Source organism: Micromonospora sp. NPDC047740 (assembly GCF_043204735.1).
Taxonomy (GTDB): domain Bacteria; phylum Actinomycetota; class Actinomycetes; order Mycobacteriales; family Micromonosporaceae; genus Micromonospora.
This window is the reverse complement of sequence record NZ_JBIDCT010000018.1, coordinates 115,344-169,345: the sequence shown is the minus strand read 5'-3', so window position 1 is coordinate 169,345 and position 54,002 is coordinate 115,344. Positions and strand designations below refer to the sequence as shown.

Here is a 54,002-nt window from a genome sequence, read left to right as displayed (position 1 = left end):
TTTGGCACTGGCTTATCAAACACCCTGTTGAGTTCTCAAAGAACAACCACACACCATCCAGCAACCCTGCACTCCACAGGACCCTGTCCGGGGCATTTCGTTCACCGCGACCGCCGCTCTCGCGCCGGGCACTTTTACTACGTTACCCGGTGGTTTCTGCCGTGTCAAACCGCTGTCTGGCGGTTCGTCGTGCTTCCACCCTTTTGCCGGGCACCTCGATTCGACCGACTCGCGCCCGGACGCCTCGTGGATTTCGGCAGGACGGCCGCTGCGGTCTCCCGCTTGCTCGTCCGTGTCCCTGCCGGCCGATAACCTTACCCGGTCGGTTCCGCCTCGCCAAATCCGCCTCGCGGCGAATCCGGGGCACCACCCGGGTCCAGGGTCAGACAGAGAGAACCATCCGATCCTGGCGGTTATTTCCCGCGCTCCGGCCTTTTCGGCTTTCGCCCTGTTTCGTCCGTTCCGCGCTGGCAGAGAGAAAGTTACGCGCCCAGCGGTTTGATCGTCAAATCCGCCGGGCGCGTCCCGCGTCACATTGTCGAGATACGACTATTTGCCCAGGTCAACGCCGGCGAAGGAGCGCTTGCCGCGGCGCAGCACCAGGTACCGCCCGTGCAGCAGGTCGTCCGCCGACACGGTCGCGTCGACGTCCGTCACCCGGGTGTTGTTGACGTACGCGCCGCCTTCGGCGATCACCCGGCGCGCCTCCTTCATGCTCGGCACCAGCCCGGACTCCTTGAGCAGGCCGGCGACGTCCGGCAGCTCGGCCAGGTGGACCAGGCCGGCCTCGGTCAACGCGGCGCGCAGGGTCGCCGGGGTCAGCTCCTCGAGCGAACCGCGGCCGAAGAGCGCCTGGCTGGCGGCCACCGCCTGGGCCATCTCCCGCTCGCCGTGCACCAGCGCGGTCAGCTCCTCGGCGAGCGCCCGTTGGGCCAGGCGGGCCTGGGGCCGTTCCGCGGTCGCCTTCTCCAGCTCCTCCAACTCCTCCCGGGAGCGGAAGCTGAAGTAGCGCAGGTAGCGGACGACGTCGCGGTCGTCGGCGTTGACCCAGAACTGGTAGAAGGCGTAGGGGCTGGTCATCTCCGGGTCGAGCCATATGGAGCCGCCCTCGGTCTTGCCGAACTTGGTGCCGTCCGACTTGGTGACCAGCGGCGTGGTGAAGGCCTCCACCGGCCCGGCGCCCCGTCGGCGGATGTAGTCGACCCCGGCGGTGATGTTGCCCCACTGGTCCGAGCCGCCGTACTGGAGCTGGCAGCCGTGCCGGCGGTGCAGTTCGAAGAAGTCGTTGGCCTGCAGCAGCTGGTAGCTGAACTCGGTGAAGCTGATGCCGGTCTCCAGCCGGGCCTTGACCACCTCGCGGGCCAGCATCTTGTTCACCGGGAAGTGCTTGCCGACGTCGCGGAGGAACTCGACCACCGACATCTCGCCGGTCCAGTCCAGGTTGTTGACCAGTCGGGCCGCGTTCTCCCCGGTGTACGAGACGAACGGGGCGAGCTGGTCGTGGATGCGCTGGACCCAGCCCGCCACCACCTCGGGCGGGTTGAGGGTGCGCTCGGCGGTCTCCTTCGGGTCGCCGATCTGGCCGGTGGCACCGCCGACCAGCAGCAGCGGCCGGTGCCCGGCGAGCTGGAGCCGGCGCGCGGTGATGACCTGCATGAGGTGGCCGACGTGCAGGCTGGGCGCGGTCGGATCGAAGCCCACATAGAAGGTGGCCGTCCCGCCGTCGAGCAGCTCGCGCAGCTCGTCGAGGCCGGTCGAGTCCTGGATCAGGCCCCGCCACTGCAGGTCTTCGGTCAGGGAGTCCCGCCCCTGCGGGAGGTTGCTGTCGGTCACGGCTACCGATTCTCCCCCATCACCGCCCCGGACCCGTACCGGGTTTGCCCACGCCGGGGCGATTAGGCTGGCGCTCCATCAAGGGCGAGGAGGGCTGCCGTGGAGATGCCGGACCTGACCGGGGGCTTCGTGGCCCTGCTGGGCCTGAAGTTCGACGAGGTCAGCGGGGACCGGGTGGTGATCCGCTGGCAGGTCCGCCCGGAGCTGCACCAGCCGTACGGGATCCAGCACGGCGGGGTCTACTGCTCGGTGGTGGAGACGGCGGCCAGCATCGGCGGCGCGCTCTGGCTGGGCGACAAGGGCCAGGTGGTGGGCGTGTCCAACCAGACGGACTTCCTGCGCGCGGTGCGGGACGGCGAGCTGACCGCGGTGGGCACCCCGATCCACCGGGGCCGGAGTCAGCAGCTCTGGCTGGTGGAGATCACCGACGGGGACGGCCGGTTGGTCGCGCGTGGCCAGGTACGGCTGCAGAATCTCGCTGCCGCCTGACCCCGGACGGGTGCCGGGCGACGGCCTGGTCGATTCACCCCAAAAGAGATACTTGACGCCGATATCGTCGCGTCGATGAGATCACCCGCTCCCGGCCCGACGTGAGGAAGCTCCTCGCCGCCACCCTCGGCGTCCTGTCCGCCATCGGCGGCTTCGTCGACATCGGCGACCTGGTGGCGGCGAGCCAGGCCGGTGCCCGGTTCGGCATGGCCCACGCGTGGGTGCTGCTCGTCGGGGTGCTGGGCATCTGCGCGTACGCGGAGATGTCCGGCCGGATCGCGGCGGTGAGCGGCCGGGCCGTGTTCGACCTGGTCCGGGAGCGGCTGGGGCCGCGGGTGGCGCTGCTCAACCTGGTCGCCTCCTACCTGGTCACGGTGGTCACCCTCGCCGCGGAGCTGGGCGGGGTGGCCCTGGCGCTGCAGCTGGCGACCGGGCTCAGCTACCTGCTCTGGGTGCCGGTGGCCGCGGTCGCGGTCTGGCTGGTGCTGTGGCGGATGCGCTTCGCGCTGATGGAGCGGGTGTTCGGGCTGGCCGGGTTGGCGCTGCTGGTGTTCGCGGTCGCACTGTTCGCCCTGCCCACCGACTGGGCGCGCCTCGGCCACGAGGCGGTGTACGTCAGCTCCGCCGGGGCGGGCTGGTCGGTGTACTGGTTCGTGGCGGTGGCGCTGTTCGCCTCCACGGTCAGCCCGTACGAGGTCTTCTTCTTCTCCTCCGGCGGGGTGGAGGAGAAGTGGAGCGCCGCCGACCTGGCCGACGCGCGGTCCAGCGTGCTGATCGGCTTCCCGGTCGGCGGATTCCTGGCGTTGTCGCTGCTCGCCGTGGCGGCCGTGGCGTACCACCCGTCCGGGACGGCGCTGGACAGCCTCGACCAGGTGGCCCGGCCGGTGGCGACCGCGCTGGGCGGGGCCGGGCTGGCGGTCGCGGTGCTGGCGTTCTTCGCGGTTACCTTCGGCGCCGCGCTGGAGACCGGGCTGTCCGCCGCGTACGCGGTGGCGCAGTACTTCGGCTGGCAGTGGGGTAAGCGGGTCACCCCCCGGGAGGCTGCCCGGTTCCACACCGTGCTGCTGGTCAGCGTGCTGCTCGGGGTGCTGATGCTGCTGACCACCATCGACCCGGTGCAGCTCACCGAGTACATGCTGGTGCTCAGCGCGTTGGTGCTGCCGCTGACGTACCTGCCGATCCTGGTGGTGGCCAACGACCGCAACTACCTGGGCGACCGGGTCAACGGCCGGTGGATGAACCTGCTCGGGGCGGTGTTCCTGCTGCTCATCGTCGCCGCGTCGGTGGCGGCGATCCCATTGGCGATCATCACGAGGATGGGACAGTGAGGCTCCAGCTCGCCAAGCAGCTGCTCGACCGGCAGATCGTCGACCGGGACGGCCGGCTGGTCGGCCGGGTCGACGACATCGCGTTCGCGATCGACGCCGAGGGAGTGCCGTACGTGGACTGCCTGCTCTCCGGGCACGGCGTGCTGGGGCAGCGGATCGGCGGCCGGATCGGGCGGTTCCTGGTGTCGATCGCCGAGCGGTTCGCCGAGGAGGTGCCGGTGCCGCCGCGACGCATCCCGCTCGCCCAGGTCGCCGAGGTGGACAGCGCGGTACGCCTGCGCTGCCCGGCGGCCGACCTGCCGCCGTCCCCCACCGAGTCCTGGCTGCGCCGGCACGTGATCGACCAGATCCCGGGGGCGGATCATGCGCGCCGGTGAGCTGCTCGGCCGGATGGCGTACGACCTGCACGGGCGGCGGCTGGGCCGGGTGGTCGACGTGGTGGTGCGCGGTGGCTGGCCGCCGGACCGGCTGCGGATCACCGACGTGATCGTGGCCGGCCACTGGTGGACCCGGGTGGTCGGGCGACTGATCGCGCCGGAGCTGCACCCGTCGGGACCGTGGCTGCTGCGCGCCGCCGCCCGGGTCCTCGGCCGGAGCACCCATCAGTTCCCCGCCGACCGGGTGCAGCTGCTCCCGCCGGTCCCGGACTTCCCGTTCGGCGCGCCGTCGGGGCCGGCGGACCACACCGGCTGAGGCGGCCCGGCCGGCACCGGCCGCGGCGGCCCGGTGCCCATCGGACGCGCCGGATTCGCTCCCCCGGCTACCCGCGCTGCCCGGCCGGGGCTGCGGGCAGGTCCAGCACGAACGCGTCACCCTCCGGGTTGAAGCCGAGCCGGTGGTAGTACGGGGCGACCATGCCGGGCGGGCTGACCACCCGGCGGAAGCCGCGGTCGGTGAAGAGGCGGCTGCGCCGGTAGACGAACTCGCCCGGCGTGAAGTCGCGGAACGGCGGGGTGACGTAGTCGAGGTCGATCTGGGCCACCCCATCGGCCTCGGCGTGCGACACCACCACGCCGACCACCTCGTCGGCGCGGACCACGAGGAACGCCGAGCGGTCGGCGCCGGCCGGGTCCCAGCGGAAGGCGGGGTTGAACCGGGCGATGTCGGCGGCGTGCACCCGCAGCGTGTGGGCCAGGAAGGCGTCCCCGGTGCCCACCTCGACCACCTGGTAGGTCTGCTCGTCGTGCCGGGTAACCAGCAGCTTCCGCAGGTACCAGACGTTGATCACGGCGAGCACCACGTTCAGCCCGACCATGGGCCACACCTGCACGGCGGCGTTGTAGCCGATCAGGATGAGGCAGCCGACGAGGTTGAGGGCGCGCAGCCGCAGGATGCGCGTCTGCAGCAGCGACCAGACCAGCAACGCGGAGCCGGCCCAGCCGACGAGTTCCAGCCAGTTCACCCGGGCGAGACTAGTGGTCGCGCTGGTCAGCCGCCACGGCGGGCAGCTCCAGCACGTACTCCTCGACCTCGGTCCCGCGGCCGTTGGCGTACCCGGAGTCCTCACCGACCACCACGAAGCCGCACTTGCGGAGCACGGCGAGCGAGGCGGCGTTGTCCTTGGCGGCGCGGGCGTGCACCGGACGCTGCGGCAGCTCACGCAGCAGCGCGGCGAGCGCGGCGGTGGCGTGGCCCCGGCCCCAGCGGCGCGGATCGATCCAGTAGCTGACCTCGGTGCGCTCCCCCACCGGGAAGGCGGTCACGCGCCCGACCACCTCCCCGCCGACCGTCACGGTCCGGAGGACGATGCGCGGGTCGGCGCGGATGCGCGTCCAATGGTCGTCGAAGGCGGCCCGGTCGGCCGGGTCCTTCGGGCCGAACGCGGCCATCCAATTGGCCTGTGGATCCTGCTCGTGGCGAAAGAACGCGGGCAGGTCATCGTCGCGCACCGGGCGGAGCCGCACCTCACTGGTCACCGCCGGAGGATACGCGGACCGACCGACAGGTTCGGACCCGCTGGCGAACGGGCGACGTCACCCGGGCGGTGGACCGGCGCCCGGACCCGCCCCGGACGCCCCGGGTGGGAGCGGAGGATTCGTCGGGTGAAGCGGATGACCCACTGCCGGCACCGGCCGGCATTCCCGATGCGTACCCCCAGAGCCTCCGTCACGGGCCCGATGCTGGCCGGCCCCCGGGCCCTGGGCCCGACGGCGGCCGCGCCACTGGCGCTCGCCGCGGCGGCGCTCGGTGCCGTCGCGGTCGGCACGCTGGCGATCGGTCGGCTGGCGATCCGCCGGGCGGTCATCAAGGAGCTGCGGATCGGCCGGCTGGAGGTGGACGAGCTGGTCGTGCGGCGGACCGACGGCGGTCAGCCGGTGGGCGGCAGCGTCGTCTGATAGCCGTACAGCTCCAACAGGCGGACCCGGGAGGCCTGCAGCCGGTCCACCACCACGCTCATGAAGCGGGTGGTGAGCTGCCGGCCGAGCGCGTCGTCGGACTCCATCAGCCGGCGTACCCCGGCGGCCTGGAACTCGACGGCGAGACTGCGCCGCGCGGCCACCGCCCCGAACTGCCATCGGTACGGCGGGAAGAGCCAGGACCAGCCGACGACCCCGCCCACGCCGATCGTCTCGATCCCCACGTCACCGCGACCGGGCACCGGGAAGTCCAGCGCCACCTCGCCGCCGCGGACCAGCCAGAACCGCTCCGCCGGCTGCCCGGCGCGGAACAGCCGGTGACCGGGGTGCCACACCACGGGGCGGGCGTGACCGGTCAGCGGGGGCAGCCACTCCGGCGGCAGCCCGGCGAGGAACGGATGCGCGCGGAGCATCTCCAGCGGAGTCATCAGTCTCACCCCCGTCCACAGTCCGGGTCCTGGATCCATTGGACCTCGCCCCGGCCGGGATCGTCAGGGCCGAAGGTCCCGGGCCGCGGATGCGCGACGCCGCCCGATTTCCCCCGGGACGCCTCCGCGCCGGTACCTCCCCCGCCGACGCGGATGGCGGTCCGGCTGGCCGAACCTCGGGCCCGAGGTGTCGACGCCGGGATAGCCGGGCAAATGCGGTCCGGGGACGAGCGGGCCGCCGACAATGGCCTGAGCCGACCGAAGGGACGCCGATGAACCGACCTGTCGTGGTGGGGGTCGACGGATCACCGACCAGCCTGACCGCCGCCGAGCACGCCGCGCGGGCGGCCGTCCAGCGATCCCGGCCGCTGCACCTGGTGCACGGCTACCTGCACCCGCTCGGCTACGGCGTGCCACTCAACCCGTACGACCTCGGCGTGCCGGCGCCGACCGAGGCGGCGCAGAAGATGCTCGAACAGGTGGCCGGCGACCTGACCGACCGGCATCCGGGCCTGCGGGTGGAGGTACGCCAGGTGGCCGGCGGTCCGGGCGCCACGCTCGTCGAGGAGTCCCGCCGGGCCGACCTGGTGGTGGTGGGCAGCCGGGGGATGGGCGGGTTCGCCGGGCTGCTGCTCGGCTCGGTCAGCGGCCAGGTGGCCCAGCACGGGCACTGCCCGGTGCTGGTGGTCCGCCCGGCCGAGCAGCCGATCCCGGTCGACGGACCGGTGCTGGTCGGCGTGGACGGCTCCGAGTCGGGCGGGCTCGCCGTCCGGCTGGCCGCCGACGAGGCGGACCGCCGCGACAACGACCTCGTGCTGGTGCACGTCCGGCCGCTTGAGCGGGCCGGTACGGTGCCGGAGCAGGGGGCCGAGTCCGCGGCGGCCGGGCAGGCCGAATCGGCCGAGCTGCTGGCCCGGGCGGCGGCCCAGGTCCGCGCGGACCATCCGGTGCTGACCGTGGTCGAGCGGCCGGTCCGGGCCGCCTCCCCGGAGCAGGCCCTGATCGAGGCGAGCGGGGAGGCGGCGCTGGTGGTGGTCGGGTCGCGGGGCCGCGGCGGCTTCGCCGGACTGCTGCTCGGGTCGGTCAGCCAGGCGCTGGTGCAGCACGCACACTGCCCGGTGCTGGTGGCCCATCCGTACGAGCGGGCGGAGTGAGGACCGCCGGGGACGGGCCGGTCAGACCGGGTCGCGGCCGGCGAGCAGGTCCTCGAAGTTGGTGGTGAGGGCGAACGGGTCGGCCGGGCCGGTCGCGACCGGACGGCGGTCCACCTGCTCAGCCAGCTCGACCCCGGCCCGCCGGATGCGGGCCCGCAGGGCACCGTCGGCGCTCTCGCCGGACCAGTCCTCCGGCGCCGCGTAGACCACCGTCGGCACCACCACCGCCCGCAGGTACGCGAACATCGGCCGGACCGCGTGCTCCAGGGCGAGCGAGTGCCGGGCGGTGCCCCCCGTGGCGCCGATCAGCACCGGCCGGTCGGCCAGGGCGTCCCGGTCCACCACGTCGAAGAACGACTTGAACAGCCCGTTGTACGAGGCGTTGAAGATCGGGGTGACCGCGATCAGTCCGTCCGCCCCGGCCACGGTGTCCAGCGCCTCCCGCAGGGCGGCCGACGGGAAGCCGGTGAGCAGGTGGTTCACCACGTCGTGGGCGTGCTCGCGCAGCTCGATCGGACGGATCTCCACCTCGGCGCCGCGCCGGACCAGCTCGTCGCGGGCGGCCGCGGCGAGCTGGTCGGCGAGAAGCCGGGTCGAGGAGGGCTGGCCGAGGCCGGCGGAGACCACCGCCAGGGTGCGCCGGGTCATCGGGCCGCCTCGGGCGCCTTGCCGGTCACGTCGTCGACGGCGTGCACCGTGTTGTCCTTGGCGCCGCCGGCCGCGGCCAGCAGCGAGGCGTGGGTGGGCGCCTCCGGCACGTGCACCGGCCGCAGCGAGTCGAACTCCTTGCGCAGCACCGGGACGACCTCCTCGCCGAGGAGATCGAGCTGTTCCAGGACGGTCTTCAGGGGCAGCCCGGCGTGGTCCATCAGGAAGAGCTGACGCTGGTAGTCGCCGACGTACTCGCGGAAGCCGAGCGTGCGGTCGATGACCTGCTGCGGGCTGCCCACGGTCAGCGGGGTCTCCCGGGTGAACTCCTCCAGCGACGGCCCGTGCCCGTAGACCGGGGCGTTGTCGAAGTACGGCCGGAACTCGCGGACGGCGTCCTGGGAGTTCTTCCGCATGAACACCTGCCCGCCGAGGCCGACGATGGCCTGGTCGGCGGAGCCGTGGCCGTAGTGCTCGAAGCGCTGCCGGTAGAGCCCGATCATCCGCTGGGTGTGCTCCTTGGGCCAGAAGATGTGGTTGGCGAAGAAGCCGTCGCCGTAGTAGGCCGCCTGCTCGGCGATCTCGGGGCTGCGGATCGAGCCGTGCCAGACGAACGGCGGCACCCCGTCGAGCGGGCGCGGGGTGGCGGTGAACGACTGCAGCGGGGTGCGGAACCGGCCCTTCCAGTCGACCACGTCCTCACGCCACAGCCGGTGCAGCAGGTCGTAGTTCTCGATCGCGAGGGGGATGCCGTTGCGGATGTCCTGCCCGAACCACGGGTAGACCGGGCCGGTGTTGCCGCGGCCCAGCATCAGGTCCACCCGGCCGTCGGCCAGGTGCTGGAGCATCGCGTAGTCCTCGGCGATCTTCACCGGGTCGTTGGTGGTGATCAGCGTGGTCGAGGTGGAGAGCAGCAGCCGCTCGGTCCGGGCGGCGAGGTAGCCGAGCATGGTGGTCGGCGACGAGGGCACGAACGGCGGGTTGTGGTGCTCGCCGGTGGCGAAGACGTCGAGCCCGACCTCCTCGGCCTTGAGCGCGATGGCCACCATGGCCTTGATCCGCTCACGCTCGGACGGCAGCCGCCCGTTGGTCGGGTCGACCGTGACGTCGCCGACGGTGAAGACTCCGAACTGCATGATCCAGCTCCTCGCGTGACGCCCGGGCCGGTGCGGCCCGGATCGCACCCCACAACATATTTGACGAGTCAACTATTCCGTCATGGGTCGTGGGCCGCGTGGCCCAGATCACCACCCACCGGCCGGTTGCGGCCCGCCGGCGTCACTCCTGTCCGGCGTACGGCGGCCGCCCGCCCGACGGCGGGTACGCCGACCCGGGCGCCTGAGCGGGCGGGTGCGGCTGGGCCGGCGGCGGATACGGCTGGCCCAGCTGGCCGGCGTATGGGTACTGGGCCGGCGGCCAGCCGTGCTGCGGATGGGGCTGACCCGGGTAGGGCTGACTGGCGTGGAACTGGCCCGGGTGCGGGTACGGCTGCCCCAGGTGGGGGTGCGGCGGCCGACCCGGGGTGGCGGCCGACTTCCGGCGCGCCCGCTGCACGGCCACGACCACGCCGACGATCAGGGCCACCAGCAGGACTGGGCAGCCCACGTACCCGAAGAGGTAGCCCGCCTCGTACGCCGTCACCGCGCCGCTCCCCTCGTCCGGTGGATCGGCCGACGCTAGCGGATCGGGCTGCGGCGCGCAGCCCCGTCAGCCGCCGGCCACCGAGGGGAGCACCTGCACCTCCGCGCCGTCGCCGACCGGGGCGTCCAGCCCGCCGGCGTGCCGGCAGTCCTCGCCGTCGACGTAGACGTTGACGTAGCGGCGCAGCTCGCCGCGCTCGTCGCGGATCCGGCGGCCCAGCCGGGGCCAGGCGCCGTCGAGCTCGTCGAGGACGGCCCGCAGCGTGCCGGTGGCGGCGACGGTCAGCCGGCTCGCGCCGCCCGCCTCGCCGCGCAGCGGGCCGGGCAGCAGCACGGTGACCACTCACACCTCCGCGGCCCGGACGCAGAGCACGTCCGGCAGGTGGGCGGCGACCAGCGACCAGGAGTCACCCTCGTCCGGGCTGGCGTAGACCTCGCCGGAGCGGGTGCCGAAGTAGACCCCGGCCGGGTCGGCGTCGTCGGCGCACATCGCGTCGCGCAGCACCGACGGGTAGAACGGCCCCTCGGGCAGCCCGACCGAGAGCGGCTCCCACTTGTCGCCCGCGTCGGTGGAGCGGTAGACCCGGCAGCGGTGGTCGACCGGGAAGCGCTCCCCGTCGGCGACCAGCGGGAAGACGTAGACCGTGCCGGGGCGGGACGGGTGGGCGACCATCGGGAAGCCGAAGTCGCTGGGCAGGCCGGCGGCGATCGAGCTCCAGGTGCGCCCGTCGTCGTCGGAGCGGTAGACGCCGTGGTGGTTCTGCGCGTAGAGCCGATCCGGGTTGCCGACGTCCCGGGCGATCTTGTGGACGCACTGCCCGAACTCGGGCCACTCGTCGGGCAGGAAGTAGGCCCGGATGCCGCTGTTACCGGGCGTCCAGCTCGCCCCGGCGTCCTCGGTGCGGTAGACCCCGCCGGTGGACATGGCCACCGCCATCCGGGCCGGATCCCGCGGATGCGGCAGCACGCTGTGGATCGCCTGGCCACCGAAGCCGGCGGCCCAGGACTCGCGGTGCGGATGGTCCCAGAGCGCCCGGACGAGCTGGAAGCTGCGCCCGCCGTCGTCCGAGCGGAACAGCGCGGACGGCTCGGCACCGGCCCAGACCACGTCGGGCTGGTCGGCGCCCGCCGGAGTGAGCTGCCAGACCCGGCCCAGGCTGGCGCCGGTGTCGGCCGGGAAACCCACCGGCGCCCGGTCGGGCTCCTGCCAGGAGGCGCCGAGGTCGTCGCTGGTCGCCACGCTCGGCCCGAAGTGCGAGCTGGTCATCCCGGCGAGCAGGCGGGGCCAGCCGGCGCGCTTGTCGACGGCGACCGCGTAGACGCCGGTCATCGGGAAGTGCGGGCCGGTCACCTCCCAGGCACGTCGATCGGCGCTGGTGGCGAGGAAGAGCCCCTTGCCGGTGCCGATTGCGAGCAGTGTCGCCATGCCGGTCCTCCGATCCGTGCCGAGCGGGTGGCTGCCGGGTCCGGGCGGCACCCGGCGAGAGGCGTACGACGCGGGCGGGCGGGACCTGACGTCGTGATTATGGTCACCCCGTCCGACAGAATGCCGCTTCACCGGGCCGGTGGCCAGCCCGCACCGCCGTCCGGCAGTCGCCGGTGTCAGCGACGGGTGCGGGGCACGTGGCGGCGGTAGGCGCTCACCGTCGGGTCGCCGGCGACCCAGAACCGCCAGGGCATGTCGTGCGCCCCGGTCACCCCGACCCGGGGGCCGGCCGCGATCGCCGTCGCCGGCACCGGCACCGCGGGCGGCCGCAGCCGTACCGGGCCGTCGCCGAGCAGGTCGACGCCGTAGACCGCGCCGTCGATGCCGAGCGCCGCGCAGAGCCGGGCGGGCCCGCGGGCCAGGTCCACGTCCCGGCGTACGGCAGGGCGTCGCGACCGGGCCGCGGCCGGCCCGTCGACCACCTCGCCGGCGCGCAGCAGCACCGCCGAGGCCTCCCCGTCCGGGCCGGTGACCACGTTCATGCACCAGTGCATCCCGTAGGTGAAGTAGACGTACGCCCGCCCGGACGGGCCGAACATCACCGCGTTGCGCTTGGTGCGGCCCCGGTGCGCGTGCGAGGCCGGGTCCCCGGCGGTGCCGGCGTACGCCTCGACCTCGGTGATCCGGACGGTGACCCCGCCGGCGGTGAGCAGGCAGCCGAGCAGCCCGCGGGCGGCCGGCACGACCGGCCCGGCCAGCAGGTCGGCCAGGTCGGCTGCGGTGGTGGCGGGCTCGGCACTGGTCATGGGTCGACGATAGCCCGTGGGGCGCTGGCGATCTTTTCAATAGGCCGTTGACAAGATGCTGTTCAAGGGTGTGTCATGGAACCCATGCCCACGCTGGACAACGACCCGTTCACCGCTCCGGACGCGGCCCAGGCCCGCGCGCACCGCAACTACGCCGCGCTGCTGCGGATCGCCGAGCGCCATGCCGGCACCAATGCCCGCCGCCGGCGGTACGCACACCCCGACGTGCCGGACGCGTACGAGGCGGCCACGCTGGTGATGGCCCTCGCCGGCGGCGCGGAGCTGGAGCCCGGCGAGGAGCCGGTCGACCAGGCGGACCTGATGGCCGCGCTGACCCTGGTCCCGCACGTGCGGGCCGAGGTGGACGCGCTCGAGGCGGGCCTGGTGCAGGTGGCCCGCGGCCGGGGGCTGACCTGGCAGGCGATCGCCTTCGGGCTCGGGCTGGGCAGCGCCCAGGCGGCCCGGCAGCGCTACGACCGGATCACGGTACGCACCGGCACCACCGACTGACCGGCGGAAGCTGTCACAGGGCCCGGCGAGACTGCCCGGGTGGACGGGACGAGGACGCGATGACGCGCGACGAGATGCGGGCGTACTGCCTGGCGAAGCCGGGCGCCTGGCTGGACCAGCCGTGGGAGGGCGACGAGGTGGTCAAGGTCGGCAGCAGGATCTTCGCCTTCCTCGGCTCGCCGGAGGGCGACGCGCGGGTGGGCCTGAAGTGCGGCCCGTCCCGGGAGGTCGCCGACGAGTGGCTGCACCGGTTCCCCGACGACGCCCGCGCCTCCCCCTACATCGGCCGTTCGGGGTGGAACACGCTGCGGCTCGACGGCGGCATCCCCGACGAGGAACTGCGCGAGGCGCTCGACGGGTCGTACGACGCGGTGGTGGCCAAGCTGCCCAAGCGCGAGCGACCGACGACCTGACCGCAGTCACGGTGGGACACACCGGCCGCGTTGAGGTGGCTGCCGGGCGTGGTTGCCGTCCGGGACAGCAAGGACCCGGCCGGTCCGGTGCTCGCCTTCGACCCGCAGGCGTGGCGCTCGTTCGTCGAGTTCGCCAAGCAGTCCTGACACGGCAAAGGAGCAGGCCCTCAGCAGCATGCTGCTGAGGGCCTGCTCCTTTCCGTCGCTGCGGTCAGCGGGGTACGACCTGCTCGGCGGCCCAGTCGCGCCAGCCGGCCAGCTTGTCCGCGGCGACGGCGAGCTGGTCGGCGACCGGGCCGGGGCCGGTCGAGCCGGGGGTGGTCCGGGCCGCGAGGGCGGAGCGCACCGAGAGCACGTCCCGCACCGACGGGTCCAGGTGCGGGCTGACCGCGGCCAGGTCGGCGTCGGAGACCTCGTCCAGGGCACAGTCCCGGGCCACGCAGAGCGAAACCAACTGGCCGGTGATCTCGTGCGCGTCGCGGAACGGCACGCCCCGGCGGACCAGCCAGTCCGCCACCTCGGTGGCGAGGGAGAAGCCGACCGGCGCGGCGGCGACCAGGCGGTCGACGCGTACGGTCATCGTGGAGATCATCCCGGCGAGCGCCGGCAGCAGCAGCTCCAGAGTGTCGACCGCGTCGAAGGCCGGCTCCTTGTCCTCCTGCATGTCCCGGTCGTAGGTCATCGGCAGGCCCTTGAGCATGGTGAGCACGCTCATCAGGCCGCCGACCAGCCGGCCGGACTTGCCCCGGGCCAGCTCGGCGATGTCCGCGTTCTTCTTCTGCGGCATGATCGACGAACCGGTGGCGAACGCGTCGTCCAGCTCCACCCAGCCGAACTCGTGCGACGTCCAGAGCACCACCTCCTCGCCGAGGCGGGACAGGTGCACGCCGATCATCGCGGTGACGAAGAGGAACTCGGCGACGAAGTCCCGGTCGGCGACCGCGTCCATCGAGTTGGCGAAGGACGTGCGGAAGCCCAGCTCCTTGGAGACCGCCACCGGATCCAGCGGCAGGCCCGAGCCGGCGAGCGCGCCCGCGCCGAGCGGGCTGATCGCCGCCCGGTGGTCCCAGTCGCGCAGCCGCTCCAGGTCGCGCAGCAGCGGCTGCACGTGGGCGAGCAGCCAGTGCCCGAAGGTGACCGGCTGGGCGTGCTGGAGGTGGGTCATGCCGGGGGCGGCGGTGTCCACGTGCCGCCCGGCCTGCTCGACCAGCGCCTCGGCCAGCTCGACCAGGCGGGCGGCCACGCCCCGGGCGTGATCGCGCAGGTAGAGCCGCAGGTCGGTGGCGACCTGGTCGTTGCGGGACCGGCCGGCGCGCAGCTTGCCGCCGAGGCTGCCGAGCCGCTCCAGCAGGCCGCGCTCCAAGGCGGTGTGCACGTCCTCGTCGTCGACGGTCGGGCGGAACGCCCCGGAGGCGCAGGCGGCCTCCAGGTCGTCCAGCGCGGCCAGCATCCTGCCCAGTTCCTCGGGGTCGAGCAGGCCGGCGCCGGCCAGGACCCGGGCGTGCGCCCGGGAGCCGGCGATGTCGTACGGGGCGAGGCGCCAGTCGAACTGGACGCTCACCGACAGCCGCGCGAGCGCCTCGGAGGGGCCGCCGGCGAACCGGCCTCCCCAGAGGCTCGTCCGGTTGGTGGCGGCGCTGTTCTCGGTCAGGCTCTTGTCGTCCACCCCACCCATCATTGCAGTGCTCACCTTCCGCTCCCGACTGCGGGGCTCACTCGCTGCGCTCGTTCACTCCTCGCGGTCGCGCTCACGATCAGGCGCCACCCAGCCGGGCGTCCCGCGCGGCGGCCATCCGGCTGGGCAGGCCCCACAGCTGCACGAAGCCCTTCGCGAGGGACTGGTCGAAGGTGTCGCCGGTGTCGTAGGTGGCCATGCCGAAGTCGTACAGGCTGGCCTCGGAGCGCCGGCCGGTGACGGTGGCCCGGCCGCCGTGCAGGGTGAGCCGCACCTCGCCGGAGACGTGCTGCTGGGCGTCGTCGATGAACGCGTCGAGGGCGTTCTTCAGCGGCGAGAACCAGAGGCCGTCGTAGACCAGCTCGCCCCAGCGCTGGTCGACGCCGCGCTTGAACCGGGCCAGGTCCCGCTCGACGGTGACGTTCTCCAGCTCCTGGTGGGCGGTGATCAGGGCGATCGCGCCGGGCGCCTCGTACACCTCGCGGCTCTTGATGCCGACCAGCCGGTCCTCGACCATGTCGAGCCGGCCGATGCCCTGGGCGCCGGCCCGCCGGTTGAGCTCCAGGATCGCCTGGTACGGGGTGACGGTCTCGCCGTCGATGGCGACCGGCACGCCGGCGTCGAAGGTGATGACGACCTCGTCGGCGTCCCGCGGCTCGCTGGGGTCGGAGGTGTAGGAGTAGAGGTCCTCGATCGGGCCGTTCCAGATGTCCTCCAGGAAGCCGGTCTCGACCGCGCGGCCCCACAGGTTCTGGTCGATGGAGTACGGCGACTTGGCCGACACGTCGATCGGCAGCCCCTTCTCCTCGGCGAAGGCGATCGCCTTGTCCCGGGTCCAGGCGAAGTCCCGGGCCGGGGCGATGATCTTCAGGTCGGGGGCGAGCGCACCGAGGCCGACCTCGAAGCGGACCTGGTCGTTGCCCTTGCCGGTGCAGCCGTGCGACACGATGGTGCCGCCGTGCTTCTTCGCCGCGGCCACCAGGTGCTTGACGATCAGCGGCCGGGACAGCGCGGAGACCAGCGGGTAGCGGTCCATGTAGAGGGCGTTGGCGCGAATCGCCGGCAGGCAGTACTCGGCGGCGAACTCGTCGCGCGCGTCGACCACCTCGGACTCGGCGGCGCCGCAGTCCAGCGCCCGCTGCCGGATGACGTTCATGTCCTCGCCGCCCTGGCCGACGTCGACCGCTACCGCGATCACCTCGGCGCCGGTCTGCTCGGCCAGGTACGGGATGGCGACGGAGGTGTCGAGACCCCCGGAGTACGCCAGGACGACCCGCTCGGTCATGGTGTGGTGCTCCCTTCAACGTTCTCTTCCCGGCGGGCCCACGCGGCGAGCTTGTCGCCCAACGCGGCGCCGCCGACGGCCTCGCGGGCCACGACGAGGATGGTGTCGTCGCCGGCGATGGTGCCGACGACCTCGGGCAGGCCCGCTCGGTCCAACGCGCTGGCCAGATAGTGGGCTGCGCCCGGCGGGGTGCGCAGCACGGCGATGTTGCCGCTGGAGTCGACCCCGTTGAGCAGCTCGCGCAGCAGCCGGACGAGCCGGGCCGGGGCGGCCTCGGCCTCGCGCAGCGGCCGGTGGCCGTCCTCCGGGATCAGGTAGACGCCCCGCCCGTCGCCGCCGCGCGCGGTGACCGCCCCCAACTCCTTGAGGTCCCGGGAGAGGGTGGCCTGGGTGACCTGGATGCCGTCGCCGGCGAGCAGGTCGGCCAGCTCGGTCTGCGAGTGGATGGCCCGGTCGCGGATCAGCTCGACGATGCGGGCGTGCCGGGCGGCGCGGGTCAGCGGGGCGGTCATGGGGTTGATGCCTCCAGGAGAAACGTCAGCAGCGCCTTCTGGGCGTGCAGGCGATTCTCCGCCTGGTCGAAGACGGCGCTGCGCGGCCCGTCGAGCACCTCGTCGGTGATCTCCTCGCCCCGGTGGGCGGGCAGGCAGTGCAGCACGATGACGTCGGCCGCGGCGTGGCCGAGCAGCGCGTCGTTGACCTGGTACGGCAGGAACGGGGTGGTCCGGTCGAGGCCGTCGGACTCCTGACCCATGGAGGTCCAGGTGTCGGTGGCGATCACGTCGGCGGCGCGGACCGCCTCGACCGGGTCGGTGAGCACGCGGACCGATCCGCCGGTGCCGGCGGCGATCTTCTCGGCCCGGGCGACCACCTCCGGGTCGGGCTGGAACCCGGCCGGCCCGGCGATCCGGACGTGCATCCCGGCGGTCGCCCCGGCCAGCAGATAGGAATGCGCCATGTTGTTCGCCGCGTCCCCGACGTACGCGAGGGTCCGTCCGGCGGTGGCGCCGAACCGCTCGCGGACGGTGAGCAGGTCGGCGAGGAGCTGGCAGGGGTGGTACGCGTCGGTGAGCGCGTTGACCACCGGCACGGTGGCGTGCGCGGCGACCTCGGCGATCCGGTCGTCGCCGTGGGTCCGCAGCACGATCGCGGCCACGTAGCGGGAGAGCACCCGACCGGCGTCGGCCAGGGTCTCGCCCCGCCCGAAGTGGGTGACCTGGGTGTCCACCACGAGCGGGTGCCCGCCCAGCTCGGCGATGCCCACGTCGAACGAGAACCGGGTGCGCAGGCTCTGCTTGTCGAAGAGCACCGCCACCGACCGCGGCCCGGCGAGGGGCTGGTGGCCGAAGCGGTCCGCCTTCATCCGGGCCGCGAGGTCGAGCACGGCCAACTGCTCGGCGGGCGAGAGGTCGTCGTCCCGCAGGAAGTGCCGGATCATGCGGGGACCTCCGTCGTGGTCGGGGCACCCTCGGCGGGGATCGCCGGGGCGGGCGCGGCGGCGTCGAGCGCGGCCGGGAGGGCGGCGAGGAAGGCGTCGACCTGTGCGGCGCTGAGGATCAGCGGCGGGGCGAGCCGGACCACGCCGGGCTGCACCGGGTTGACCAGGAAGCCGGCGTCGCGCAGCGCGGTCGCCACCGCGCCGGCCACCGGCTGGTCGAGCACGACGCCGAGCAGCAGGCCGGCGCCGCGTACCTCGGCGACGAGCGGGTGGCCGAGCGCCTCGATCCCCCGCCGTAGCCGCTCCCCGATCCGCTTGACGTGGTCGAGCAGCCCCTCGCTGGCGATCGTCGAGATCACCGCGAGGGCGGCCGCGCAGCTGACCGGGTTGCCGCCGAAGGTGGTGCCGTGGGAGCCGGGGCCGAGCAGCTCGGCGGCCCGGCCGAAGGCCAGGCAGGCGCCGATGGGCAGGCCCCCGCCGAGTCCCTTGGCGAGCGTGACCAGGTCCGGCTCGACGCCCTCGGCCTGGTGGGCGAACCAGTGCCCGGTGCGGCCGACGCCGGTCTGCACCTCGTCGAGCACCAGCAGGGCGCCGTGGGCGGCGGTGATCCGCCGCGCCTCGGCCAGGTAGCCGGGCGGCGGGACGACGACGCCGTTCTCGCCCTGGATCGGCTCGATGATCACCATGGCGGTGGCGTCGGTGACGGCGGCCGCCAGGGCCGCGGCGTCGCCGTACGGCACGTGGGTGACGTCACCGGGAAGCGGGCGGAAGGGGTCGGCCTTGGCCGGCTGGCCGGTGAGCGCCAGGGCGCCCATGGTCCGGCCGTGGAAGCCGCCCTGGGTGGCGACCACGTGGCTGCGCCCGGTGAGCCGGGAGAGCTTGAACGCGGCCTCGTTCGCCTCGGCGCCGGAGTTGGCGAAGAACACCCGCCCGGGCCGGCCGGCGAGGGCCAGCAGCAGCTCGGCGAGGGCGACCGGCGGCTCGGCGACGAACAGGTTGGAGACGTGCCCGAGGGTGGCGACCTGCTTGGACACGGCGGCCACCACTGCCGGGTGGGCGTGGCCGAGGGCGTTGACCGCGATGCCGCCGAGCAGGTCGACGTACTCCCGGCCGGCTTCGTCGACCACGACCGCGCCGGAGCCGGAGACGAGCGCGAGCGGCGGGGTGCCGTAGTTGTCCATCATGGCCGCGCCCCAGCGCTCCACCAGCGTGCTCATCCGACCTTGCCTTCCTTGTTCGCGACTGCGGGGCTCGCGGGCTCGCTCCTCGCGCTCACCGGGCTCCCCTTTCGTTCGCGACTGCGGGGCTCGCAAGCTCACTCCTCGCGCTCACGACCATCGTGCCGAAACCTTCTGAGGTGAAGACCTCGAGCAGCGTGGAGTGGGCGACCCGGCCGTCGACGACGTGCGCGGCGGGCACTCCGCCGCCCACCGCCCGCAGGCAGGCCTCCATCTTCGGGACCATTCCCGATTCCAGGGACGGCAGCAGCTTCGCCAGCTCGTCGGTGCTGATCTCGCTGACCAGGCTGGACGTGTCCGGCCAGTCGGCGTAGAGGCCGGCGACGTCGGTGAGGACCACCAGCTTGCGGGCGTCCAGGGCGACCGCCAGCGCGGCAGCGGCGGTGTCGGCGTTGAGGTTGTGCAGCACACCGTCGGCGTCCGGCGCGACCGTGGAGATCACCGGGATCCGGCCGGCGGCGATGAGGTCGGCGACCGCCGACACGTCCACCGACTCCACGTCGCCGACCTGGCCGACGTCGACCGGCTCCCCGTCCACGTACGCCGGGCGGCGCACCGCGGTGAACAGCCCGGCGTCCTCGCCGGAGAGGCCGACCGCGAACGGGCCGTGCGCGTTGATCAGGCCGACCAGCTCCCGGCCGACCTGCCCCACGAGGACCATCCGCACGACGTCCATCGCCTCGGGGGTGGTGACCCGCAGGCCGCCCTTGAACTCGCTGGCGATGCCGAGCCGGCCGAGCATGGCGGAGATCTGCGGCCCGCCGCCGTGCACGACGACCGGCTTGAGGCCGGCGTACCGGAGGAAGACCATGTCGGCGGCGAAGGCACGCTGCAACTCGGGGTCGACCATGGCGTTGCCGCCGTACTTGACCACGACGGTGGCACCGGAGAAGCGGGCCAGCCAGGGCAGGGCCTCGATCAGCGTCTCGGCCTTGCCCTGGGCCCGGGTGAGGTCCGCGGTGAGGCTCACTGCGCCGGCCTTTCGTTCGCGACTGCGGGACTCCGCTCCGCTGCGTTCCTCGCGCTCACGTCGAGTACGCCGAGTTCTCGTGCACGTACGCGTGCGACAGGTCGTTGGTCCAGATCGTCGCGGCGGCCTCGCCCGCGTGCAGGTCGATCCGGATGGTGACGTCCCGGCCGGTGAGGTCCACCTTGGCGCGATCCTCGGCGGCCGCACCGCTCCGGCACACCCACACCCCGTTGACCGCGACGTCCACCCCGTCCGGCTCGAAGACGGCGGCGGTGGTGCCGACCGCGGCGAGGATCCGGCCCCAGTTCGGGTCGTTGCCGAACAGCGCGGTCTTGACCAGGTTGTTCCGGGCCACCGAGCGGCCGACCTCGACCGCGTCCTCCTCGGTGGCGGCGCCGACCACGTCGATGGCGATCTGCTTGGTGGCGCCCTCGGCGTCGGCGATGAGCTGCTGGGCCAGGTCGTGGCAGGCGGCGGTGACCGCGGCGGTCAGCTCCGCCTCGGTGGGCGCGATCCCGGACGCACCGCTGGCCAGCAGCAGCACCGTGTCGTTGGTGCTCATGCAGCCGTCCGAGTCGATCCGGTCGAAGGTGACCCGGGTGGCGGCCCGCAGCGCGGCGTCGAGGGTCTCCGGCCCGGCCACCGCGTCGGTGGTGAGCACGCAGAGCATGGTGGCCATCGCCGGGGCGAGCATGCCGGCGCCCTTTGCCATGCCGCCGACGGTCCAGCCGCTGCCGCCGGCCACGGTGGTCTTGGGCCGGGTGTCGGTCGTCATGATCGCCTCGGCGGCCGGCTGGCCGCCCTCGCGGGACAGCCCGCGGACCGCGGCGCGGACGCCGGGCAGGAGTTTGTCCATCGGGAGCCGCTCACCGATCAGGCCGGTCGAGCAGACGGCGACCTCACCGGCGCCGAGCATCAGCCGGGGGCTGCTGGCGGTGAGCACGGTGGCGGTGTGCTCGGCGGTGGCGTGGGTGTCCTGGAAGCCGGCCGGGCCGGTGCAGGCGTTCGCCCCGCCGGAGTTGAGGACCACGGCGCGGACCACGCCGCCCCGGACGACCTGCTGGGTCCAGAGCACGGGGGCGGCCTTGACCCGGTTGGCGGTGAAGACGGCGGCCACCCCGGCGTCGGGGCCGTCGTTGAGGACCAGGGCGACGTCGCCGGCGCCGCTGGCCTTGAGGCCGGCGGCGACACCGGCGGCCCGAAAGCCCCGGGGGGTGGTGACGGTCATGCCGCGCCTCCGCTCCGCGCAGGCGCGGCATGACGCCGCGCCGGGCTGTGCGTGCTGATTCGCTCGCTACGCTCGCTCATGGGGCTACTCCGAAGACGGGGAGTCCGGTGGTCTCGGGGAGGCCGAGCATCAGGTTGGCGTTCTGCACGGCCTGGCCGGCCGCGCCCTTGCCCAGGTTGTCGATGGCGCTGACCACGATCACCCGGCCGGAGTCGACATCGACGGTGGCCTGGAGGTGGCACGAGTTCGAGCCGGCGGTGGCGGCGGTGTGCGGCCACGCCCCCTCGGGCAGCACGTGCACGAAGGGCGCGCCCGCGTACGCCCGCGCCAGCACCGCGCGCGGGTCGGCGTCGCCGGTGGGGACGGCGGTGACCGTGGCGAGGATGCCCCGGGGCATGGGGGCGAGCACCGGGGTAAAGGAGAGGCCGGTCGCCCCGGTGGCCTGCTTGATCTCCGGCACGTGCTGGTGGGCGCCGACCTTGTAGGGCGACAGGTCGCCCATCACCTCGCTGCCGAGCAGGTGGGCCTTGGCGGCCCGGCCGGCGCCGGAGGTGCCGGAGGCGGCGACCACCACCACGTCGGCGGGGTGGACCGCGCCGGCGGCGATCAGCGGGGCGAGGGCGAGGGTGGTGGCCACCGCGTAGCAGCCGGTGCTGGCCACCCGGGTCGCCGCGGCGATCACGGCCCGCTGGCCGGGCAGCTCCGGCAGCCCGTAGGTCCAGGCCCCGGCGTGCGGGCCGCCGTAGTAGCGGGACCAGGCGTCCGCGTCACGCAGCCGGTGGTCAGCGCCGAGGTCGACCACCTTGACGGTGGCGGGGAGCGCCGCGGCGAGGGCCGCCGACTGGCCGTGCGGCAGGGCCAGGAAGACCAGGTCCGCGTCGGCCAGGGTGGCCGGCTCGGTCGCCCCGAACACCAGGTCCAGCCCGGCGAGCTGCGGGTGTATGGCGGCGACGGGCCGGCCGGCCTGCGAGTGGGCGGTGGCCGCGACGAGGTCGAGCTCAGGGTGCCCGGCGAGCAGACGCAGCAGCTCACCACCGGCGTACCCACTCGCCCCGGCGACCGCGACCCGGATACCCATACTCACCTCCGCATGACTATGCATAGCAGGCTAGCAGGATCGGCGCTGCGCTGCAAGTTCATACAGACGACTGCATGAACCTGCCGTCAGGCCCGCGGCGGCACGTCGGGGGGCGCCGCCTCCCTCGGGTACAGCCGCCAGGAGATCACGTTGGCGGTGGCGACGCCGACCAGCACCAGGGCCGCGGCCAGGGCCACCAGCAGGGGTGGCATCGCGTGCGCCACCGGGACTAGGACCGCGAGCAGCGCGAGCCCGATCAGCCGCGACCAGGAGACGCGACTGAAGGCGGCGTAGTCGAGCATCGACCGGCCGACCAGGAACAGCGCCGGGCCGCCGAGGATGACCAGGAACCGCGACGGCTTGGTCTCGCCGAAGGGTTCCGCGATGATCAGCCGGTCCCCCACGGCGCTGACCGCGACGCCGACCACCATGATCAGGTGCGCGTACGACGCGAGCTCACCGACATAGGCCGGGGCCCGGGACGACGCGAGGGCGGCAGGGAGCAACTCGCCTGCCCGGTAGTAGTAGATCTGCCAGAGCAGCACGGTGATCACGAACGCCACCAGCAGCGCGGCCGTCCGCTCGCGCTGGAAGCCGTACGGGCTGATCTGGATGCCGGAGGTCAGGATGGTTTCCCCGAAGGCGATGATGAGCACCTGCCGGTAGCGCTCCGTCAGGTGCTCCTCGGCGATCGGCTGACCGCGCAGTCCCGCGCGGCCGAGCCAGGGGGTCGGGAAGTCGAGCAGCCCGCCGACGTAGTCGATGAGGACCGCCACGGTCCACAGGACCAGCCGGACGTCGCCGTGGGCGAAGATCCCGGCGAGCCACGGGACCGCCGAGATGCACGCCCAGAAGAGGATCCGGATGCTGACCCCCCGCGCGTAGCCGTCCCCGCCGAACAGCACGAGCCAGAGATGCCGAAACACCTCGACGGCGACGTAGACCCCCGCGAAGACGGCCCCGTAAGCCTCGAACGCCGCCGGCAACGCGGCGCCCATCAACAGGGCGCCGAGCATGGTCACGATGACCATGACCTGGATCATCGGACGGGTGGGGTCGTACCGGTTGGCCGTCCAGGCCATCCGGTACCAGAGCCACCAGATGGCCAGGGTGAGCACCAGCGCCGAGTAGAAGCCGTGCCAGTCGAGCTGGTGGACCAGGCGGTCGGAGAGGCGGGTGAGGGCGAAGACCAGCACCACGTCGAAGAGCAGTTCGACGAAGCCCGCCCGCTGCGGGGGCTGGCGGCTCCCCGGCAGCTCAGCCGCCCCACCCCGCACGACCATACAGATCTGCCCTACTTTTCCCCTTTCGGGCAGTATTCCACGCCGTCGCGCAGCGAGCGTCAGGTCGAGGGATTCCGGGTGCGCCGGCGGGCGAGGCGGGCGGCCAGGGCCATCAGCAGCACCGCCTCCGTGACCAGGATGGCGACAGCCCACCCGGGGCCCACCCAGCCGGCCAGCGAGACGTACCAGTAGCGCACCAGCAACGTCAGCACCGTCACCGCGAACGCCAGGGAGGCGAGACCGTAGAGGGCGTACGCCACCCGGTCCCGGGGCCGGTAGCCACGGACCGCGCTCGGGCCCTGGCGCAGCAGCCGGCCGTAGAACCGGTAGCTGTCGGTCCGCAGGTCGCCGAGGTTCAGCGCGTGGCTGAGCATGTAGTAGCCGTCGAGCCGGAGAAAGGGCACCAGGTTGAGGGCGGCGGTCGCGGTGCCGAAGAGCAGCATCGTGCCGGCCAGGTCGTAGAGTGCCCCGGGCGTACCCCAGAGCCGGATGGCGGCGAACGGCACCAGCGCCAGCATGCTGACGAACACGCCGGCGAACGCGGTCGCCACCCGCCGGCGCGGGGTGAACAGCACGATGTCGTCGACCTTGCAGTACGGGGCCAGCAGCGGGAAGCGCCACATCACGCCGATCTCGGTGCCGCGCCCGCCGAAGTGCCGGCAGGTCAGCCCGTGGGCGCACTCGTGCAGGAAGACGATCACCCAGGTGATCACCACGGCGGCCAGGATCGCGGGGAGCGGGCGGTCGCCCCGGGCGACCACGTCGAGCAGCACCGGCAGGTGCAGCGCCACGTACCCGGCGACCGCCAGCACGACCAGCAGCGCCGGCAGCACGAACCACCAGGTGAACAGCGGTGCCAGCCGGGGCAGCAGCCGGTCGAAGAACCGGTCCGGGTCGTACAGCGGCCAACGGGCCGACAGCGGGCCGCGCCGGGTCTTGGCCGCGCCCTCGGCGGCCGCCGCGGTGAGCCGGGCGACGGCCTCCGGATCGGTGGCGCCGTCGAGCAGTTGCCGCTTGTGCAGCATGCCGAAGAGCTGCTGCCAGTTCTCCGGCCCGAGCCGCCGCCGGAACGCGGCGGCGTACTCGGTGGCCAGGTCGTCGAGCGTCCGGGTGCCGTCCATCCGGGACAGCAGGAAGTGCTCGCGCGGCCCGACCCGGTAGTACCAGCCGGTCTCCGGGTCCTTGACGTGGTGGACGAGCTTCTCCCCCCGCCACTGGCCCGGGCCGAGCACGATCCCGGCCCGCAGCCGGGGCCGGGTCCAGGTCGCGTCCACCGTGGTCATCGCGGACCGGCCGGAGCGACGTCGTCGAGGAGCGCGGTCCGCATCACGTACGACAGGTAGATCTCGTCGAGGATGCTCACGCCGAGCCGGTTGTTCGTCATGTGCAGGTACGAGCTGAGCAGGATGGGCAGCGCGACGTCGAGGTCGCGGACCGGGGTGGGTTCGCCGCCGCCGCGCTGGAACACCAGGTCACCCTGTTCGACGGCGGCGACGACCCGGTCCCGCAGCTGCCGGCAGTGCGCCGACCAGCGGCCCTCCACACCCCCGGGCCGGACGTCGGCCCCGTCCCGGGCGGCCGCGCGGATCTGCGCCAGGCGCCCGCGCAACGCGACGTCCATCCGCTGGTAGCTGGTGTCGAAGCTGGCGTGGTACTCGTCGCTCGGCTCGGAGTAGGAGACCTCCCAGAACCGGCGGTACTCGTCGAGGAAGTCGGCGATGCGCCGGTCGTCGGCGAGGAACACCGCGCACATCATCATGCTCAGCTGGGCGGAGAGCCCGAGCAGCACCGGACGGACGTGCACGTTGGTGGTGGCCAGCAGGTCCAGCACCACGTCGCTGGAGTGTTCGAAGTGCCACTCGGCGAGTTCGATCCCGGCCGGTCCGCCGTAGCGGCCGTACTCCCGCTCGTACGCGATGTGGTGGTAGCTGTTGTTCGCCCGCATCGGCATCACGCCGTCCGGCCCGTACTCCTCGTCCCACCGTTGCCGGCCGTACTCGGCGAGGAACATCTGCTTGTACAGGTCGCCAAGCCCCTCGCTGTCCACCTCGTAGAGGGCGGGACGGCGGCGTAGGAACGCCTCGATCGCCTCGTCCACCCGCGCCCGGACCACCGCCGGGTCGACGCCCGGCGCCGGCAGCACCCGCAGCCGCACGTGCGGCCCCTCCATCCAGTACTTGATGAAGAAGTACCGGCTGATCAGCCCCTCGGCCCGTAGCTCGTCCACCAGCGGGCGGACGCCCTCGACGAGCATCGGGTTGGCGTTGCTGGCGTAGAAGACGTGGACGCTGAGCCAGCCGTGCTCCACCGGGGAGGGGAAGTGGGTCATCGGTCCACCTTTCCGGCGCGGACGCCGTTGAGTTCCACCGTCAGTTCGGTGACGTGGCTGCCACCGGGGCCGCGGAGCACCTGCTCGTCGCGGTCCGGCAACATCTCGGTGAGCACCAGGCGGCTGCCCGCCCCCCGTCCGGTCGCCTCCAGCAACTGCAGGCAGAAGTGGCTGTCGAAGTCGACGTAGAGCGGCTTGTGGTCCGGCCGGCCGCCCGGCTGCGCCCCGGGCTGGCCGTCGTCACCGGCGGCCGGGGTGAGCCGGGTGCCCTCCGGCGTGGCGAAGACCCGCCGGGGCAGGCCGTTGTCGCGCCGCCACCGCTGCCAGCGCAGGAACCAGTCGGCGTCGCTCTGCTCCGGGGTACGCGCCGGCGGCAGGTGGTCCGGGTGCAGCTTCCACATCCGCCGTTGCAGCACCAGGTCGCCGTGCACGATGCGCGGGTACCCGGCGATGCCGCGACCGGGCAGCGGCACGGTGGTGCCGGCCCACAGGTCCGGCTGGGCCATGCCCAGGTAGGCGAAGGTGAGCAGCACCTGCTGCACCTCGGGCAGCGCCATCGGCAGCAGGAAGCCCAGGTAGACCGGGATGACCTCGGCGTCGAGCCGGCGCGAGCGCAGCAGCAGCCGGTCGGCGACCGGGTCGTGTTCGACGCTGAGGTCGTCCATGTGGATCTGCTCGCCGGCCGGCCGGAAGCTGATCTCCCCGGGGCAGACCAGCTCGTACGGGGTGACCGCCGGGTGCAGGTTCAGGTTGGTGGCGTCGTACCCGCCCTTCAGCTCGGCGAGCACCGCGCCCGGCGGCTGCAGCCGGGCCAGCTCGGCGCGGAGCGTGCCGGCGAGGTCCTGGTCGGCGAAGAGGTGGGCGAACCGGGAGAACAGCAGCGTCATGCCGGAGTAGATCCGGTTGACCACCACCCGGTGCCGGTCGCCCTGGTCGGCGAGCTGGAGGAAGAACGACCGGGGGTCGAGCGTGCCGAGCGTCTCCGGCACCATGGCGGCGACGTCCGCCATGAAGTCGTCGTCCAGCCGCAGCTCCTCGGCGCCGGCCGGCAACCGGTCGTACGCCTCGTTCACCCGCCGGGCCACCTCGATCCGGGCGTCGTCCAGCGCGGTGATCTCCTCCTGCCGGAACCAGTTCTCCTGCCGCACGTACGCGTTGTCGGCGTCGAACGCCCGGCGGCGCATCATCCGGCCGGAGTAGTGCTCGAAGAAGTCCTGCTGGAACTCGTGGGCGAAGGTGAGCAGGTCGTCGCAGCGGCCACCGGCCCCGTAGCGGGCCCGGAAGAAGCCCTTCGTGGCCAGCCGACGCGGCAGGTTGATGTCGAACACCGGCATGATCCGGGCCAGCGCCCGCAGGCCGGGCAGGACGTCCCGCTCCCAGCGGCCCCGGTCGGCCGTGACCGGCACCCGGGTGCGCAGGGTCGCATCCTCGTACACCAGGGTCCGGGGGGCCGGGACGTCGGCGCGGCCGAGATCCGCGTGGGCCGCGACCAGCTCCCGCCGGATGTCGGCGAGCACCCGGCGGCGGCCGGCCACGTCCTGGTCGGGATAGCCGGCGGCGAGCCGGTTGACGGTGCCGACCCGCTCGGCGAGCCGGTCCGCCCAGTCGCGGCCGATCTCCCGCAGTGCCCGCCGGTAGCCCTCGACCGGGTCGTCGGCGTGGATGTCCAGGTGCAGGTTCGGCACCACCAGCAGGCCCACCCGCAGCAGGTGGTGCAGGTACTGCGCGATCTCCGCGGCGGGGCGGTCGGCGGTGGCCAGTTCGGCGACCAGGTCGGCCATCCGCCGGGCCCGGCCGCCGTCGAGCGCGGCCAGGATGTCGTGCAGCACCCGGCCGGTGGGCAGCACGAACAGCGACTCGTGGATCGACTCCAGGGTGATCGCGGCCTCGCCGTCCTCCGAACTGGTCCGCCGCCGGCGCAGGTAACGCAGCCGGCCACGCTCGATGCGCCAGCCGGTGGTGAGGGCGACCGGCAGGTCCGCTCGCAGCCCCTCGTCGGCGAGCACGATGGCCGACAACCGGCCCAGCGCGGCCAGGTTCAGCCGGGCCACGCCCCGCTTCGTCTCCTCGCTCCGCTCGATCATCGGCACGGCGTCGAGCAGCGCGCCGGCGCCCGAGCCGAAGGTGCCGACGTTGACCGTGGTCAGCCGGCTGAACGGGCTGGTCTTGGCGGTGGTGCGCAGCGCGTACTCCAGCAGCGACCGTTCCACCCGCCGGGCCCGCTTGCCGAGCCGGCCCGGTCCGGCGAGGTACGCGGGCAGGTACTGGTCCAGCGAGGGGGACGCGAGCAGGATGCCGCCGCGCAGGTCGGGATCCTCGGCCAGCTCGTGCAGCACGGCCCGGCGTTCCGCCAGCTCACCGTCCAGCAGCGCCGCGCCGTCGGCCAACTCCCGCCGGTACGCGGCGAAGGTCTCCAGCCAGCCGACCAGCATCCGGTGCGTGTCCCCGCCGAGCGGACCGGCCGGCCAGGCCCCGGGGTCGGCGGGAGCGGGCCGGCGGAGGTTCCAGACGTCCCGGCGCAGCCGGATCAGCCGCCGCCGCAGCTGGTCGTCGTCCAGGTTGCGGGCCACCGCCTCCTGCAGCGCGTCGGCCAGCGGCGGCCCGGTCGCCCGCAGCCGGTCCTCCAGGTCCAGGACGCGGCGGGCCCAGGCGGCGCTGCGGTCGAAGGCGAGCCGGTCGGCGACCTCCAGCGGCAGGCCGGCGGTGCGGAGCATGAACACCTCCGGCATCCGCCAGGACAGCTCGGTGACCGCTGGCGCGGGCAGGGAAACGGTCACGGGTCTCTCCTTCGTCGACGTCTTCGCGAGGCGGGTGGTCACAGCCGGTACATCAGGTCGGCGGTGGCGTCCGGATGCCGCCCGAGCAGCAGGAACAACACGGTCCGTTCGTCGGTCCCGGTCAGGCCGAGGGCCTCGTCCATGGCGACGTTGTCGAAGCCCAGCACCGCGCCGCAGCCCAGGCGCTGGGCCGTGGCCGCGCAGTACGCCCGCTGGGCGACGGCGCCGATCTCGGCGTTGAGGATGCGGTAGCCGCGCGGGCCGACGGCGTCGAGCACCGCGTCCAGCCGGCCGGCGATCGCCAGCACCGCCCCGACCTGCCCCATCGTGTAGTTGGTGAGGAAGTACTGCTGCTGCAGGAAGGCGGACATCCCACCGTCGGGCTCGGGCGCGGCGGGCAGCAGCACGTGCCGCCGGGAGCAGTAGGCGTAGGTACCGGCGTCGAGGCCATCGACGTGGTTCGCGAAGACCCAGAGGCGGGTGAGGGCCGGCGCGTCCGCGGGCAGCCCGGCGTCGGCCGGGTGGTGCCGGCCCGCGGTGGCGAAGGCGAGGGTGGTGCCGAGTTCGGCAGCGGTCAGCTCGGGCGGCCGGCGGAACCGGCCGAAGCTGCTGGACCGGGTAGCCAGCACCGTCGACAGGGGACGCGCCAGCCGGGCCAGCTCCGGCGCGGGCAGGGCCCGCGGTTCGCCGGGCAGTTCGCGGGGCGCGGCGTCCGCCAGGGCGTCCGGGGCCGGGGTGGCCGGGGCCGCCGCCGCCCGGTGCACCTCGGTCACGGCCGGGAACTCCCGCAACCGGCGGGACCGCTCGAACGCCGGGTACCGGACCCGGGGCTGCGCCGGCCGCTCCCCGGTGGGTCCGCTTCCGCCCTCACGACCGCCGTCGGGGGCGGTGTCGGCGCCGGCGTCCGGGGCAGCGCCGGCCCAGTTCAGGGGTACGACCGCGAAGGCGCTCTCCCGGTCGCTGTCGAAGCCGAGCAGCCGGTCCACCGGCGCCGGATCGAAGCCGAGCAGCCGGGGCAGCGGCACGCCGAGCCCGCGCGCGAGCAGGTCCCAGGAGCCCAGCAGGGCACCGAGGTCCTGGGTGACCACGTGGTAGCAGAAGCTGTTGTACTTGAATGAGTTCTTCCAGAACCGGATGCTCGCCACCAGGAAGCTGTCCACACCGCCCGCCGGATCGCCGACGGCGGCGCGGACCGTGCCGCTGACGTCGCCGAGCAGCAGCCGCTCCAGCACGTGCTGGCCGGTGCCGTAGTGGTAGACCCCCGGCAGCAGCGGCGCGGAGGGCCCGGCGACCAGGAAGAGCTCCACCGGGTACATGCCCCCGCCGGAGGCGGTGCCCCGCCCCCAGACGGCGTGCTCGAAGTGCGCCCGCTTGGCCAGGTCCTGGTTCCAGTTCACGGTCAGCCGCCGGTCGAGCACCCCGTACGACAGGCGCAGCAGCGTGGCCAGGCGGTCCAGCGTCCAGCCCCCGGGCGGCGGCAGGTGCTCCCCGGTGAACAGGTCGCGCAGGGTGGGCAGGTCGGGCAGCGCCACCGGCAGCGGCACCCGGGGGGCGTCGGGGTAGCTGGTGTGCCGGGAGGGCTGGTCGGCCCAGTCCACCTCGTAGTTGAGCGGTTCCATCGGGACCCGGGCCCGGCGGAACACCGCCTGCGCGTACTCCCGGACGACCTCGAGGGCCTCCTGCTGCATGTCGGTGCTCCTACGGGAAGGGGTGCGGGTGGGGGTTGCGGCCGGTGGCACCGAGCCGGTCGGGTCCGTGCGTGCCCCGGGCCAGGTGGCGCTCCAGCCGGTCGCTCCAGAGCACCCGCTGCCGCTGCCAACCGAAGTCGATGGGGACCAGGGCGGGCGCCACCACGGCCATCGTGTGCACCCCGGCGACCTCCTGCTCCGGGCAGGTCTGGTCGACCGCGACGACGTCGCCGCCGAGCCCGGCGATCAGCCCGGTGAGGTACTCCATGTCGGCCCGCAGGTCGTCGTGGTTCGGCCGGGCCGCCAGCCAGTCGCCGTACAGCTCGCTCATCGACCGCAGTGGCGGGTCGTCGAAGAGGAACGCGGCGTGGCGGGTCATCTCCGGCAGCCCGTAGAGCAGGGCGTGGTGGCTCAGCTCGGTGACCTTGGTGTAGTCCCGGGTCATCTCGCGCAGCTCCGGCTCGCTGGCGGCGACCCGTTCGTCGAAGCCGGGCACGTAGGAGGCGGTCTCGCAGACCGCGGCGCGGACCGCGTCGTCCGGGTCGAGGCTGGCGCCGGCGGCGAAGCAGAGCTGACCGAGCCCGTCGCCGCGCTTGACCGCGACCGCGGTGACCACCGGGACGGGCAGGTCCGCGCGGGTGTCGAAGAGCCGGATGTCGTAGCCGAGCAGGTCCACCCGGTCGAGCATGAAGTGCACCCGCTCGTCCCGGCAGGTGCTCGGGTCGATCTCGGCCAGCCGGGCCGAGCCGTACCAGGCGAGCAGGAAGGCGTCCCGTTCGATGAGTTCGAGCATGCCGTGCAGCAGCGCCTCCTCGGGGCAGCTGCCGCTGGCGCAGCCGTTGGAGCACTCCTGGACGAACTTGCGGTGGTCGGTGCGGCGGTCCAGGTAGTAGACGAGCTGCTCGGGCACGAGCCGGGGGGTGCGGTCGCGCAGCGAGTAACCCCAGACCCAGGGCATCGGCGCATCCGGCGAGTACGGGGCGTAGTAGAGCCCATGCCCGTGGTAGAACGCCGGGTGATAGCCCAGACCGCCCGGGTCGAGGGCGTCCGGGGCCAGGTTGGCGTAGCTGTCGACGACCGTGGTCCGCCGCGCCCGGGGGAACTGGCCGGCATACCGCTCCAGCCCCTCCAGCAGGGCGTACGTCTCGCTGCTGCCGTAGCTGTTGGCGTGCCCGCTCCACCACATCTCGTGCAGGTCGTAGCGGCTGCGGATCCGGAAGTAGCCGGTCACCGGCGCGGTGGCGGTGGCGTTGTACGCGCGCAGGGCGCTGCCGCCCAGCGCCCCGGCGACCGGGTTCGCCAGCGCGGCGACCGGGAGGTCCAGCTCGCCGGCCGACCGCAGCCGGTACGCGGACGGGTCCGGCTTGGGCCGGCTGGTGAGCGGGATGACCGCGGCTTCCGCGGTGTCCGGGCGGACGGTCGCGCAGGCCGGGCACTCGGAGTCGGCCAGCACCTCGACGACGGTGGTCTCCAGGGTGTCCATCCGCAGCTGCCGCAGGCGTCCGACGCCGGGCCGGTCGCCCTGGGGGCGGCAGGCGTCCAGCAGGAGCTGCCACAGCGCGTCGACCGCGAACGGCGTCAGGTGGGGCAGCGGGGCCACGGTGCCGACCCGGGCCTGGTGCTCCAGGGCGTGCCGTTCGTCGCGAACCCGGATGGCCTGCCAGCGCCGCTGCACGCAGAGCGGGCACGGGCCGGGCTGGGCGCCCGCCGCGTCGTCGGTGTCCGTCCAGCGTGGCCCGACCAGCGCGGTCGCGCCGTGCAGCCAGATCGGCACCACGTCGCCGGTCAGGCCCTCGCCGCCGTCGGCGTAGGCGTCGGTCAGGCCGAGGGCGGCGATCCGCACGGTGATCCCGTCGAGTGCGGCGGGGCGGGCGGGCTGCCGCGCCTGGTCCTGGCGTCGCTCGTGGAACGCCTCGCCGAGCTGCTTGAGGCTGCTGTCCCACCCGGTGGAGGTGGTCCGGACATCGACGATCATGCGGTTCACCTGTCTACGGTCGCGACCTGTGCTGATGAGATTGGGACCGGCGCCCCGCCGACGTGGCCCGCCGGCGGGGGCGGTTACGGCGCTGGGCTGGGTCAGCCGCCGCCGCATCCGGTGCTGGTGCTGCTGCTGCAGCAGCTGGACGTGCTGCAACTGCAGCAGCTGGAGCAGGAACAGCTGGAGCTGGACCAGTCCATGACCATCGCGTCGATGGCGTCGACGTCCTCGATCTCGAACGTCTCCGTCTCCAGCGCGCGTAGTTCCTCAGTCAGTTCCGGCATTTTCCTTCCACCTCCCCTCGGTCGATCAGGGCCGCGGTGCCGGCCGGACGTCCGGAGCGACCGGCGGCGCCGTGGCTCAGCTGGTGCTGCTGCAACTCGACGAGGTGCAGCTGCAACAACTGGACGTGCTGCAGCTGGAGCAGCTGGACGTGCTCGTGCTGCTGCTGCAGATGTCCATCAGGTCGGCGGACAGCTCAGCGATGTCCTCGACCTCGAACGTCTCGGTCTGCAGGTCGCGCAGCTCGCTGCGGACCGAGTCGGGCAGTAGGCCGGATGTCGGGGGTTGTGTCGGCACGGGCCTCTCCTTGAGCCGCGGTGGCGCCAGTCGTCGGTGGGTCCGCGTCGCACCACCACGGTGGATCCAGCGGAGGCACGCAGGGCTACTCGCCGGCCGGGCCGGCGGCGGATGGTGCGTCGTTCGTGCGGCGTCCCACCGGGGACTGGAAGTCGTCAGCGTCGGGGGCAACCCCGTTCACCCGGTCAGCCGCAGCTGCTGGTGCTGGTGCTGGTGCTGCAGCAGCTCGAGGTGCTGCAGCTGCAGCAGCTGGAGCAGGAGCAGCTGGAGCTGGTCGCAGCGAGCGCCTCGCCGCCGTCCTCGACCTCCTCGATCTCGAAGGTCTCGGTCTCCAGCTCGCGGAGCTCGTCGTTCAGGGTGATCGGCATCTTTTCCACCTCCTTCCATGGTGCGTGCCTCGCCGAAACCACTGACGTGGTGGTTCAGTCGGCCGCCGGGGCGGACCGGCGCAGCAGGACGACCCCACTGCGGAAGGCCCCGGTGGCCCGGACGTCCCGGGTGGTCGTCTCGACCAGCAGGGCGCTCATTCCCTGCTCGTCCAGCGCGGCCAGCACGGCCGCCCGGTCGGTCGCCGGTCCGGCCGGGCCGGCGGGGGTGGCGCCGGCCGTGAGCGCGGCCGGGTCGAAGTCACGCAGCACCGGGTCGCCGAGGTCGGCGACGGCGTCCTCGAAGTGCCGCACCTGAACACGCCCGACCGCGTCCCGGACGGCGGCCAGCCGGGTGGCGACCGGGTCGAACCCGCCGGCCAGCGCCCAGTCCCGGTCACCGCCGCCCGGCGGCTCGGCGACGGCGAGCACGGCGTACGCCGGGTCGGCCCCGGCCAGCGCCAACACCGACAGCCGGCGGCCGAACCGGTGGGCGGCCTTGACCACGAAGGCGGTGTCGTCGTCGCCGACCAGGTCCTCCTCGTTCACCACGCGCGGCCCGCCCCGGCCGCGCAGCGCGGCGGTCAGCGCCCGGTAGGCCAGCGCGTCGGCCAGCCCCTGGTCGATGACCTCGTCGAGGGTCCCGGCGGCGGCCGCGCCGGCCACCGTCGGCTCGGCCCAGCCCTCGGCGTTGAACGCGGAGGTGGGCAGCGCCAGCGCGGCGGGCACCCACACGGACTCCGCCCGGCCCAGCACGACGGCCGGCAGCCAGCGGACCGGCCGGTCTTCGGGCGGCACGGCGGTCGCCGTCGCCAGGTCCGTCCAGGGCACCGGGTGCTCGCCCCGCTCGCGCAGCTCGGCCGCGGAGGCGGTGACCGCCGCGGCCGGGTCCGCGTACCGGGCGGCGTGGTCGCGGACCGCTGCCCGGTAGGCGGCCAGCCGGGCGCCCATCACGGTGTGCACGTCGAAGGCGCTCACCTCGCGCGAGCCACGCCGGCCGGGCAGCCGCAGGCGGGCCGTCTTCAGCGGGGCCTGCTCCAGCGGGTCGTCGACGAACCGGGTGAAGACCCCGGCGTTCGGCGAGACCAGCGCCTCGGCCCGCTGGTAGGTCTCGTCGTCGGAGCCGGCCGGCGGCTCCGGCGCGGTCACCTCGACGTCCCGGCAGACCGGGCACCCGGGGTGCGGCAGCACCCGCTCCCGGCTGGACTCCAGGGTGGCCGCGTCGAGCAGCAGCACTCCGCCGGCGGTGTCCGGGGCGACCGCGCCGGTGAGGGCCCGGAACAGTTCGAAGGCGGCGGCGTTGCCGAGCATCCGCGCGGTCACCTCGGGCAGCGCCGCCGCTGCGGCCGGGTCGCCGACGGCGAGCTGTCGCCAGAACTCCGCGGCGGCCGCCGGGTCGTCGCCGGCCGCGAGCCGGAGCTGAGCGCAGTGCCAGCAGGGGGCCTGTCCCGCCCCGACAGTCGGCCCGACCACCGCCCGCCGGTCGTCCCAGATCACCGGTACGAGCAGCGGACCGTCCCGGTGAGCGGCGCGGGCCAGCTCGGCCAGGCGGGCCAGGCCGGCGGGACCGGTGCAGCAGAGCACCGCGTCGACCGCCCGCGGGTCGGGGCCCCCGGTGGGGAACCTGACCTCCGCCGGCAGGCCGTCGGCGCGCAGCTCGGCCAGCTCGGGGCGTAGCGCCTCGGCGTACCGGGCCGGGTCGTCGTCCGGGTGGAGGTCCAGCCGCACGCACCCGTTGCGGAGCAGGCCACTCGCCGCGGCGAGCAACGTCTCTCCCTCGCCGCACAACGCCACCCGGGCGGCGTGGAAACGCTGGAACCGGCCGGTGGGGTCGTCCGCGAAGTGGTCGATGAACTCGATCTGGGCGGCGAAGCGGCGGGCGACCGGCTCGGACAGCTCGCTGCGGTCCCCCGCGTCCTTGGCGAACCCTCGCGAGATCAGGGCGCGGACCAGGGTGAGCACGGTCTGCCGCTGCCCCTGGTCGAGGGCGGCGGTGAGCTGCCCGAGCGTGTGTTCGCCGGTCAGGTAGGGACTCAGCGACGTCAACCACCGGAAGGCCGACTTGCCCTTGATCAGGAATGCGCTGTCCGGCCCGCGCAGGTAGGCGCCGGCCGGAGCGTCCAGGAAGACCACGTCGTGCCGCAGCTTGGGACGCATTTCCAGGCTTGTTCCACCGTCCGACGGCTGGTTCATGCGCCCCCCATGACAACTCCTGTGGCGGTCTCGAAAGTGCCTTCATGCTGCCCAAGATCAAGTATTAAGTCAACAGAATGTTTCGGGCCAGGCAGTGGCGGAAGTAAATTGAAGGGCAGTGAGCTGCGGCTAAGACAAAAACGCCGCACCGCCGCCCCGGGCGACCTTCCGGAGCGGATCAACCTCCGCTAGTCTGTGGGCGCCGCCTACGCCGCCGCAGGTCAGAGGGCCTTTCATGACGGCATGCTGACCGCTGGCGACGGCGGGTTACGACGGCGCGACCGCGGGCCAAATCGGTCGCCACCGACCCAGTCCGCCCGAAACGAACAGTTAATTGATGTCACCCAATTAACCCTGTGGTGCGGTAGGGAATTCGAGGGACTGCGGATGAACGCAAAGGAAATTCAGGTCGAGCGGCGCTTTGCTCGGCATCGTGCGATTGCGGTGCCACGTTGAGGAATGACCGTTTTGCCATTGAACTTCATGAGGTGACCAAGCGTTATCCCGGCGGGGTCACCGCAGTCGACGGCCTTGACCTGCGGGTGCGCGAGGGCGAGGTCCTCGGCTTCCTGGGCCCCAACGGGGCCGGCAAGACCACCACGATGCGCATGCTGGTCGGGCTCGTCCGGCCGACCAGCGGCGCGATCCGGGTCCTCGGCCGATCGCCCGGCACGCCGCAGCAGCTGGCCAAGGTGGGTGCGCTCATCGAGTCGCCGGCCTTCTACCCCCACCTGTCCGGCCGGGACAACCTACGGCTGGCCGCCCGGTACGCGGGCGTCCCGGACACCGCCGCCGACCGGGTGCTGGCCGAGGTCGGGCTGACCGAGCGGGCGGGCTCGAAGTTCCGGACCTACTCCCTCGGCATGAAGCAGCGCCTCGGCGTGGCCGCCGCCCTGCTCAAGGAACCGAGCCTGCTGATCCTCGACGAGCCCACCAACGGCCTCGACCCGGGCGGGGTGACCGACATCCGCGAGCTGCTCCGGGCACTCGGCCGGGGCGGGCGCACCGTGCTGCTGTCCAGCCACGTCCTCGGCGAGGTGGAGCAGATCTGCGACCGCATCGTGGTCATCGACCGCGGCCGGCTGATCGCCGACGGCACGCCCGACGAGCTGCGCGGGACGCTGGGCCAGGCGGTGCTGCTGATCGACGCCGACCCGATCGACGAGGCGGTGGCGTGCCTGCGCGCACACGACCGGGTCCGGGCGGTGGACCCGGTCGACGGGCAACTTCGGGTCACCACGGACCCGGCGCTCGCCGCGGCCCTCAACCGGCGGCTGGTCGAGGCCGGCATCGACGTGCGGGAACTGCGCCCGCTGCGCCACTCGCTGGAGGAGGCCTTCCTGGAACTGACCGCGCCTGAGCGGCACGCCCGCCAGGAGCAGACGATCTCGACGGGAGGCACCCGATGATGGCCTCGGTGCGGGCGGCCTGGTTCGCCGACCGGAAGCGGCCGGCGGTCTGGACGGTCACCGCGACCTGGGCGGCCCTCGCGCTCGCCTTCGGCATCGGTGTGCCGTACCTCGTGCACCTGGCGCTGGCCGGTGATCCGAAGGAGACCGACGCCGCCGAGTCCCTGCTGGCCACCGTCCTGCCGGGGCAGCTCGTGCCCACCGGGATCGGGCTGTTCCCGCTCTTCGGCGGCGCCATCGTGGTCATCCTCGGCGCGCTCGTGGTGGGCAACGAATACCGCTGGGGGACGTGGAACCTCCTCTTCACCCAGCGACCCCGGCGCGCGCAGGTGATGGCCGGGCACGCCGTCGTCCTGTGCGGCCTGACCCTGCTGATCGCCGTGCTCACCTTCGGCCTGCTGGCGGTGACCACCGGGTCGCTGGCGGCCGCCGAGGGGCGGGCCGCCGACTGGCCGACCGGCGCCGATCTCGCCGGCGCGGTGGCAGCCGCCTGGTTGATCTGCACCGCCCACGCCAGCGTGGGCTGGTTCCTGGCGATCGCGTTCCGCAGCGCCACCACCGCCATCGCGGTCGGTCTGATCTGGACGCTGGTCCTGGAGAACGCGATCAGCGGACTCGCCCTCGTGCTGAGCCCGCTGACGGCGGTGCAGAAGGTGCTGCTGGCACCGAGTTCCGGCGCGCTGGCCGGCGCGCTCGGCGCGCGGTCGCAGTTCGACGGGGGCACTCCCGGCGTGATCGAGTCCGCCGGCGCGCTGGTGCCGACCGTGGTGTTGCTGGGTTACGTGCTGGTGATGTTCGGCCTGGGCAGCTGGCTGGCGGCGCGCCGGGACGTCGGTTGACCGGGCGGAGGAGGATGCTGAGATGGACTTCCTGCTCGCCTTCGCGGTGACCGGCCTGGCGGCCTCCGGCGGCTGGATCGCCTGGGCCGCCGTCCGGAGCTGGTCCCGCATCCGCGACCGCCGGCACGAGTTGCGGCTGGCCCGCGCCCGGGCGGCGGCCGACATCCGCCGGGCCGAGCTGGCCGCGCAGGTTCGCGAGATCGAACTCGCCAACGAGACCTACCAGGACTTCGTCCGCCGCCATCCCGAGCGCTGAGCGACCGCACGCCCCGGGCCCAGGGCCGGTGTCGAAGCCCCTGGCCGTCCGGCGGCTCGACCGGGACTTTGACCAGGCCGTAGGTGGTGGCCGACGCGAACGCGTCGGCCACCACCGGTGATCGGACGAGCGGCCCCGGTCAGGCGCCGCGGAGCGTGGCGCCGAAGCGGCGCGCCGCCTCGGCCACCGCCGCGTCCCGGGTGGCCACCGCCTCCTCGACGGTGAGCGTCCGGTCCGGGGCCCGGAACGTCAGCTTGTACGCCAGCGACTTGCGGCCCGCGCCGAGCTGCTCGGAGGCGTACACGTCGAACAGCCGGACGCCCTCCAGCAGCTCGCCGGCCCCCTCGACGAGGGCCCGCTCGACCTCGGCCGCCGGCACCGAGTCGTCCACCACCAGCGCCACGTCGATCAGCGCGGGCGGGAAGGTGGAGATGGCCGGGCCGGCCACCATCGGCGCCGGAGGCAGCGCGTCCAGGTCCAGCTCCATGGCGCAGGTGCGGCGGGGCAGCTCCAGCGCCGCCACCACGGCCGGGTGCAGCTCACCGGCGTGCCCGACGACGGTGTCGTCCACCAGCAGCTCGGCGCAGCGGCCGGGGTGCCAGGGGGCGTACTCGGCGGACCGGACGGTGACCCGGTCGGCCGGGATGCCGGCGGCGTCGAGGACGGCCCGGCCGGCCGCCACGGCGTCCGCCCAGCCGGCCGCCCGGCCCGGGCCCCACCAGCCGGCCGGCTCGAGCTCGCCGGTGAGCGCCACGGCGACGTGCTGCGGCTGGTCCGGGACCACCGCGTCGGCGGCGGCGAACTCCTCGTCGGTGGGGCGCCGGTCCACGCCCATGGCCGGCGGGGTGCCGGCGCCGGGGCGCGGGTGGAATACGGTGCCGATCTCGTAGATCGCCAGGTCGCGCAGGCCCCGGCTCACGTTGCGCTTGAGGATGCCGAGCAGCGGGCCGAGCAGCGTGGTACGCAGCAGCGGCTGCTCCTCGGACAGCGGGTTCGCCACCCGTACCGCCCGGCGGCGCGGGTCGTCGGCGGGCAGGCCGAGCTGGTCGGCGAGTTCCCCGGCGACGAACGGATGGGCGAGCACCTCCACGTACCCGCGCTCGGCGAGCGACCGGGCGACCGCCCGGCGGCGCTGCTGGGGCCAGGTGAGGCCCCGGCCGGGCGGCGCGGTGGGCAGCACCGACGGCACCCGGTCGTACCCGTCGAGGCGGACCACCTCCTCGACCAGGTCGGCCGGGTCGGTGAGGTCGGGCCGCCAGCTCGGCGGGGTAACCGTGAGCACCTCGGCCCGCCCGGCGGCGGCCACCCCGACCTCGCCCGGGTCCTCGCCGAGCCGGTCGCCGCCCCGGGCGACCGTGCAGCCGACCTGCTCCAGCAGCTCGACCACCCGCTCCGCAGGGTAGGTCACACCGACCCGCCGCGACGCCAGGTCCGCCGGCAGGGTGACCGGGGTACGCGGCCGGACGTGGTCGATGTCCAGGATCTCCGCACCGACCGTGCCGCCCGCGTGCTCGGTGAGCAGCCGGACCGCCTTCTCCAGCGCGACCAGCGGCAGGGCCGGGTCAACGCCCCGCTCCCAGCGCTTCGCCGCCTCGCTGAACAGCTTGTGCCGGCGGGCGGTGCGGCCGACCATCGCCGGGTCCCAGTGCGCCGCCTCGAACAGCACGTCGGTGGTGGCGGCGACCACCTCGCTGGTCTCGCCACCCATCACGGCGGCGAGCGAGATCGGGACGCCGGCGCCCTCGGCCGCGTGGGCGTTGGGCAGCCCAGCGTCGCAGATCACCATGTCCTCGGCGGACAGGGTGCGGTCGACCCCGTCCAGGGTGGTCAGCTTCTCCCCCGGCTCGGCCCGGCGGACCACCAGCGGGCCGCGGATCCGGTCGGCGTCGAAGGCGTGCATCGGCTGGCCGAGTTCGAGCATCAGGTAGTTGGTGATGTCGACCGGCAGCGAGATGCTGCGGATGCCGGCGACGGTGAGCCGCTGCTGCATCCAGCCGGGTGTCTGCGCGGTCGGGTCGACGCCGCGGACCATCCGGGCGGCGAACCGGTCACAGCCGACGGTGTCCCGCACCTCGACCGGGTACGCCGGCTCGGCGGTGGCGCCGGGCGCCGGGACGTCGGCCGGGTCGCGGAACGGCACCCCGAGGGCGTGCGACAGCTCCCGGGCGATTCCCCGCACGCTCAGCGCGTATCCGCGGTCGGGGGTGATCTCCATCTCGACCACGACGTCGTCGAGGCCGACCACCGGGCGGGCGTCGTCGCCGGGCTTGGCCGGGGTGTCCTCGGGCAGCACGATGATGCCCGAGTGGTCATCGCCCAGGCCCAACTCCTTCGCGGAGCAGATCATGCCGTTGGAGTTGCGCCCGTACGTCTTGCGCGCGCCGATGGCGAAGTTGCCGGGCAGCACGCCGCCGGGGAGGATCACCACCACCCGGTCGCCGGGGGCGAAGTTACGCGCCCCGCAGACGATCTCCTGCGGCTCGCCGGTGCCGTTGGCGGCGCCGACGTCCACCTTGCAGAACCGGATCGGCTTCTTGAAGCCGGTCAGCTCCTCGATCTCCAGGACCTCACCGACCACCAGCGGGCCGGTGACGGTCTCCCGCAGGTCCACGACGGACTCGACCTCGATGCCCAGGTCGACCAGCGCCTGCTCCAGGTCGCCGGCGGGCAGGTCGGCGGGGAGATCGACGTACTCCCGCAGCCAACTGACAGAAACTCGCATGACTGTTAACCACCGTCTCCGTAGCTCGTGGCGCCGATCAGGCCCCGAACGCGCGGGTGAACCGCACGTCGCCCTCGGCCATGTCCCGCATGTCGCTGACCCCGTGCCGGACCATCACGGTCCGGTCGATGCCCATGCCGAAGGCGAATCCGGAGTAGACCTCCGGGTCGATGCCGCAGGCGCGCAGCACCCGCGGGTTGACCATGCCGCAGCCGCCCCACTCGACCCACTGCGGCCCGTCCCGGTGCTCCGGGAACCAGACGTCGAACTCGGCCGACGGCTCGGTGAACGGGAAGTAGTGCGGCCGCCAGCGGGTCTTCGCGCCCTCGCCGAACATCGCCCGGGCGAAGTGGTCCAGCGTGCCGCGCAGGTGCGCCATGGTGATGCCCTTGTCCACCACCAGGCCCTCGACCTGGTGGAAGACCGGCGCGTGGGTGGCGTCCAACTCGTCGGTGCGGTAGACCCGGCCGGGCACGACCACGTAGATCGGCGGCTTGCGGGTGAGCATGGTGCGCGCCTGCACCGGCGAGGTGTGGGTACGCAGCACCAGGCCGGACGCCGCGCCGGCTGACCCGTCCTGCGGGGCGATGTGGAAGGTGTCCATCAGGCCGCGGGCCGGGTGGTCGGCGGGGATGTTGAGCGCGTCGAAGTTGGTCCACTCCAGCTCAACCTCGGGGCCCTCGGCGATCTCGTAGCCCATCCCGATGAACAGGTCGCTGATCTGCTCCATCAGCACGGTCAGCGGGTGGCGGGCGCCGCGCGGCCGGCGGTCGTAGGGCAGGGTCACGTCGACCCGCTCCTCGACCAGCACCCGCTCGGCCTGCTCGCGCTCCAGCGTCTCCTGCCGGGCCGCGTACGCGGTCTCGATGGCGCGGCGGGCCTCGTTGACCCGCTTGCCGGCGTCGGACTTGGCGGCCGGCGGCAGCGCGCCGATCTCCCGGCGGGCAAGCGAGACCGGAGCCCGGTCGCCGAGGTGCGCGGGGCGCAGCGCGTGCAGCGCGTCCGGGTCGGTGGCGGTGGCGAACGCCTTCTCGGCCTCGGCCACGGCCTCGGCCAGGGCGTCCGGGTCGAGCAGGGCGACCTGCTTCGGGTCGTACGGATCGTTGCGGTAGCTCATGGCGTACGGGCACTCCCTCACGGCGGCGCCGGCCCTCACGGGCGGCTAGGCGAGTCTACGGACGCGCGGCTTCGCCGCAGCCCGCCGGTGGGAGGTATGCAGGAGGAAGGGTCACGCCCGCCGCCCGCCGACACCGGCGGGCTGGCTAAACGAACGCCGTGGCGCGTTCATCATCCGGACGACTCCCCTGCTGTGTGACCGCGCGGACCCGACGGTCGGCGCAGTGCTCTCGCTGAAGCGTACAGGCAGATTGCCGCGGCCGCAGCCAGGTTCAGGCTCTCGGCACGCCCGTGCAGCGGCACCCGGACCCGGGCGTCGGCCGCCTCGGTCAGCTCCCGGGGCAGGCCATGGGCCTCGGATCCGAAGAGCCAGGCGGTGGGCGTGGCCAGCCGGCCGGCGTCGGCCAGGTCGTCGAGGTCGGTGTCGCCGTACCCGGTGGTGGCCAGCACGGTGCGGCCCGCGGCGCGCAGCGCGTCGACCACCGCGACCGGGTCGGGGGCGCGCACCACGTCGACGTGGAAGAGGCTGCCGGCGGAGGCCCGCACGCACTTGCCGTTGTACGGGTCGACCGCGTCCCCGGCGAAGACCACCGCGCCCGCACCGGCGGCGTCGGCGGTGCGCAGCACGGTGCCGGCGTTGCCCGGGTCGCGGATCTCGGCGAGCACCGCGACCAGGCGCGGCCCGCGTGCCAGGGCCTTCTCGAGCGGTACGTCGAGGTGCCGGCAGACGGCGACCAGCCCCTGCGGGGCGACGGTCTCCGCGAGCGCCGCGAGGGCCTCCTCGGTGACCTCGGACACGGGCACGTCGGCCCGGGCGGCCTCGGCGGCGAGGTCGGCGTACCGGTCGAGGGCGGCCGGCGTGCCGAACAGCTCGACGACGGTGCCGGCGCGGCCCAGAGCCTCCCGGACGGCCTGCGGACCCTCGGCCAGGAACCGGCCGGTGGCCTCGCGGTCCCGGCGGCGCTGGAGCCGGCGGGCGGCGACGACCCGGGGGGTACGCGGGGTGAACGGGCCGGGAACAGCGTCGAGGCGCCTCCCGCGCGACGGTGACTGCATGGGAGACGCCTCGATCTGCTGGTGCGGGTGGGTCAGGCGGCCTGGGCCGCGGCGCCACCGGTGCCCTCGGCCGCCACGGCGGCGCGGGCCAGCTCGACGATCGCGGCGAACGCCGCGGCGTCGTTGACGGCCAGGTCGGCCAGGATCTTGCGGTCGACCTCGATGCCGGCCAGGCGCAGGCCCTGGATCAGCCGGTTGTAGGTCATGCCGTTCGCCCGGGCGCCGGCGTTGATCCGCTGGATCCAGAGCTGCCGGAAGTCGCCCTTACGGTCGCGGCGGTCCCGGTAGGCGTACTGCATCGAGTGCAGCACCTGCTCCTTGGCCTTGCGGTAGAGGCGGGAGCGCTGACCGCGGTAGCCGCTCGCGGTCTCCAGCAGGGTACGACGCTTCTTCTGGGCGTTCACAGCCCGCTTGACGCGTGCCATCTCAACTCCTTCTTCGGTTCAGGTGGCGCGCGTCAGCGGCCGAGCAGCTTCTTGATTCGCTTGACGTCGGCCTTGGCCAGCTCGACGGTGCCGGTCAGCCGGCGGGTCTGGGTGGAGGCCTTCTTCTCCAGGTTGTGGCGGAGGCCGGCCTGCTGGGCAACGATCTTGCCCTTGCCGGTCACCTTGACCCGCTTGCCCATACCCGTGTGGCTCTTCATCTTCGGCATGTGGAACGTCTCTCCCCTGTTACTGGCCGCTGGTGTCAGCGGTCGTGCCGGTCTCACCGGCTGCTGCGGTCTCGCCGGCCTCCGGAGCGACGGATTCCTCCGCGGCCCGCTCCCGGGGCGCCCCGCCTCGGGAGGCCGTCGCGGCGACCGCGGCGGCCTTGGTGGCGCGGTGCGGCGCGAGCACCATGATCATGTTGCGGCCGTCCTGCTTCGGCGCGGCCTCGACGTACCCCAGCTCCGAGATCTCGGACTCGAGCCGGCGCAGGAGCCGGTAACCCAGCTCCGGGCGGCTCTGTTCGCGACCGCGGAACATGATCGTCACCTTGACCTTGTCGCCGGCCTTGAGGAACCGCACCACGTGACCCTTCTTGGTCTCGTAGTCGTGCGGGTCGATCTTCGGCCGGAGCTTCATCTCCTTGATGACGGTCTGCTGCTGGTTACGCCGCGCTTCGCGCGCCTTCAGTGCGCTCTCGTACTTGAACTTGCCGAAGTCCATGAGCTTGCACACCGGCGGGCGCGCCATCGGCGCAACCTCGACCAGGTCCAGGTCGACGTCCGCGGCCAGTTGAAGGGCGCGCTCCAGCGGGACGATGCCCACCTGCTCACCCTCAGGACCGACCAGTCGGACCTCACGTGCCCGGATCTGCTCGTTCACGCGTGGTTCGACGCTGATGGGGCCTCCTCGAGTCGAGTCTTTCTTTCTGCATGTGTGCCGACTCCGCGGGCTCCCGGACGGGAGCCGACCCGGAAAGCAGAAGGCCCTGGCGCATGCCAGGGCCCGCTCGACCGGTCGGCACGATCACATGATCGCGCATCCGGTGCCGGAACGTGCCCGGAACCGGTGACCGGACCCGGCCGCCGCATGGCGACTCGGGTGGGAGCAGGCGCTCCGCTTCGGGACCACCCACGCGTCAGGGACGGGGGCAGTCTGGTCGACTCAGCAACACTACACCCCCGGCCCACCCGTCCCCAAACCAGCCCCACCCGCGCCTCGCCGGGTGACCAGGCCACTCATTCCTGAAAGGGCGCCCACTCCGGGGCGGATGGCTACTCTTTCCGCGACTCCGCCGTCTTCGACCGGGCGGGGCGGGTGCGGTGGCGGGGTCAGCGGGAGGCGTTGGCGAGGGTGGCCAGGTGGGCCTGGTGCAGGCGGCGCAGGGCCCGCACCCCCTCGACCGCGCGCTCCTTGTCGGCGGCCTGCAGGGCCACCATCGGCAGCAGGTCGTCGTCGTGCAGCTCCAGACTGGCCCAGGGGGCGCCTCGGTCGAAGCGGACCCCGCGGACGACCTCCCAGGGCAGCTCGTACGAGCCGATCACGTTGCGCACCCGGATGCCCTTGGCGTCGGCCACCACCCGGGGGCGGGTGAACAGCAGGACGCCCAGAGCGCCGAGGACGCCCAGCCCGATCATGGCGAACTGGTCGCCCCGCTGGAAGGTGCCGTAACCCTCGCCGGTGGCGCCGGTCAGGGAGGTGGCCACCAGGCTGAACACCACCACCAGGGTGGCCGCCGAGGCCCAGCAGACCAGCCGGATCCGACGCGGCCGCACGGTCACCACTGAATCGCTCATGCCGCCTCGCTTCGCTCCGCGGCGGCGCGGGGCGCCACGCTGCTGAGCCTGATGGTCCGCTCGCTCACCCGACCAGTCTGCCATCCGGCTCGGACGCGGGGTCCGCTGCCACACGGGTCGGTGTCCGCCGGCGTACGCCGGCCAGCAGCACCGCCGCGGCGGTGAGCCCCGCGCCGGCCAGCACCGGCAGCCGCGCGCCCGCCCCGCCGGGCAGCGCCACGTCCAGCAGCAGGGCACCGCCGAGCTGCCCGGCGACCAGCGCCAGGCCGGTCCGCAGCACCCCGGCCGCCCGGACGCCGACCAGCAGCGCGAGCACGATGCCGACCCCGAGCAGGCCGCCGATGTAGAGCCACCACTGCCCCGGCCAGGCGGGTCGGCTGGCGAACGCCCCGACCGCGGCCGCGACCGCCAGGATCACCGGGGTGCTCACGGCGAAGTTGACCGCCAGCCCGGCGGCGGTGCTGCTGGCGGCGGAGACCCGACCGTTGAGCGCGGACTGCAGGGCGACCGCCAGACCGCCGGCGACCGCGAGCAGGACCAGCCCGACCGCCAGGTCGCCGACCGGGCGACCGAGCTGGGCCAGGGCCACCGCACCGACGCCGAGCAGCGCCCCGGCGACCCGGGGCGCGGTGAGCGGCAGCCGCCCCGCCGGGGACACCCCGGCCCGGTCCACGGCCAGCCCGCCCAGGCTGCCGCCGGCGACCTGGGCGATCGTGAACACGGCCACCCCGAGCACCGGCACCACGTACGTGCCGATCACCACGATCGCCGCGCCGCCGAGCCCGCCCAGGTAGGCCCACCAGGGCAGGCCGCCGCGCCGCAGCACGGCCAGCCCGGCCCGCATCGACGGAACGGCGAACAGCCCGACCAGGATCAGCAGGCAGCCGCCGAGGTTGTTGACCACCGCGCCGAGCACCGGGTTGCCGGCCCGCTCCCCCAGCTCGGAGTTGACCACGCCCTGCGCCGCCGAGGCCATCCCGCCGAGGACGACCACGCCCAGGGCGGCCGGCGCGGGCAGGGCCCTCACAGCCGGCACGCGTGGATGTTGGTGACCAGGATGGCCCGCGCGCCCAACTCGTACAGCTCGTCCATGATCCGGTGCACGTCGTCGCGCTGGACCATCGCCTGCACGGCCACCCAGCCCTCGCGGTGCAGCGGGGAGACGGTCGGCGACTCGATGCCGGGGGTCAGCGTGCTGGCCCGGTCGAGCAGGCCGGCCGGCACGTCGTAGGCGAGCATCACGTAGCGCCGGGCGACCAGCACGCCGTGCAGCCGGCGCAGCAGCTGGTCGGCCTGGGCGCAGCCGGGGGCGCCGGCCCGGCGGACCAGCACCGCCGAGGAGCGCAGCAGCGGCTCGCCGAAGACCACGAGGCCCGCCTGGCGCAGGGTGGCGCCGGTCTCCACCACGTCGGCGACCACGTCGGCGACGCCGAGGCGGATGGCGTTCTCCACCGCGCCGTCCAGGCGGATCACCTCGGCCTTGACGCCCAGCTCGGCCAGGTGCCGCTCGACCAGCCCGGGGTACGCGGTGGCGATCCGGTGCCCACCGAGCTGCTGGACGGAGTCCACGTCGTCGGGGCGGGCGGCGAAGCGGAAGGTGGCCCGGCCGAAGTTCAGGTCGACGACCTCCTCGGCCGGCGCGCCGGAGTCGACCAGCAGGTCCCGCCCGGTGATGCCGACGTCCAGATCACCGGAGCCGACGTAGGTGGCGATGTCCTTGGGGCGGAGGTAGAAGAACTCGAGGTCGTTGGACTCGTCCCGGCAGACCAGGTCCTTCGGGTCGGTGCGCTGGCGGTAGCCCGCCTCGCGCAGCATCTGGGCGGCCGACTCGGCCAGGGCGCCCTTGTTCGGTACGGCGACACGCAGCATGACGGAGTGCTCCTTCGATCGATCAGATGATCAGCGGATGGGGGCACTCACAGATGTCGGTAGACGTCCTTGAGCTCGAGACCGGTGGCGAGCATCAGCACCTGGGCCTGGTAGAGCAGCTGGGAGATCTCCTCGGCGGCCCGCTCCGGCCCCTCGTGCTCGGCGGCCATCCACGACTCGGCCGCCTCCTCGACCACCTTCTTGCCGATGAAGTGCACCCCCTGCTCGAGCGCGGCGACCGTGCCCGAGCCCGGGGTGCCGGCGGCGGCCTTGGCCTGCAGCTCGGCGAACAACTCCTCGAACGTCTTCACGGAAGGCGATTCTTCCAGTTCACCGGCCGGGCCGCGTGCGGCGGGTCGGGCCGGGCCCACCGGCCGGGACGGCGCGCGGAGCGGTGTGACGGAATTCCCTACCACCACGGTGGGACACGCTTCGGCCCCGAACGCGCCTGGCTCTACGCTGTCCGCCATGGCCAGCAGCTCACGGATCGTCGCGCTCACCCTCGCCGCCGCCACCGCCGTCGCGGTGGCCGGCTGCGCCCCGCAGGACGACGGGAAGACCACCACCACCGCCAGCCCCACCGGCGCGGCCGCGGCGTCCTGCGCGAAGGACAGCCTGCCGACGCGGACCCCGGGCAAACTCACCATCGCCACTGACGAGCCGGCGTACGAGCCGTGGTTCCGCGAGAACAAGCCGGAGAACGGCGAGGGCTTCGAGGCCGCCGTCGCGTACGCGGTGGCGGAGCAGCTCGGGTACGCCCGCGAGGACGTCACCTGGACACGGGTCAAGTTCGACACCGCCATCGCTCCCGGCCCGAAGAGCTTCGACTTCGACGTCAACCAGTTCTCCATCACCGAGGAGCGCAAGCGGGCGGTCGACTTCTCCGCGCCCTACTATCGGGTGCGGCAGACCGTGATCGCGCTCAAGTCCTCGAAGATCGCCGGAGCGAAGACCCTGGCCGACCTCAAGGACGCCACCCTCGGCGCCCAGGTCGGCACCACCAGCTACCAGGCGATCACCGACGTGATCAAGCCGACCCCGAAGCCGCAGGTCTACAACAGCAACGACGACGCCAAGAAGGCGCTGCAGAACGGCCAGCTCGACGGCCTCGTGGTGGACCTCCCGACCGCCTTCTACATCACCGGGGCGGAACTCACCGACGCCACCATCGTCGGCCAGCTACCGCAGGTCGGCGCACCCGAGGCGTTCGGGCTGCTCCTGGACAAGAACTCCCGGCTCACCCCGTGCCTCGACGCGGCCGTCGGCAAGCTCGAGGAGGCGGGCACGCTGAAGCAGCTGGAGCAGAAGTGGCTCGCCCAGGTGGCCGGAGCGACCGAGCTGACGTGAGCCTGCTTGAACACACCCCCTCCGCCGCCCAGCTGAGGCGGACCGCGTACCGGCGGCGGCAGACCGTGCGCAGCGTGCTGGTCGCCGCCTCCTCGACGGCGGCGCTCGGCACACTGCTGGTCCTCGCGGTCACCGGCGCGCCCGGGTGGGACCGGGTCCGCGAGTCGTTCCTGGACCCCTCGATCGCCCGGGACGCCCTGCCGGCGGTGCTCGCCGGGTTGTGGCTCAACGTCCGGCTGCTGGTCTGCTGCGCCGCCGGCGCGCTGCTGCTCGGGCTGCTGATCGCGCTCCTGCGGACGCTGCGCGGCCCGGTCTTCTTCCCGGTGCGGGCGCTCGCGGCCGGCTACACCTACACCTTCCGCGGCCTGCCGCTGATCATCGTGTTGTACGTGCTTACTCTCGGCGTGCCCGGGCTGCGCCTGCAGGGCATGCCGCCGGTGCTGGTGCTCGGCGGCCTCGCGCTGGTGCTCACCTACGGCGGCTACCTGGCGGAGGTGTTCCGGGCCGGCATCGAGTCGATCCACCCCAGCCAGCTCGCCGCCGCCCGGTCGCTCGGGCTGACCTACCGACAGACCATGCGGCACGTGGTGCTGCCACAGGCCGTCCGCCGGGTCGCCCCGCCACTGCTCAACGACGTGGTGGCGTTGCAGAAGGATGTGGGCCTGGTCTCCCTGGCCGGGCCGATCGACGCGGTCCGCGCGGCCCAGATCGCCACCGCGGAGACCTTCAACTACACCCCCTACATCCTGGCCGGGGTGTTGTTCGTGCTGCTCGCCATCCCGCTGATCGCGGTCACCGACTGGGTGACGCTGCGCTCGGCCCGACGCCAGTCCGGAGGCTGAGATGCCGGTGCTGACCTGCCGTGGGCTGCGCAAGGAGTTCGGCGGCCACGTAGTGCTCGACGGGCTCGACCTGACCGTCGACGAGCATCAGGTGGTGGCGCTGATCGGGGCGTCGGGGTCGGGCAAGTCGACCCTGCTGCGCTGCGTCAACCTGCTGGAGGAGCTGGACGACGGGTGCATCGAGCTGGACGGGGAGGAGATCTCCGACCCCCGTGTCGACCCGGACCTGGTCCGCCGCCGGATCGGGATGGTCTTCCAGTCGTACAACCTCTTCCCGCACCTCACCGTGCTGGAGAACATCACCCTGGCGCCCCGGCGGGTGCACCGGCGGGCGCGGGCCGAGGCCGACGCCCAGGCCCGGGAGCTGCTCGACCGGGTGGGGTTGGGCGCGAAGGCGGACGCCTACCCGGACCGGCTCTCCGGCGGGCAGCAGCAGCGGGTGGCGATCGTCCGGGCCCTGGCCAACTCGCCCAGGCTGATGCTGCTGGACGAGGTCACGTCCGCGCTGGACCCGGAACTGGTAGGCGAGGTGCTGACGATGATCCGCGACCTCAAGGCCGATGGGATGACTATGGTGCTGGCCACCCACGAGATGGGGTTCGCCCGGGAGGTCGCCGACCAGGTCTGCTTCCTCGACGGGGGCCGGGTGGTGGAGGCCGGGCCACCGGGGCAGGTGCTCGGCGAGCCGACGCAGCCGCGTACCCGGCAGTTCCTCAGCCGAATCATCGAGGCCGGCCGGCTCTGACGGCCGGGGCCGGCCGGGGCCGGCCGGTCGGAAGTCAATCACGAACATCATGGAAACAGAACTTTCGAAGGTTGCCTTTCGAAAGGTATGCTTCGACGCATGCCCGAGCAGCAGCCCCGCGAGATCACCGACGTCGACACCCTCCGCGCCCTGACGCACCCGTTGCGACTGCGCATCCTCGACGCCGTCGGCCTGTACGGCCCACTGACCGCGACCGAGGTGGCCGAACGGGTCGGCGAGAGCCCGGCGAACTGCTCCTGGCACCTGCGTCAGCTCGCCCGGTACGGCTTCGTCGCCGAGGCCGGCGGCGGCACCGGCCGGCAGCGACCGTGGCGGCTGGTCACCGACGGGCACCGGTGGGGCGAGGGCGAGGAGAGCCCGGAGCTGGCGCGGGCCGGTGACGCGGCCGCCCAGGTCCTGCTCGACCTGGAATACCGCAAGCTCCGGGACTGGATGGCCATCCGCCGGCAGCAGTCCCCCGCCTGGCGGGACGCCGGCTTCTTCAACCAGTTCATCGGCTGGTACACCGCCGACGAGCTCGGCGATCTGAAGGAGGAGCTCCGGTCGCTGTTCGGGCGCCATCTGGACCGGCTCTCCGACCCGGCGGCCCGACCGCCGGGTTCCCGGCCGGTGCGGCTGATGGCCTGGGGCGTACCCGAGGTCGACGGGCCGGTCGTCGGTGGCACCGACGCCGGGAAGGACATGGAACACGGACCGGTCGTCGGCGACACCGACGCGGAGCGGAACGGGGAACGATGAGACACCTGCTGCGCCGGCCGGACTTCCGGCTGTTCTTCCTCGCGTTGACCGTCAGCATGATCGCCGAGTCGGTCCTCCTCCTGGCCCTGGCCGTGTGGGTGAAGGAGCTGACCGGCTCCGACGGGCTGGCCGGCGCCACCTTCGTCGCGCTGACCGCGCCGATGGTGCTGGCCCCGCTCGTCGGCTGGGTGGTCGACCGGGTGCCCCGCCGAACGCTCTTCGTGGCGCTCAACGTGGCCACTGCCGTGCTGCTGCTGCCGCTGCTGGCGGTCCGCGACGACGGCCGGCTTTGGATCGTGTACGCGGTCGCCGCCGGCTACGGGCTTTCCTACATCGCGCTCGGCGCGACGATCACCGCGCTCGTGCAGGAGCTGGTCCCGGCCGATCTGCTGCCTGACGCCAACGGCGCGTCCCAGACCGTCAAGCAGGGGCTGCGGCTGGCCGGTCCGCTGCTCGGTGCCGGCCTCTACGTGCTGCTCGGCGGACCTGCGCTGGCCGCCACCTGCGCGCTCGGCTTCCTGGTGGCCGGCGCGGTCGGGCTGGGGCTGGGCCGCGCTCCGGCTCCGGTTGCGGGTGACGGGTTCGGGTCGGCGGCCGGCGGCGACCCCGGCGCCGCGCCGACCGGGGCGGTGCCCTCGGGCGGAGCCGACGTCCTTGCCGCCGGCGGGCGCGGTGCCCTGGTCGCCGGGGCCCGGCACCTGATGGCCGAGCCCGCGCTGCGCCGGGCACTGCTGGCGGCGGTGGTCGCCACCATCGGGCTCGGGTTCGGGGAGACGCTGTGGTTCGCGTACGTCGACCAGGGGCTCGGCCGGGAGCCGGCCTTCCTGGGGGTGCTGGTCTCGCTCCAGGGGATCGGCGGGCTGGTCGGCGGCCTCGCCTCGGCGGCGCTGGTGCGCCGGCTCGGGGAACTGGGCACCATGGCGCTCGGCATGGCCGCTCTGGCCGCCGGCAGCCTGGCCCTGGTCCGGCCGGCCCTGGGGCTCGCCGTCACCGCCAGCGTGCTGATCGGGCTCGGGCTGCCGGCCGCGATGGTGGGCATCATGACGCTGATCCAGCGGCGTACCCCCGGGGACCTGGTCGGCCGGGTCTCGGCCGCGCTGGACGCGCTGGCCAGCGGCCCGCAGGCGGTGGCGATCGGGGCGGGCGCGCTCCTGGTCGGCCTGGTCGACTACCGGCTGCTGTACGGGGTGATCGGCGCGCTGCTGGTGGCCGCGACCGGCTACCTGCTCACCGGCCGCCGCCTCACCCCGCCCGCCGCCACGCCGCAAGGGGCGACGCCCACGCCGGTCACCGTCGGCTCGCCGTCGGCGACCGCGGGCTAGGCCCGCTGCAGGTCGGCGAGGTGGCGGTGTCCGGACGTCCTGGACACCGCCATCTCGGCGATTCCGCGCCGGCTACCTCGGCGGCCTGCGGGGCGGCGGCGTCAGCCGCCGAAGCCGACCCGGTGGCCGTTGGTGGCGTCGAGGCCGCGGATGGCCAGGGCGGCGTCCAGCGCCGCGACCGTGGCCGCCCAGCCCTTGTCCTCCGCCGAGCCGGGCAGCCCAGCCCGGTCCCGGGCCTGCTCGACGGTCTCCACGGTGAGCACCCCGTGCGCCACCGGCTTGCCCTCGTCGAGCGCGACCCGGGTCAGCCCCTCCGTCACCGACTTGCAGACGTAGTCGAAGTGCGCCGTGGCGCCCCGGACCACCACGCCGAGGGCGACCACCACGTCGTACCGGCGGGCCATCGCCTGGGCCACCACGGGCAGCTCCACCGATCCGGCCACCCGGGCCACCACGGCCCGCGCGCCGCACGCCTCGGCGGCGGCGACCGCCCGGTCGACCATGTGGTCGGTGAGGTCGCCGTGCCAGCGCGCGGCCACGATGCCGACGGTGAGCCCGGCCGCGTCCACCGAGGTGACGCCCGGTTCCCCGAAACCCGCCATGCCTACGCTCCGATCTCGTCACCGGCGACCGGGCGGCCCATCGGCGCCTCCGTCACCTCGTCCAGCCCCTCCAGGAGGTGGCCCATCCGGTCCCGCTTGGTCCGCAGGTAACGCACGTTCTCCGGGTTGGACCGCACGGGCAGCCCCTCGCGGCCGCTCACCGTGAGGCCGTACCCCTCCAGGCCGGCCCGCTTGGCCGGGTTGTTGGTCAACAGCCGCATCGAGCGGACGCCGAGGTCGTAGAGGATCTGCGCGCCGGTCCCGTAGTCCCGGGCGTCGGCGGGCAACCCCAGCTCGAGGTTCGCGTCCACGGTGTCCCGGCCCTGGTCCTGGAGCTGGTACGCGCGCAGCTTGTGCAGCAGGCCGATGCCGCGCCCCTCGTGCCCGCGCACGTAGAGCACCACCCCGCGGCCCTCCTGGGCCACCCGGGCCAGGGCGGCCTGCAACTGCGGGCCGCAGTCGCAGCGCAGCGAGCCGAAGACGTCCCCGGTGAGGCACTCGGAGTGCACCCGGACCAGCACGTCCCGCCCGTCGCCGAGGTCGCCCATGACCAGCGCGACATGCTCGGCCGGGTCGTGCTCGCTGCGGTAGCCGTACGCCCGGAACACCCCGTACGGGGTGGGCATCCGCGCCACGGCGATCTGCTCCACCTGCTTCTCGGTACGCCGCCGGTGGGCGATCAGGTCGGCGATGGTGACCAGGGTCAGCCCGTGCTCGGCGCAGAACTTCTCCAGGTCGGGCAGGCGCATCATGGTGCCGTCGTCGTTGACCAGCTCGCACAGCACCCCGGCCGGACGCAGCCCGGCCAGCCGGGTCAGATCGACCGCCGCCTCGGTGTGCCCGGCCCGGCGCAGCACCCCGCCCTCTCGGGCCCGCAGCGGCACCACGTGCCCGGGACGGGCCAGGTCGGTCGGGTCGGTCGCCGCGTCGGCGAGCAGCCGGATGGTGTGCGACCGGTCGGCCGCGGAGATCCCCGTGCTGACCCCCTCCCGGGCGTCCACGGTCACCGTGTACGCGGTGCCCCGCCGGTCCTGGTTGGTGTGGTGCATGGGCGGCAGGTCCAGCCGGTCGCACTCGCTCTCGGTCAGCGGAACGCAGATGTAGCCGGACGTGTAGCGGACCATGAACGCGACCAGCTCCGGCGTGGCCAGCTCGGCCGCGAAGATCAGGTCGCCCTCGTTCTCCCGGTCCTCGTCGTCGACCACGACGACCGGCCGGCCGGCGGCGATGTCCGCCACCGCCTGCTCGATACTCCCAAAGCTGGTCATGCCACGGCCTCCGAGTACGTCGGCGGGATCGGGGTGCGGGCGGGCGGGGCGGCCCGGGAGGCACGCCACCAGGCGGCCAGGCCGGCCACGCAGAACCCGCCGTAGACCAGGTACATGGCGGCCGACGGGTAGAAGCCGCCGCGCAGCAGCAGCGGTACGCCGACCGCGTCGACGGCGATCCAGACCAGCCAGAACTCCACCCAGCCGCGGGCCATGCCGTACGTGGCGAGCAGGCTGCCGACCAGGATCCAGGCGTCCGGCAGCGGCCCCCACGAGCCGAGCGCGGCCAGCACCGGGTACGCGGCGGCCGTGCCGACCAGCGCGGCGGCGAGCAGACCGAGCCGCTCCCGGCCGGTGGCCCAACGCGGGACGACCGCCGGCTGCTCCCCGCCGCCGGCCCGCCGGCTGCGCGACCAGCGCCACCAGCCGTACAGGCTCACCGCGAAGAAGAAGACCTGCCGGCCGGCCTGGCCGTAGAGGTCGTGCGCCTGCG

Annotated in this window: 57 protein-coding genes and 1 pseudogene (1 of these 58 only partly in view); 17 read left to right on the top strand and 41 right to left on the bottom strand. The window is 73.6% G+C overall.

Going from position 1 to position 54,002, the window contains the following annotated elements; all coding sequences use genetic code 11:
• Window positions 1-549: 549 nt before the first annotated feature.
• The gene (gene tyrS / locus ACGF4F_RS29085) at window positions 550-1,833 is read right to left on the bottom strand and encodes a tyrosine--tRNA ligase (protein WP_357442773.1); all 1,284 of its coding nucleotides are present in this window, start codon (window positions 1,831-1,833) and stop codon (window positions 550-552) included.
• Window positions 1,834-1,938: 105 nt separating this feature from the next.
• Between tyrS and ACGF4F_RS29080 the strand changes: the two genes are divergently transcribed.
• The 4 genes from ACGF4F_RS29080 (at window position 1,939) to ACGF4F_RS29065 (ending at window position 4,343) form a co-directional block, all read left to right on the top strand.
• Window positions 1,939-2,322, top strand: coding sequence for a PaaI family thioesterase (locus tag ACGF4F_RS29080; protein WP_357442799.1), 384 nt, complete (start codon window positions 1,939-1,941; stop codon window positions 2,320-2,322).
• 101 nt (window positions 2,323-2,423) lie between these two features.
• Complete coding sequence (locus tag ACGF4F_RS29075; RefSeq protein WP_357442770.1) at window positions 2,424-3,650, top strand: divalent metal cation transporter; 1,227 nt, start codon at window positions 2,424-2,426, stop codon at window positions 3,648-3,650.
• A complete protein-coding gene (locus tag ACGF4F_RS29070; protein ID WP_357442768.1) occupies window positions 3,647-4,027 on the top strand; it encodes a hypothetical protein in 381 nt (126 codons plus the stop codon). The genes ACGF4F_RS29075 and ACGF4F_RS29070 overlap by 4 nt, the downstream gene beginning before the upstream one ends.
• Window positions 4,014-4,343 carry a PRC-barrel domain containing protein gene (locus ACGF4F_RS29065; RefSeq protein ID WP_357442766.1) on the top strand — a complete coding sequence of 110 codons (330 nt, stop codon included), beginning with the start codon at window positions 4,014-4,016 and terminating at the stop codon, window positions 4,341-4,343. The genes ACGF4F_RS29070 and ACGF4F_RS29065 overlap by 14 nt, the downstream gene beginning before the upstream one ends.
• Window positions 4,344-4,410: 67 nt before the next feature.
• Here ACGF4F_RS29065 and ACGF4F_RS29060 read toward each other — a convergent pair whose 3' ends face one another.
• Together ACGF4F_RS29060 and ACGF4F_RS29055 are read right to left on the bottom strand one after the other, a co-directional pair.
• Window positions 4,411-5,052 (bottom strand): hypothetical protein, encoded by a 642-nt coding sequence (locus ACGF4F_RS29060; RefSeq protein WP_357442764.1) that lies wholly within the window; start codon window positions 5,050-5,052, stop codon window positions 4,411-4,413.
• Between the two features lie 10 nt (window positions 5,053-5,062).
• Window positions 5,063-5,566, bottom strand: coding sequence for a GNAT family N-acetyltransferase (locus tag ACGF4F_RS29055; RefSeq protein ID WP_357442762.1), 504 nt, complete (start codon window positions 5,564-5,566; stop codon window positions 5,063-5,065).
• 135 nt (window positions 5,567-5,701) lie between these two features.
• On the opposite strand from ACGF4F_RS29055, the gene ACGF4F_RS29050 reads away from it, so the two are divergent.
• A complete protein-coding gene (locus ACGF4F_RS29050; protein WP_357442796.1) occupies window positions 5,702-5,986 on the top strand; it encodes a hypothetical protein in 285 nt (94 codons plus the stop codon).
• Here ACGF4F_RS29050 and ACGF4F_RS29045 read toward each other — a convergent pair.
• On the bottom strand, window positions 5,959-6,435 hold the full coding sequence (locus tag ACGF4F_RS29045) for a cyclic nucleotide-binding domain-containing protein (RefSeq protein WP_393082104.1): 477 nt from the start codon (window positions 6,433-6,435) through the stop codon (window positions 5,959-5,961). The genes ACGF4F_RS29050 and ACGF4F_RS29045 overlap by 28 nt on opposite strands.
• A gap of 272 nt (window positions 6,436-6,707) precedes the next feature.
• On the opposite strand from ACGF4F_RS29045, the gene ACGF4F_RS29040 reads away from it, so the two are divergent.
• A complete protein-coding gene (locus ACGF4F_RS29040) occupies window positions 6,708-7,589 on the top strand; it encodes a universal stress protein (RefSeq protein WP_357442758.1) in 882 nt (293 codons plus the stop codon).
• 21 nt (window positions 7,590-7,610) lie between these two features.
• On the opposite strand, the gene ACGF4F_RS29035 is transcribed toward ACGF4F_RS29040, so the two are convergent.
• From ACGF4F_RS29035 to ACGF4F_RS29010, 6 genes are all read right to left on the bottom strand, one after another.
• On the bottom strand, window positions 7,611-8,237 hold the full coding sequence (locus ACGF4F_RS29035; protein WP_357442756.1) for an FMN reductase: 627 nt from the start codon (window positions 8,235-8,237) through the stop codon (window positions 7,611-7,613).
• Complete coding sequence (locus tag ACGF4F_RS29030; protein ID WP_357442754.1) at window positions 8,234-9,373, bottom strand: LLM class flavin-dependent oxidoreductase; 1,140 nt, start codon at window positions 9,371-9,373, stop codon at window positions 8,234-8,236. The genes ACGF4F_RS29035 and ACGF4F_RS29030 overlap by 4 nt, the downstream gene beginning before the upstream one ends.
• A gap of 142 nt (window positions 9,374-9,515) precedes the next feature.
• Complete coding sequence (locus ACGF4F_RS29025; RefSeq protein ID WP_357442752.1) at window positions 9,516-9,878, bottom strand: flagellar biosynthetic protein FliQ; 363 nt, start codon at window positions 9,876-9,878, stop codon at window positions 9,516-9,518.
• A gap of 66 nt (window positions 9,879-9,944) precedes the next feature.
• Window positions 9,945-10,220 (bottom strand): MoaD/ThiS family protein, encoded by a 276-nt coding sequence (locus ACGF4F_RS29020; RefSeq protein ID WP_357442750.1) that lies wholly within the window; start codon window positions 10,218-10,220, stop codon window positions 9,945-9,947.
• A complete protein-coding gene (locus tag ACGF4F_RS29015; protein WP_357442749.1) occupies window positions 10,221-11,303 on the bottom strand; it encodes an exo-alpha-sialidase in 1,083 nt (360 codons plus the stop codon). It lies immediately after the preceding gene.
• Between the two features lie 176 nt (window positions 11,304-11,479).
• A complete protein-coding gene (locus tag ACGF4F_RS29010; protein ID WP_357442747.1) occupies window positions 11,480-12,109 on the bottom strand; it encodes a DNA-3-methyladenine glycosylase in 630 nt (209 codons plus the stop codon).
• 75 nt (window positions 12,110-12,184) lie between these two features.
• Between ACGF4F_RS29010 and ACGF4F_RS29005 the strand changes: the two genes are divergently transcribed.
• The 3 genes and pseudogenes from ACGF4F_RS29005 to ACGF4F_RS28995 all read left to right on the top strand — a co-directional run.
• On the top strand, window positions 12,185-12,619 hold the full coding sequence (locus ACGF4F_RS29005) for a DNA-binding protein (protein WP_357442745.1): 435 nt from the start codon (window positions 12,185-12,187) through the stop codon (window positions 12,617-12,619).
• Window positions 12,620-12,678: 59 nt separating this feature from the next.
• On the top strand, window positions 12,679-13,032 hold the full coding sequence (locus ACGF4F_RS29000; protein ID WP_357442743.1) for an MmcQ/YjbR family DNA-binding protein: 354 nt from the start codon (window positions 12,679-12,681) through the stop codon (window positions 13,030-13,032).
• A gap of 39 nt (window positions 13,033-13,071) precedes the next feature.
• A pseudogene (locus tag ACGF4F_RS28995) lies at window positions 13,072-13,179 on the top strand (DUF397 domain-containing protein); the annotation flags it as partial.
• Between the two features lie 64 nt (window positions 13,180-13,243).
• Here ACGF4F_RS28995 and argH read toward each other — a convergent pair.
• The 18 genes from argH to ACGF4F_RS28905 all read right to left on the bottom strand — a co-directional run bounded on the left by argH (window position 13,244) and on the right by ACGF4F_RS28905 (window position 35,100).
• Window positions 13,244-14,707 (bottom strand): argininosuccinate lyase, encoded by a 1,464-nt coding sequence (gene argH / locus ACGF4F_RS28990; RefSeq protein ID WP_357442794.1) that lies wholly within the window; start codon window positions 14,705-14,707, stop codon window positions 13,244-13,246.
• Window positions 14,708-14,786: 79 nt separating this feature from the next.
• Window positions 14,787-15,992 (bottom strand): argininosuccinate synthase, encoded by a 1,206-nt coding sequence (locus tag ACGF4F_RS28985; RefSeq protein WP_357442741.1) that lies wholly within the window; start codon window positions 15,990-15,992, stop codon window positions 14,787-14,789.
• The gene (locus ACGF4F_RS28980) at window positions 15,989-16,504 is read right to left on the bottom strand and encodes an arginine repressor (protein WP_073835312.1); all 516 of its coding nucleotides are present in this window, start codon (window positions 16,502-16,504) and stop codon (window positions 15,989-15,991) included. Before ACGF4F_RS28980 ends, ACGF4F_RS28985 begins: the two co-directional genes overlap by 4 nt.
• Window positions 16,501-17,430: an ornithine carbamoyltransferase gene (argF, locus tag ACGF4F_RS28975; protein WP_357442739.1), complete on the bottom strand. Its 930-nt coding sequence runs from the start codon at window positions 17,428-17,430 to the stop codon at window positions 16,501-16,503. Before argF ends, ACGF4F_RS28980 begins: the two co-directional genes overlap by 4 nt.
• Complete coding sequence (locus ACGF4F_RS28970) at window positions 17,427-18,647, bottom strand: acetylornithine transaminase (protein WP_357442737.1); 1,221 nt, start codon at window positions 18,645-18,647, stop codon at window positions 17,427-17,429. The genes argF and ACGF4F_RS28970 overlap by 4 nt, the downstream gene beginning before the upstream one ends.
• A gap of 55 nt (window positions 18,648-18,702) precedes the next feature.
• The gene (gene argB, locus ACGF4F_RS28965) at window positions 18,703-19,638 is read right to left on the bottom strand and encodes an acetylglutamate kinase (protein WP_357442735.1); all 936 of its coding nucleotides are present in this window, start codon (window positions 19,636-19,638) and stop codon (window positions 18,703-18,705) included.
• 55 nt (window positions 19,639-19,693) lie between these two features.
• Complete coding sequence (gene argJ / locus ACGF4F_RS28960) at window positions 19,694-20,866, bottom strand: bifunctional glutamate N-acetyltransferase/amino-acid acetyltransferase ArgJ (RefSeq protein ID WP_357442733.1); 1,173 nt, start codon at window positions 20,864-20,866, stop codon at window positions 19,694-19,696.
• A 76-nt stretch (window positions 20,867-20,942) separates the two neighbouring features.
• The gene (gene argC, locus ACGF4F_RS28955) at window positions 20,943-21,944 is read right to left on the bottom strand and encodes an N-acetyl-gamma-glutamyl-phosphate reductase (protein WP_357442791.1); all 1,002 of its coding nucleotides are present in this window, start codon (window positions 21,942-21,944) and stop codon (window positions 20,943-20,945) included.
• Between the two features lie 86 nt (window positions 21,945-22,030).
• Window positions 22,031-23,227 (bottom strand): low temperature requirement protein A, encoded by a 1,197-nt coding sequence (locus tag ACGF4F_RS28950; RefSeq protein ID WP_357442731.1) that lies wholly within the window; start codon window positions 23,225-23,227, stop codon window positions 22,031-22,033.
• A gap of 59 nt (window positions 23,228-23,286) precedes the next feature.
• Window positions 23,287-24,510: a M50 family metallopeptidase gene (locus tag ACGF4F_RS28945; protein ID WP_357442729.1), complete on the bottom strand. Its 1,224-nt coding sequence runs from the start codon at window positions 24,508-24,510 to the stop codon at window positions 23,287-23,289.
• The gene (locus ACGF4F_RS28940; RefSeq protein ID WP_357442727.1) at window positions 24,507-25,556 is read right to left on the bottom strand and encodes a thiopeptide-type bacteriocin biosynthesis protein; all 1,050 of its coding nucleotides are present in this window, start codon (window positions 25,554-25,556) and stop codon (window positions 24,507-24,509) included. Before ACGF4F_RS28940 ends, ACGF4F_RS28945 begins: the two co-directional genes overlap by 4 nt.
• Entirely contained in the window at window positions 25,553-28,333 is a 2,781-nt protein-coding gene (locus tag ACGF4F_RS28935; protein WP_357442725.1) for a lantibiotic dehydratase, read from the bottom strand. The genes ACGF4F_RS28940 and ACGF4F_RS28935 overlap by 4 nt, the downstream gene beginning before the upstream one ends.
• A gap of 38 nt (window positions 28,334-28,371) precedes the next feature.
• The gene (locus ACGF4F_RS28930; protein WP_357442723.1) at window positions 28,372-30,021 is read right to left on the bottom strand and encodes a nitroreductase family protein; all 1,650 of its coding nucleotides are present in this window, start codon (window positions 30,019-30,021) and stop codon (window positions 28,372-28,374) included.
• A gap of 10 nt (window positions 30,022-30,031) precedes the next feature.
• Window positions 30,032-31,996 carry a TOMM precursor leader peptide-binding protein gene (locus tag ACGF4F_RS28925; protein ID WP_357442721.1) on the bottom strand — a complete coding sequence of 655 codons (1,965 nt, stop codon included), beginning with the start codon at window positions 31,994-31,996 and terminating at the stop codon, window positions 30,032-30,034.
• A 101-nt stretch (window positions 31,997-32,097) separates the two neighbouring features.
• Window positions 32,098-32,283 carry a thiazolylpeptide-type bacteriocin gene (locus ACGF4F_RS28920; RefSeq protein ID WP_046564718.1) on the bottom strand — a complete coding sequence of 62 codons (186 nt, stop codon included), beginning with the start codon at window positions 32,281-32,283 and terminating at the stop codon, window positions 32,098-32,100.
• A 76-nt stretch (window positions 32,284-32,359) separates the two neighbouring features.
• Entirely contained in the window at window positions 32,360-32,578 is a 219-nt protein-coding gene (locus tag ACGF4F_RS28915) for a thiazolylpeptide-type bacteriocin (RefSeq protein ID WP_241825274.1), read from the bottom strand.
• Window positions 32,579-32,763: 185 nt separating this feature from the next.
• A complete protein-coding gene (locus ACGF4F_RS28910; RefSeq protein ID WP_046564715.1) occupies window positions 32,764-32,946 on the bottom strand; it encodes a hypothetical protein in 183 nt (60 codons plus the stop codon).
• A gap of 54 nt (window positions 32,947-33,000) precedes the next feature.
• Entirely contained in the window at window positions 33,001-35,100 is a 2,100-nt protein-coding gene (locus ACGF4F_RS28905) for a TOMM precursor leader peptide-binding protein (protein ID WP_393082085.1), read from the bottom strand.
• A 524-nt stretch (window positions 35,101-35,624) separates the two neighbouring features.
• Here ACGF4F_RS28905 and ACGF4F_RS28900 point away from each other — a divergent pair.
• Genes ACGF4F_RS28900 through ACGF4F_RS28890 form a run of 3 tightly spaced genes read left to right on the top strand, consistent with a single transcriptional unit; the run spans window position 35,625 to window position 37,640 of the window.
• Window positions 35,625-36,545 (top strand): ABC transporter ATP-binding protein, encoded by a 921-nt coding sequence (locus ACGF4F_RS28900; RefSeq protein WP_357442717.1) that lies wholly within the window; start codon window positions 35,625-35,627, stop codon window positions 36,543-36,545.
• A complete protein-coding gene (locus ACGF4F_RS28895) occupies window positions 36,542-37,384 on the top strand; it encodes an ABC transporter permease subunit (RefSeq protein WP_357442715.1) in 843 nt (280 codons plus the stop codon). Before ACGF4F_RS28900 ends, ACGF4F_RS28895 begins: the two co-directional genes overlap by 4 nt.
• 22 nt (window positions 37,385-37,406) lie before the next feature.
• Entirely contained in the window at window positions 37,407-37,640 is a 234-nt protein-coding gene (locus ACGF4F_RS28890) for a hypothetical protein (protein WP_187413612.1), read from the top strand.
• Window positions 37,641-37,779: 139 nt separating this feature from the next.
• On the opposite strand, the gene pheT is transcribed toward ACGF4F_RS28890, so the two are convergent.
• From pheT to ACGF4F_RS28840, 10 genes are all read right to left on the bottom strand, one after another.
• Window positions 37,780-40,362: a phenylalanine--tRNA ligase subunit beta gene (gene pheT, locus ACGF4F_RS28885; protein WP_357442712.1), complete on the bottom strand. Its 2,583-nt coding sequence runs from the start codon at window positions 40,360-40,362 to the stop codon at window positions 37,780-37,782.
• Between the two features lie 37 nt (window positions 40,363-40,399).
• A complete protein-coding gene (pheS, locus tag ACGF4F_RS28880; RefSeq protein WP_357442710.1) occupies window positions 40,400-41,479 on the bottom strand; it encodes a phenylalanine--tRNA ligase subunit alpha in 1,080 nt (359 codons plus the stop codon).
• A gap of 170 nt (window positions 41,480-41,649) precedes the next feature.
• Window positions 41,650-42,534, bottom strand: a complete 885-nt coding sequence (locus tag ACGF4F_RS28875; RefSeq protein ID WP_357442708.1) for an RNA methyltransferase — start codon at window positions 42,532-42,534, stop codon at window positions 41,650-41,652.
• A gap of 32 nt (window positions 42,535-42,566) precedes the next feature.
• Window positions 42,567-42,959: a 50S ribosomal protein L20 gene (gene rplT / locus ACGF4F_RS28870; RefSeq protein WP_030335718.1), complete on the bottom strand. Its 393-nt coding sequence runs from the start codon at window positions 42,957-42,959 to the stop codon at window positions 42,567-42,569.
• A 32-nt stretch (window positions 42,960-42,991) separates the two neighbouring features.
• On the bottom strand, window positions 42,992-43,186 hold the full coding sequence (gene rpmI / locus ACGF4F_RS28865; RefSeq protein WP_073835294.1) for a 50S ribosomal protein L35: 195 nt from the start codon (window positions 43,184-43,186) through the stop codon (window positions 42,992-42,994).
• 19 nt (window positions 43,187-43,205) lie between these two features.
• A complete protein-coding gene (gene infC, locus ACGF4F_RS28860) occupies window positions 43,206-43,841 on the bottom strand; it encodes a translation initiation factor IF-3 (RefSeq protein WP_073835293.1) in 636 nt (211 codons plus the stop codon).
• A 449-nt stretch (window positions 43,842-44,290) separates the two neighbouring features.
• A complete protein-coding gene (locus ACGF4F_RS28855; protein WP_357442705.1) occupies window positions 44,291-44,755 on the bottom strand; it encodes a PH domain-containing protein in 465 nt (154 codons plus the stop codon).
• A 64-nt stretch (window positions 44,756-44,819) separates the two neighbouring features.
• The gene (locus tag ACGF4F_RS28850; protein ID WP_357442703.1) at window positions 44,820-45,791 is read right to left on the bottom strand and encodes a DMT family transporter; all 972 of its coding nucleotides are present in this window, start codon (window positions 45,789-45,791) and stop codon (window positions 44,820-44,822) included.
• Window positions 45,779-46,624: an ATP phosphoribosyltransferase gene (gene hisG, locus ACGF4F_RS28845; RefSeq protein ID WP_357442701.1), complete on the bottom strand. Its 846-nt coding sequence runs from the start codon at window positions 46,622-46,624 to the stop codon at window positions 45,779-45,781. The genes ACGF4F_RS28850 and hisG overlap by 13 nt, the downstream gene beginning before the upstream one ends.
• Before the next feature lie 47 nt (window positions 46,625-46,671).
• Window positions 46,672-46,953 (bottom strand): phosphoribosyl-ATP diphosphatase, encoded by a 282-nt coding sequence (locus ACGF4F_RS28840; protein WP_357442788.1) that lies wholly within the window; start codon window positions 46,951-46,953, stop codon window positions 46,672-46,674.
• A 139-nt stretch (window positions 46,954-47,092) separates the two neighbouring features.
• Here ACGF4F_RS28840 and ACGF4F_RS28835 point away from each other — a divergent pair, with 139 nt between their 5' ends.
• The 5 genes from ACGF4F_RS28835 (at window position 47,093) to ACGF4F_RS28815 (ending at window position 51,639) form a co-directional block, all read left to right on the top strand.
• Window positions 47,093-47,971, top strand: a complete 879-nt coding sequence (locus ACGF4F_RS28835) for an ABC transporter substrate-binding protein (RefSeq protein WP_357442699.1) — start codon at window positions 47,093-47,095, stop codon at window positions 47,969-47,971.
• Window positions 47,968-48,813: an amino acid ABC transporter permease gene (locus tag ACGF4F_RS28830; protein ID WP_073835288.1), complete on the top strand. Its 846-nt coding sequence runs from the start codon at window positions 47,968-47,970 to the stop codon at window positions 48,811-48,813. The genes ACGF4F_RS28835 and ACGF4F_RS28830 overlap by 4 nt, the downstream gene beginning before the upstream one ends.
• 1 nt (window position 48,814) lies before the next feature.
• Window positions 48,815-49,558 carry an amino acid ABC transporter ATP-binding protein gene (locus ACGF4F_RS28825; protein WP_357442697.1) on the top strand — a complete coding sequence of 248 codons (744 nt, stop codon included), beginning with the start codon at window positions 48,815-48,817 and terminating at the stop codon, window positions 49,556-49,558.
• Between the two features lie 99 nt (window positions 49,559-49,657).
• Entirely contained in the window at window positions 49,658-50,317 is a 660-nt protein-coding gene (locus ACGF4F_RS28820) for a helix-turn-helix domain-containing protein (RefSeq protein WP_357442695.1), read from the top strand.
• Window positions 50,314-51,639, top strand: a complete 1,326-nt coding sequence (locus ACGF4F_RS28815) for an MFS transporter (RefSeq protein WP_357442693.1) — start codon at window positions 50,314-50,316, stop codon at window positions 51,637-51,639. The genes ACGF4F_RS28820 and ACGF4F_RS28815 overlap by 4 nt, the downstream gene beginning before the upstream one ends.
• Before the next feature lie 101 nt (window positions 51,640-51,740).
• Here ACGF4F_RS28815 and ribH read toward each other — a convergent pair whose 3' ends face one another.
• The 3 genes in view from ribH to pnuC are tightly spaced (at most 2 nt apart) and all read right to left on the bottom strand, a layout consistent with a single transcriptional unit that may run on beyond the window.
• Window positions 51,741-52,241, bottom strand: a complete 501-nt coding sequence (ribH, locus tag ACGF4F_RS28810) for a 6,7-dimethyl-8-ribityllumazine synthase (protein ID WP_357442691.1) — start codon at window positions 52,239-52,241, stop codon at window positions 51,741-51,743.
• A gap of 2 nt (window positions 52,242-52,243) precedes the next feature.
• A complete protein-coding gene (locus tag ACGF4F_RS28805) occupies window positions 52,244-53,509 on the bottom strand; it encodes a bifunctional 3,4-dihydroxy-2-butanone-4-phosphate synthase/GTP cyclohydrolase II (protein WP_357442689.1) in 1,266 nt (421 codons plus the stop codon).
• On the bottom strand, window positions 53,506-54,002 hold the 3' portion of the coding sequence (gene pnuC, locus ACGF4F_RS28800) for a nicotinamide riboside transporter PnuC (protein ID WP_357442687.1). It continues 199 nt past the right edge of the window; only the last 497 of its 696 coding nucleotides appear in the window; the start codon falls outside the window, past its right edge; it ends in the stop codon at window positions 53,506-53,508. Before pnuC ends, ACGF4F_RS28805 begins: the two co-directional genes overlap by 4 nt.

Excerpts from the sequence above, each read along its gene's own strand:
- ACGF4F_RS29080 (WP_357442799.1), top strand. The coding sequence starts at position 1,939 with ATGCCGGACCTGACCGGGGGCTTCGTGGCCCTGCTGGGCCTGAAGTTC.
- ACGF4F_RS29065 (WP_357442766.1), top strand. The coding sequence starts at position 4,014 with ATGCGCGCCGGTGAGCTGCTCGGCCGGATGGCGTACGACCTGCACGGG.
- ACGF4F_RS29050 (WP_357442796.1), top strand. The coding sequence starts at position 5,702 with ATGACCCACTGCCGGCACCGGCCGGCATTCCCGATGCGTACCCCCAGA.
- ACGF4F_RS29045 (WP_393082104.1), bottom strand. The coding sequence starts at position 6,435 with ATGACTCCGCTGGAGATGCTCCGCGCGCATCCGTTCCTCGCCGGGCTG.
- ACGF4F_RS29040 (WP_357442758.1), top strand. The coding sequence starts at position 6,708 with ATGAACCGACCTGTCGTGGTGGGGGTCGACGGATCACCGACCAGCCTG.
- ACGF4F_RS29035 (WP_357442756.1), bottom strand. The coding sequence starts at position 8,237 with ATGACCCGGCGCACCCTGGCGGTGGTCTCCGCCGGCCTCGGCCAGCCC.
- ACGF4F_RS29030 (WP_357442754.1), bottom strand. The coding sequence starts at position 9,373 with ATGCAGTTCGGAGTCTTCACCGTCGGCGACGTCACGGTCGACCCGACC.
- ACGF4F_RS29015 (WP_357442749.1), bottom strand. The coding sequence starts at position 11,303 with ATGGCGACACTGCTCGCAATCGGCACCGGCAAGGGGCTCTTCCTCGCC.
- ACGF4F_RS29010 (WP_357442747.1), bottom strand. The coding sequence starts at position 12,109 with ATGACCAGTGCCGAGCCCGCCACCACCGCAGCCGACCTGGCCGACCTG.
- ACGF4F_RS29005 (WP_357442745.1), top strand. The coding sequence starts at position 12,185 with ATGGAACCCATGCCCACGCTGGACAACGACCCGTTCACCGCTCCGGAC.
- ACGF4F_RS29000 (WP_357442743.1), top strand. The coding sequence starts at position 12,679 with ATGACGCGCGACGAGATGCGGGCGTACTGCCTGGCGAAGCCGGGCGCC.
- argH (WP_357442794.1), bottom strand. The coding sequence starts at position 14,707 with ATGGGTGGGGTGGACGACAAGAGCCTGACCGAGAACAGCGCCGCCACC.
- ACGF4F_RS28985 (WP_357442741.1), bottom strand. The coding sequence starts at position 15,992 with ATGACCGAGCGGGTCGTCCTGGCGTACTCCGGGGGTCTCGACACCTCC.
- ACGF4F_RS28980 (WP_073835312.1), bottom strand. The coding sequence starts at position 16,504 with ATGACCGCCCCGCTGACCCGCGCCGCCCGGCACGCCCGCATCGTCGAG.
- argF (WP_357442739.1), bottom strand. The coding sequence starts at position 17,430 with ATGATCCGGCACTTCCTGCGGGACGACGACCTCTCGCCCGCCGAGCAG.
- ACGF4F_RS28970 (WP_357442737.1), bottom strand. The coding sequence starts at position 18,647 with ATGAGCACGCTGGTGGAGCGCTGGGGCGCGGCCATGATGGACAACTAC.
- argJ (WP_357442733.1), bottom strand. The coding sequence starts at position 20,866 with ATGACCGTCACCACCCCCCGGGGCTTTCGGGCCGCCGGTGTCGCCGCC.
- argC (WP_357442791.1), bottom strand. The coding sequence starts at position 21,944 with ATGGGTATCCGGGTCGCGGTCGCCGGGGCGAGTGGGTACGCCGGTGGT.
- ACGF4F_RS28950 (WP_357442731.1), bottom strand. The coding sequence starts at position 23,227 with ATGGTCGTGCGGGGTGGGGCGGCTGAGCTGCCGGGGAGCCGCCAGCCC.
- ACGF4F_RS28945 (WP_357442729.1), bottom strand. The coding sequence starts at position 24,510 with ATGACCACGGTGGACGCGACCTGGACCCGGCCCCGGCTGCGGGCCGGG.
- ACGF4F_RS28940 (WP_357442727.1), bottom strand. The coding sequence starts at position 25,556 with ATGACCCACTTCCCCTCCCCGGTGGAGCACGGCTGGCTCAGCGTCCAC.
- ACGF4F_RS28930 (WP_357442723.1), bottom strand. The coding sequence starts at position 30,021 with ATGCAGCAGGAGGCCCTCGAGGTCGTCCGGGAGTACGCGCAGGCGGTG.
- ACGF4F_RS28925 (WP_357442721.1), bottom strand. The coding sequence starts at position 31,996 with ATGATCGTCGATGTCCGGACCACCTCCACCGGGTGGGACAGCAGCCTC.
- ACGF4F_RS28920 (WP_046564718.1), bottom strand. The coding sequence starts at position 32,283 with ATGCCGGAACTGACTGAGGAACTACGCGCGCTGGAGACGGAGACGTTC.
- ACGF4F_RS28910 (WP_046564715.1), bottom strand. The coding sequence starts at position 32,946 with ATGCCGATCACCCTGAACGACGAGCTCCGCGAGCTGGAGACCGAGACC.
- ACGF4F_RS28905 (WP_393082085.1), bottom strand. The coding sequence starts at position 35,100 with ATGCGTCCCAAGCTGCGGCACGACGTGGTCTTCCTGGACGCTCCGGCC.
- ACGF4F_RS28895 (WP_357442715.1), top strand. The coding sequence starts at position 36,542 with ATGATGGCCTCGGTGCGGGCGGCCTGGTTCGCCGACCGGAAGCGGCCG.
- ACGF4F_RS28890 (WP_187413612.1), top strand. The coding sequence starts at position 37,407 with ATGGACTTCCTGCTCGCCTTCGCGGTGACCGGCCTGGCGGCCTCCGGC.
- pheT (WP_357442712.1), bottom strand. The coding sequence starts at position 40,362 with ATGCGAGTTTCTGTCAGTTGGCTGCGGGAGTACGTCGATCTCCCCGCC.
- pheS (WP_357442710.1), bottom strand. The coding sequence starts at position 41,479 with ATGAGCTACCGCAACGATCCGTACGACCCGAAGCAGGTCGCCCTGCTC.
- ACGF4F_RS28875 (WP_357442708.1), bottom strand. The coding sequence starts at position 42,534 with ATGCAGTCACCGTCGCGCGGGAGGCGCCTCGACGCTGTTCCCGGCCCG.
- rplT (WP_030335718.1), bottom strand. The coding sequence starts at position 42,959 with ATGGCACGCGTCAAGCGGGCTGTGAACGCCCAGAAGAAGCGTCGTACC.
- rpmI (WP_073835294.1), bottom strand. The coding sequence starts at position 43,186 with ATGCCGAAGATGAAGAGCCACACGGGTATGGGCAAGCGGGTCAAGGTG.
- ACGF4F_RS28855 (WP_357442705.1), bottom strand. The coding sequence starts at position 44,755 with ATGAGCGATTCAGTGGTGACCGTGCGGCCGCGTCGGATCCGGCTGGTC.
- hisG (WP_357442701.1), bottom strand. The coding sequence starts at position 46,624 with ATGCTGCGTGTCGCCGTACCGAACAAGGGCGCCCTGGCCGAGTCGGCC.
- ACGF4F_RS28835 (WP_357442699.1), top strand. The coding sequence starts at position 47,093 with ATGGCCAGCAGCTCACGGATCGTCGCGCTCACCCTCGCCGCCGCCACC.
- ACGF4F_RS28825 (WP_357442697.1), top strand. The coding sequence starts at position 48,815 with ATGCCGGTGCTGACCTGCCGTGGGCTGCGCAAGGAGTTCGGCGGCCAC.
- ACGF4F_RS28820 (WP_357442695.1), top strand. The coding sequence starts at position 49,658 with ATGCCCGAGCAGCAGCCCCGCGAGATCACCGACGTCGACACCCTCCGC.
- ACGF4F_RS28815 (WP_357442693.1), top strand. The coding sequence starts at position 50,314 with ATGAGACACCTGCTGCGCCGGCCGGACTTCCGGCTGTTCTTCCTCGCG.
- ribH (WP_357442691.1), bottom strand. The coding sequence starts at position 52,241 with ATGGCGGGTTTCGGGGAACCGGGCGTCACCTCGGTGGACGCGGCCGGG.
- ACGF4F_RS28805 (WP_357442689.1), bottom strand. The coding sequence starts at position 53,509 with ATGACCAGCTTTGGGAGTATCGAGCAGGCGGTGGCGGACATCGCCGCC.